This window comes from Hyphomonas sp. (assembly GCF_041398465.1).
Lineage (GTDB): Bacteria > Pseudomonadota > Alphaproteobacteria > Caulobacterales > Hyphomonadaceae > Hyphomonas.
Genome location: NZ_JAWKUS010000005.1, coordinates 54,647 through 111,964 on the forward strand (window position 1 = coordinate 54,647; position 57,318 = coordinate 111,964).

Consider the following 57,318-nt stretch of genomic DNA (forward strand, 5'->3'; position numbering starts at 1 on the left):
GAAGGGCGCGACCCGGAATTCACCGGGGATTGAGCCGCCTTACTCCCCCTTTAGTCGAGGCACTTCGTGATTTTGGTGTGCCAGATATTGGCGTCGTCCCGGCTTTCCCCCAAGACAAATCCGGTCACGATGGACGCCGAAGTCACTGACGGCATTTCACGCCCGTCAATCGCGCGACAAATGACAACGCGCCCGGAATCGATGTGACGGCGCAATGCACGTTCAGCGTCCCGAATATCCAGATCGGAATTCACATTCAGCGAGCGACTTGCGTGGAATCCGCCCCGCTTGGCTGCAGCCGGATGGAACATCGCTTGTTGGGTGGAAGCTTGGGTCCGAAAGTTCGGATCAAATACCACAATCCGCCCTTCGTCAGAGACGCCGATGTCCATACCGGCCGGCCCACGGAACCCCATTGTCCTGGCGTTCTCGCCGATGGCCAACGCGGCCTTCACACCTCCCATCGGGAACGGATCATTCTCGTCAATGATGTTCCCGATCTGGTGCGCGGGCGCGGAGAACAACTGATCTGCAGCGCCTAAATATCGCACGCCTTCATCGTCGATGGACAGACTCACACACCAACAGCCCCGCACAGGAACTGCTTCCTCAACGATAATCTCATCCACGCCGTCAAGAGATTTGAAGAAGTCCCAGGCCGCCTTGATTTCGGCCTGACTCTCACAATAGCGAACCGCATACCCCATGCCGGTGGGCATATCGCTGCCCGACTTAATATAGCAGGGCGTGGCGATTTCAGGAGCTGACTCTGTGTCTATGCTGATGACTGAACGATCCGCCAGGTATTCGCCTGGCGCAATCAGTGGCAAGTTCCGTTTGGAATTCAGCTTTCGCCACAAGCGCGGGACAACATAATTTGCGCTCTCTGGATACTTGCCTTTCTGCGGCGGATACGGCCACGCCAGCTTATGACCTTCGCGGATCAGGTTCAGGGCGTGACGATAAGCTTCTTCCGGCGTCGAAAAAGTTCGCATGTCCTCAGACACTTCGATACCTGAACGCGCGATCATACCCAGAGCAACCGGCGTCGTGCCACCCTTGTGGCGCACGGTCGCCCGCCCATTCATGACGCCCATCATTGTCGTGGAGACCGTGTCGGCAGCACTTGAAGGCAAACCCAGAAGTTTCAGATGCGAGATATCTGCACGCGGCGCAAACGCGACGTGGTCAGGAAAGAACGAGCGTTTCCCCAGCGTGGAAACAAGGGGCGAGTCCAGAACCGTCATAGGTAAGCTTCGATCCCTTCTGCCAGCGAGCGGACACGCGGAGAGTCAGTCGTATCCGAATGTCCGTACGAGGGCGTTTTGTTTGCATCGAGCAGGAATGCTTTTCCGTCATGCTCGACATAATCGAACTTTCCATAGTCAAACCCCATCTGCTCACGGATGACGCGCAACTCTTCTGGAATGTCGGAGAAAAACTCATGGCGCTGGGTCGTGGCGACCTTCACCAGCGGGTCTGTCGCCAGATTGCGATTGACCCAGCCCCCTGATCCGGGCCGTTTATTTGGAGACTCCGTTCGCCTTTCTTTCTGGTTGGGTGGTGGTGGTCAAGGCCCGCTGAGCGGAGCTCTTGCGTAGCTCAGGCGAAGCGGGCCGGGCTCGCCTGACATTATCAGCGAACCTCGCCGGAGCGAGGCCGCCGAGGGATGTATGAGGGCGGACGGTATTGTAATCGATCCGCCAGGCTTCGATAATGCTGCGAGCCTCGCTGAGACGGTCGAACAGGTGCTCGTTGAGACATTCGTCCCGCAGCCGGCCATTGAATGATTCCACAAACGCATTCTGCGTTGGCTTTCCGGGCGCAATGTAGTGCCATTCGATCCGGGCCTCCTTGACCCATTTCAGGATTGCGTGACTGGTCAGCTCCGTGCCGTTGTCAGAGACGATCATCTGAGGACGACCGCGCTGGTCGATCAGCCGCGAGAGCTCCCGGGCGACGCGGATGCCCGACAGCGAGACATCGACAACCGTCGCCAGGGCCTCGCGTGTAAAGTCATCGACCACGCAGAGCGTCCTGAACCGCCTGCCATCACTCAGGGCATCGGAGACGAAGTCGAGGCTCCATCTCTGGTTCGGTCCCTCGGGAAGGTGCATCGGGCTGCGGGTGCCGACCGCGCGCTTGCGGCCGCGCCGGCGCTTCACGGCGAGACCCTCCTCCTGGTAGATCCGGAAGATCTTCTTGTGGTTGGCGCCCAGCCCCTCCCGGTCGAGCAGTATCCCCAGCCGGCGGTAACCGAACCGGCGGCGTGCCGCAGCCAGCGCTCGCAGACGCTCCCGCATGGCCGCGTCATCGCCCGCCTGTTTCTCATATTGGAACGTTGATCGATCCAGCTCAGCCAGCTTGCAGGCCCGACGTTCGCTCAGCTCATGCACCGCCATTAGGTGCTGCACGGCCTTGCGTTTGACATCGGGCGTCAGAAGTTTTTTGAGGCAAGATCCTTCAGCGCAGCATTGTCGAGCATCGCTTCGGCCAACAGGCGCTTCAGCTTGCTGTTCTCCGACTCCAGCGTCCGCAGCCGCTGGGCGTCCGACACCGTCATCCCGCCAAATTTGGCCTTCAGCTTGTAGAAGGTCGCATCCGACAGCCCGTACTTGCGACAGATGTCTGCCGTCTTCACGCCGCTCTCGTGCTCCCGGATCATCGCGATGATCTGCTCGTCTGTGAATCTGCTCTTGCGCATGTGTCATCCTCTCTAATCGAGAGAGTCTGCAAAATCATGGCCGGAATTCAGGGGGCTGGGTCACGATAGGCATATTCCCTGTCGCCAAAGAATATCCAACCGCGCACGCCGTACAGTCCGTCTTCGTTACGTTCCGGCAGGAACTTTTCAACGATCAGGTTTTCGTCATTCCAGACCCAGCCAGGAACATCGTTCTTGCTTTCCAAAACCGGGTAATGACCGGGCGGAAGCTGACGAGCGAGCCGCCACGAGCGATGGGAGAGCCGACGGCGTACCTTGAAACACAGCGACGATAGGAGGCCGATCTGTTCAGCTTCACCGCCTTCCGGAAAGCCGAAATGATTCAGGTCGGTTTTGATGATGACCGGTCCACCCCAATCGTCACCCTCGGTGGTCTGAAGGACGGATATATGTGTTTTGGAAATATCAAGCACATTCCCATTCAACACGGTCGCCCCTTCGGGCGCTTTTGCAAGCTCATCGAGGTTCAGGCGCGTCTTGTCATGATGCAGGATGCAGACATCCGCATCCTGTGAATATGTGTCACTGCACTCGACCTGCAGACCCTTCTCCCGCCACAGGCGCATCAAAGCCGACAACATGTAGTGGTCCGGCATTTGCGGCGTCAGGTTTGAAATACTGATGAGGGTATCGCGGTTCATTCCGTGCCCGTTGCTCGCCGTGACTTAGAAATCGGAGAATTGATCATGCACAAAACATACCGCATCGCCCCCTCACTCAGAGGGAGGACGCAAAATATTCAGTGGAATCAAAAGAGTAGCGAAAGGCGGCGATACTCTACTCACCGCGATATCCAACAAAGAAAACGGGCCGCTGATCGCATCAGCGGCCCGTATCTGTTTGCCGGTTTGAACCGGAAAGTCTCTGCCTGGTTCTAGTGGACCAGCGCGGCCTTCAGGCTTTCGAGATAATCGAAGTGTTCCTGCAGCGTCGAACGGTTTGAATCGTCCTTGTCCAGCGACTGGATCTTCAGGAGCGTGGCGTCCAATTCGGCCTGCACATCTTCGACTTTCACGTCGTCGAGCATGCGGGCTTCTTCAGCCAGAATGGTGAGGCCCGCGGACGTGACGTCTGCAAACCCGCCGCGCACGAAGATGCGCATCTTGACCGTGTCGCCTTCCAGAACGCGCACCACGCCGTTGCGAAGTGTCGTCATGAAGGGCGCATGGTTCACCAGAACGCCGAACTCGCCATCCGTGCCGGGCGCGATCACATGATCGACCTCGCCGGAGAACAGCTCTTTCGCGGGCGAAACGAGCGAGAAGTTGAGTTTATCGGCCATCTATCCTGTCCGCTTACGCGTCTGCCATCATCTTGGCGGCTTTGGCTTTCGCCTCGTCGATGTTGCCGACCATGTAGAAAGCCTGTTCCGGCAGGTGGTCGAACTCGCCAGCGATCAGGCCTTTGAAGCCCTTGATCGTGTCTTCGAGTTTCACCTGCACGCCCGGCGAACCGGTGAAGACTTCGGCCACGTCGAACGGCTGCGACAGGAAGCGTTCCACTTTCCGGGCGCGGGCCACGGCGAGTTTGTCTTCTTCCGACAGTTCGTCCATGCCGAGGATGGCGATGATGTCCTGAAGTTCCTTGTAGCGCTGCAGGATCTCCTGCACGCCGCGGGCAACTTCATAATGCTCGTCGCCAATGACCAGCGGGTCGAGGATACGGCTGGTGGAGTCCAGCGGGTCCACGGCCGGGTAGATGCCCTTCTCGGAGATCGCACGCGACAGAACGGTCGTGGCGTCGAGGTGGGCAAACGAGGTGGCCGGGGCCGGGTCGGTAAGGTCGTCAGCCGGAACGTAGACGGCCTGGATCGAGGTGATCGAGCCCTTGTTCGTGGAGGTAATACGCTCCTGCAGCTGGCCCATGTCGGTGGCCAGCGTCGGCTGGTAACCCACAGCGGACGGGATACGGCCGAGAAGTGCGGACACCTCGGCGCCTGCCTGGGTGAAGCGGAAGATGTTGTCCACGAAGAACAGCACGTCCTTGCCTTCCTCGTCGCGGAAGTATTCCGCCTGAGCAAGACCGGTCAGGGCGATACGGGCACGGGCGCCCGGAGGCTCGTTCATCTGGCCGTAGACCAGAGCGGCGCGGCTTTCGCCTTCCAGGTTGATAACCTTGGATTCGATCATCTCGTGGTAAAGATCGTTACCTTCACGCGTCCGCTCGCCGACGCCTGCGAAGACCGAGTAGCCGCCGAACAGTTTGGCGATGTTGTTGATCAGTTCCATGATCAGAACCGTCTTGCCCACGCCGGCACCGCCGAACAGGCCGATCTTGCCGCCTTTGGCGTACGGGCAGAGCAGGTCGACGACCTTGATACCGGTGACGAGCACTTCGGATTCGGTCGACTGGTCGACGAATTCCGGTGCCGGGGCGTGGATCGGGCGCTCCATGTCGGAACCGATCGGACCGCGCTCGTCGATCGGCTCTCCGATGACGTTCATGATGCGGCCGAGGGTCTTCGGACCGACGGGCACGTTGATCGGCTTGCCGGTGTCAGCCACCGGGCCGCCGCGCACGAGGCCTTCGGTGGAGTCCATGGCGATGGTGCGAACCGTGTTCTCACCGAGGTGCTGGGCGACCTCGAGCACGAGGCGGCTGCCGTTGTTCTCGGTTTCCAGCGCGTTGAGGATCGCCGGCAGCTCGCCGTCGAACTCGACGTCGACAACGGCGCCGATGACCTGGGAAATGCGGCCTTTGGCGTTTGCGGGAGTGCTCATGCGGGTCGTCTCCTTTGGAGCGGGTATCTCTGGGTTGTGTCTCTACAGCGCTTCCGCGCCCGAAATAATCTCGATCAGTTCCTTGGTGATCTGGGCCTGGCGTGCGCGGTTGTATTGCAGCGACAGGCTGTCGATCATCTCGCCGGCGTTCCGCGTTGCGTTGTCCATCGCGGTCATCTGGCTGGCGTAGAAGCCGGCCGAGCTTTCCAGCATGGCCGACAGGACCTGTGTATTGAGGTAGCGCGGCAGCAGCGTTTCGAGGATCGCCGTTTCCGACGGCTCGTAACGATAGATCGCGCCAGCAAGGTCCACCGTCTCGGCATCGGCAGGCGCCGCGGCCGGGATCAGTTGCTGGGCGGTCGGAACCTGCGTCAGCACGTTCTTGAACTGCGAGTAGATCAGCGTTGCCACGTCGAACTCGCCATTCGCGAACCGCTCGGTCAGGCTGTGACCCAGCGCGATGGCGGACTCGGTATAGTCACCGCCCTTCACCGCCGACAGGTCGAAATGGCTGATGAAGAGGTCCGCATAGTCGCGCTTCAGCTGCTCGCGGCCTTTTTTGCCGACGGTCAGCACCTTCACCGTTTTGCCTTCGCTCTGCAGCGCGGCAATCGTCTGCCGGGCGAGTTTGGCGGTGTAGGTGTTGAAACCACCGGCGAGGCCGCGCTCTGCCGTCATGACGACGACCAGGTGAACCTGGTCGCTGCCGGTACCGGCAAGCAGTTTCGGGCCGCCAGTGCCGGCAGACGCCGACAGGTTGGCGAGAACCGCAGCCATGCGTTCGGCATACGGGCGGGCAGCCGTCGCGGCGTCTTGCGCGCGCTTCAGCTTCGCCGCGGCCACCATTTGCATGGCCTTCGTGATCTTCTGCGTGGATTTCACGCTCGAGATCCGGTTTTTCAGGTCCTTCAGGCTGGGCATGTCAGGCCTTCCAGTTCGTGCTCAGTCGTCCGGGGCTCAGGCAAACTTCGAGGTGAAGTCGTCCAGGGCCTTCTTGATTTCGGCTTCGATGTCGTCGCTGAGAGCTTTCTCGTCGCGGATCTTGGCCAGCAGGTCTTTGTTCGCACCGCGGAGGTGAGCCAGCAGCTCTTTCTCGTAGCGGGTCACGTCTTTCAGGTCGACCTTATCGAGGTAACCACGCGTACCGGCGTAGATCACGCAAACCTGCTCTTCCATCAGCAGCGGCGAGTATTGCGGCTGCTTGAGGAGTTCGGTCAGGCGGGCACCGCGGTTCAGCAGGCGCTGAGTTGCGGCATCGAGGTCGGAACCGAATTTCGCGAAGGCGGCCATCTCGCGGTACTGGGCGAGTTCGCCTTTCATCGAGCCGGCAACTTTCTTCATCGCTTTCGTCTGGGCCGAGGAGCCCACGCGCGAAACCGACAGACCAACGTTCACGGCCGGGCGGATACCCTGGTAGAACAGGTCCGTCTCAAGGAAGATCTGGCCGTCGGTGATCGAGATCACGTTCGTCGGGATGTAGGCCGACACGTCGTTGGCCTGGGTTTCGATGATCGGCAGGGCCGTCAGCGAGCCAGCGCCATTGTCGTCGTTCAGCTTGGCAGCGCGCTCGAGGAGACGCGAGTGCAGGTAGAACACGTCGCCCGGGTAAGCTTCGCGGCCCGGCGGGCGGCGCAGCAGCAGGGACATCTGACGGTAAGCAACGGCCTGCTTGGAAAGGTCATCATAGATGATCAGGGCGTGCATGCCGTTGTCGCGGAACCACTCGCCCATGGCGCAACCGGTGAACGGTGCGAGGTACTGCAGCGGTGCCGGCTCGGATGCCGTTGCCGAAACGATGATCGTGTAGTCGAGGGCGCCGCGCTCTTCGAGCGTCTTGACCACCTGGGCCACGGTCGAACGCTTCTGGCCAATAGCGACGTAGACGCAGAACAGCTTTTCGCTGTCGTCCTTGGCGGCGTCGTTGGTCGGCTTCTGGTTCAGGATCGTGTCGATACAGATAGCGGTTTTGCCGGTCTGACGGTCACCGATGACCAGCTCGCGCTGGCCGCGGCCAACCGGGATCATGCCGTCGATGGCCTTCAGGCCCGTCATCATCGGCTCGTGCACCGATTTACGCGGGATGATGCCCGGCGCTTTCACGTCCACACGGGCACGGTCAGCAGCTTCGATCGGGCCTTTGCCGTCGATGGCTTCGCCCAGCGGGTTCACGACGCGGCCGAGGAGGCCCTTGCCGACCGGAGCCGACACGATCTCGTCGAGGCGCTTGACGGTGTCGCCTTCCTTGATGCTGCGGTCGTCGCCGAAGATCACGACGCCGACGTTGTCGCTTTCGAGGTTCAGCGCCATGCCTTTGATGCCGCCGTCGAATTCGACCATTTCGCCGGCCTGCACGCTGTCGAGGCCGTAGATACGGGCGATACCGTCGCCCACTGACAGAACCTGGCCGACATCGGAGACTTCGGCTTCAACGCCGAAATTCTCGATCTGCGACTTCAGGATGCCCGAAATTTCTGCTGCTGAGATATCCATCGAGCGACTAAGCTCCCTTCATGGCGGTGTTCATGCGTTCCAGTTTGGCGGCAAGGCTTGCATCAACGAGTTGGGACCCGATGCGCAGCTGGATGCCGCCGATGAGCGAGGAATCGACCTCGCTGGTTAGTTCGACCTCGCCGCCAACGGCTTTGGCGAGGATTGATTCGATGCGCTGGCGCTCGGCGCCGGTCATTTCCTTGGCGGTGCGCACAACGGCGCGCTTCACGCCGCGCTGTTTTGCATAAAGTTCGTCAAAAGCGACGCCGGCACCGAGAATGTCGCCCGAACGGCCGTTCTGCGCCATGGTGCCGAGGAACTTGCCGAACAGCGCGCTGAGGCCGGCCTTCGAAGCCACTTCGGCCAGGGCCTTCACCTTGTCATCGCGGGAGAAAGCCGGCGAACCGAGCAGGAGCGACAGATCGCCGGAGCCTTGCGCCAGCTCGGCGAATGCCTTGAAATCCTTATGGACATTGGCGAGGTCGCCTTTGTCCTGTGCGAGTTCGAACAGCGCGCTCGCATAGCGGCGGGCTGCTTCGTTCGCATGTGTCATCTTTGATCCAGCCAAGGGTCTTTCGTCCATGTTCAGGTGGGCGGTCTGGCCCGAAAACAGCAAACAGGGCTGCGTGCGAATTGCCCGCGCCCATGAAAACTGTGCGCCGCTTAGCATCAGTCATCTGACCTGACAACATGGGCATGGCGCCAATGTCTGCGGCGAAATGACAATTATGACAACATGCCCCTAAAGCCCCGCAGTCTTTGGCTTTCCGGGACGAAGCGGCTTTGCCCTCGGGCATCCGGAGGAACCCGCCGAAACGGTGCCTTCTCCGGTTCGGCCGCCATGGCCGCCGCCCTACCGATTCTCGGCCGGCTACAGGAAGGAATATGGGTCGATATCGACCGACAGGCGGACCGGTGTGGACAGTTTCAGCTTCGCCAGCCACGCAGACATGTAAGCCGACAGGTCCACGTTGCGGGGGGATTTCACCAGGAATCGCCGCCGGTGCCGTCCGCGCAGCACGGTGATCGGCGCCGGGGCCGGGCCGAAGAGCTCGATTCCCTGCCCGTTCGGCGCAAGTGCCGCCACATCCCGCGCGGCCTGGTCCACCATTTCGGCGGACGGCGCCGACATGATCACCGCCGCCAGGCGTCCGAATGGCGGCAGGCCCAGCTCTGCCCGCACATCCCGCTCGATCTGGAGGAAGCCATCGCGGTCGCCATCGGCGAGCGCCAGCATGGCCGGGTTGTCCGGCGCGTAGGTCTGCACCAGCGCCCGGCCCGGCCGTTCGGCACGCCCTGCCCGGCCCGCCACCTGGCTCAGCAGCTGATAGGTCCGCTCGCCCGCGCGCAGGTCTCCGCCCTTCATCCCGCTATCTGCGTCCACGACGCCCACGAGGGTCAGGTTCGGGAAATTGTGTCCCTTGGCCACGATCTGCGTGCCGATCAGGACGTCGATCCCGCCCTGCTCCATCCGCTCGACGATGCCGCGCGTGGCTTCTCCGCCCTGCGCCGTGTCCGAGGAAAAGATCTCGATCCGCGCCTCGGGCAACAAGACGCGCACTTCCTCGGCCACCCGTTCCACGCCCGGCCCGACGCCCATCAGCGAATCGACCGCCCCGCAATGCGGACACATCTGCGGCTTCAGGATGGAGTAGCCGGTGACGTGGCAGACAAGCCGGTTGGTGTAGCGGTGCTCCGTCAGCCAGTTCTCGGTGCCCGGCGTCTTCAGCCGTTCCCCGCACGCCTTGCAGATAACGAGCGGCGCATAGCCCCGGCGGTTCAGGAACAGCAGCGTCTGCTCGCCCGCCTCCAGCGTCGCGCGCATCTCGTGCACCAGCCGGGACGACAGCCACATGCCCTTGGCCGGCGGATCGGCGCGCAGGTCCACCAGCTCCACATCCGGCAGCCGCGCCGCGCCCGGCCGCGCCGACAGTTTCAGCCGCGTATAGCGGCCCATCTCGGCGTTCACGATCGTCTCCAGCGCCGGCGTCGCGGACGCCAGCACCACCACCGCTTCCTCCAGCTTGCCCCGCATCACGGACATGTCGCGCGCATGATAGGTCACGCCGTCTTCCTGCTTGAAGCTGCCGTCATGTTCCTCGTCGACGATGATCAGCTTCAGCTTGCGGAACGGCAGGAACAGGGCCGAGCGCGCGCCGATCACGATCCGCGCGCGGCCATGGGCGGTTTCACGCCATGTGCGACGGCGCTCCTTGTCCGAGAGGCCCGAATGCCAGGGCGCAGGAGGCGCGCCGAACCGCGCGGTGAAGCGCGACAGGATCGCCTGCGTCAGCGCGATCTCCGGCAGCAGGACCAGAACCTGCGCTTCGGGATCCGCCTTCAGTGCCTCGGCAATCGCCTCGAAATAGACCTCCGTCTTGCCGGAGCCGGTGACACCGTCGATCAGGAAAGTATGGAACGTGCCTGCACGCACAGCGTGGCGCAGTTCTTCCGCCGCCTCAGCCTGCTCGGCCGTCAAATTTGCGCCCGGCAGGTCCGGGTTCACGGGTGGAAAGGGCGGGTCCGTCGGCACATCGATCGCCTGCAGCGCGCCAGCCTCGGCCAGCCCCCGCACAACGCCGGACGACACACCCGCCGCCTCCGCGATCTGCGCCGTCGTCATCGGCGCGTCTTCCGCCGCCATCACGTCCAGCACCTTGGCGCGCGCGTCGGTCATGCGCGGCGGCAAGTCACCGGTGGCCGTAAAAACCGTCTCGGTCGGCGACGGCAACAGCCCCGCCCGTGCCCTCAGCGCCATGGAGAGCAAATGCCCCGGATGGCTGACCGTGTAGCGCGCGGCAAAGGACAGGAAGTCCCGCATCGGCTTCGTCATCGGCGGCGTGGGGTAGACCTCCGACACGGCCTTCAGTTTACGTCCCTCGCCCGCCTCGTCGCCCAGCATTTCGACGACGATTCCCAGCCGCTCATACTTGCCGAGCGGCGCCGCGACGTAGCTGCCTTCCACCACGTCCAGATCGTCCGGCACCGCATAGTCGAACGGCTCCGGCAGGGGCATGGGAAAGAGAATCCGTGCGACAGGCATAGGCCAAGGCTTAGCCCCTCAGCCTGCCTCCGTCACGCCGCCCGGTCAGCACGGTCCGTCAGCGTGTTGCTGCAGCCTTGTAGAGCGCACCCAGCTCCTCCGCCGCCAGCCGCAACGGGCTGTCATCCCCGCTCACCCGGCACTGGATGAGAGCGCCTTCCAGCGCAGAGATGGTGAAGCGCGCGAGGCTTTCGGCGCGGGCCTTCGGGATGCCGGCCGACACCGCCGACTCCGCCAGCACACCGGCCCAGACGTCGAACGCCTTCGCTCCCGCCTCCCGGATCGCTTCATGCTCCGGCACAGTTTCAAGCAGGGTCGTCGTAATCGGACAGCCGTCCCGATAGTCCGAGGCGGCCATCCACCCGGCCAGCATGTCGAAATAGCGTTCGACAAGGTCACCGGGCCCGGCCGTCTCCCCAGCCAGCTCCTTCAGCGTGTTCGTCACGGTCTTCCCGGCCAGTTGAACCGCCTCTGCCCCGATCTCGGCCTTTCCGCCCGGAAAGTAGTGATACAGCGACCCCTTGGGCGCGCCGCTCTCCGCCAGAATCTCGGCAAGCCCGGTCGCCGCGTATCCCTTCTGACGGAACAATCTCACCGACGTGGCCAGAAGCGTTTCCCGATGTTTCGCAGCAGCCGCCATCCCGGCCTCCAAAATTATATAGACTGGTCTACATGATCTCGATACACCTCGATCCATTAACAGGCAATGAGGAGACGGCGGATGGTGGACAACATTCCGGAGGGCTTTGCCCCCCATTTCAGGAAAAGCGGCCTGACCGACCCGTGGGAGCCGCTCTATTCACGCAATACCGGCGAGGCGATATGGATCGGCCTGCGCGCGGGCCCGGCCCACGCCAATTCGCGCGGCTTCGTGCATGGCGCGCTGATCTCCGCCCTCGCTGACAATGCAATGGGGCTCAGCTGCGGCCTGTGGCTGGAAAATATCTCCGGGCTCGTCACGGTGGGCCTGTCACTGGATTACCTGTCGACCGCCCGCCTTGGCCAGTGGCTGGAAATCCGCCCCACGGTCCTCCGGACCGGAAAGAATTTGTCCTTCTGCACCGCGACCATCCATGCGGATGAGACCCTCTGCGCCCGGGCGAATGCCACCTTCCGCGCGCTCCAGGCGGCATGATCCGTCTAAGTCCGGTATAGTCCGGTATGATCATGCCAAGTCATGCATGATCATGCTGAAGTCAGATTTCGTGCGATGCTGGTCATGCTGGAATGGCGGTCGGGGACAGGTTCCTTTGTCTCCCACACCCGCCCCGTCACAGACCCCTGCGAAGGCAGGCATCTTCGGGCGTTTGATGGGGCACTTATCCTCCCGGATGGCCTCCCATGCCACTCTGCCCGCCATGACAGAACGCACCGCTTTCCTCTCCCAGGCTTTCAACACGCTCGCCCGCGCGATCGCGGAGGCGGGCGTGAATGTCGACCTCTACAAGACACCTGAGACGATCTCGAAATCGCTGAACCGCAAAGTGCGCGCGGAGTTGAAGCGCCTCGCCGTGCTGCTCCGCCGACTGATCTTCCTGCTGGCGTTGCAGATGGAGCTGGCGCCGCTGAAGCCGCGCATCGGAAGCAATTATTACGAGTCGAAGCAGGAAAACGCCGAGTACCGCTACATCTTCACCATGGTGCCTGCGCAGTCACGCCCGTGTCCGCATTTCCTGAAAGGGCCGGTGACGCCGCCCGTGTCCGGACCCGTCCCCGCCGCGCCGCTGATCGCGCGGTGGCAGGCCATGCTGGACACGATGAAACATCACAAGCGCCGGGCGAGATGTCTGGCCCGCACGATCCAGCGCTGGCAGGCGGCTGGCGAAGCCCGGCCACATGTGCCGCCCATCCCGAACGCGCATCGCATGCCGGCTGCCGTGGCCCTCGTCTCGGGCGGGCTCACGGTGCAGTTGCTCGAAGCGCTGAAAAGCTGGCCCGAGCCCGACACGAGCTGAGCCAAACTAAAAATCAGGATTTTTGCCGGGACGCTGGGGCGTCTCCGGGCGGACGTTCTGGCGTGCGCTTCCCCCGCGATATGGCTTGCCAGCCAGACACCCCGCCCCTACCCCTTAAGCATGGCAAAAGACCTTTCCACCGGCTACGAGCCGATGACGTCCGTTGACGCAATCACTGCAGGCCTCGAAGGCGTGGGGTATATCTCCACGAAGCAGATCTCGACGGCTGTTTTCCTGGCCCACGGGCTGCGCAAGCCGATCCTGATCGAAGGCCCGGCCGGCGTCGGCAAGACAGACCTCGCCGCCTCGCTCTCGCGCTGGCTGGAGCTGCCCCTGCTTCGCCTGCAATGCTATGAGGGGCTCGACGAGGGCAAGGCGCTCTATGAGTGGAAATATGGCAAGCAGCTGCTCTACACGCAGATCCTGAAAGAGAAGCTGAACGAGGTGATCGGCGATGCCGGTTCGCTGGAAAGCTCGCTCGGCAAACTCTCTTCCTTCGAAGACCTTTTCTTCTCTGAACAATTCCTGGAATCCCGCCCCCTGCTGACGGCGATGAAACAGGAAATCGGCTCCATCCTGCTGATCGACGAGATCGACAAGTCGGACGAAGAATTCGAAGCCTTCCTTCTGGAAGTCCTGTCCGATTATCAGGTGACCGTGCCGGAGATCGGAACGATTGCCGCGAATGTGCCGCCGCTGGTTATTCTGACCTCGAACAATGTGCGGGAACTGGGCGACGCCCTGAAGCGCCGCTGCCTGCACCTCCACATCGGCTTCCCCGACCATGCCCGCGAACGCCGCATTGTCCGCGCCCGCGTCGAAGGCCTGGAAGAGTCGCTGCTGGACCAGATGATTTCCTTCGTCCAGTCGGTGCGCGATGTCGACATCAAGAAGCGGCCTTCGATTGCCGAAACCGTGGACTGGGCGAAAACACTGCTTCTGCTGCACGCAACGGCGCTGGACGAAACCTTCGTCCGCGACACGCTGAATGTGCTGCTGAAGCATGAAAGCGATATCGCCGTGATCGGCCCGGAAGTGCCGAAAATGCTGCGTGAAGCCGCCACACAGAAACCCGGCGGCCGCACCTCCTCCGGCTATCCGGACCTCGGATGATAGAGGGGGCATGACGGGTCAATGGAACGCCCGCTCACCAACTTCATCCGTGCCCTGCGCTCTTCCGAAGTGCGGGTTTCCACCGGCGAGGCCCTGGATGCCGCCCACACGTTGAAGCTGATCGGCTATGCCGACCGCAGCATGCTGAAGGACTCCCTCGCCTGCGTTCTGGCCAAGTCGCCAGAAGAGAAAATCACGTTCGACGAGCTGTTCGAACTTTATTTCTCAAGGCAGGAAACCGCCTCCAGCGCGGAGCAGGATGAGTCAGACTCTTCGGACACAGACAATTCAGAAACCGATGCTTCCAACCTTGTCGACCTGATGGAGTCCGGCGACGAAAGCGCGATTTCCCTCGCCCTCGAAAAAGCCGCCGAAGCCGCTGGTGTGGACGACATTCGCTTCTCCACCCAGGTCGCCTACTATGCCCAGCAGATGGTGAAGCAGATGGGCGGCGAAGCGCTGCAGGCCCGGCTTCTGGAAGCCCTGCAGCAGGGCGGCCGGGACGGTGATGCCGAAGCGCAGCGCCTGATCGATGTCCGCCGCGATGTCACGCTGAAAGCACGCGAGCGCGCCGAGAAAGCCTTCCAGGTTTTTGGTGCGGGCGAAACTCAGCAATTCCGCGACGACTACGCCGCGGAGAAGAAACTCTCCGCGATCGACCGCAGTGACATGGAACGGATGAAGCGCCTAATCGCCAAGATCGCCAAGCGCCTCGCCGTCAAACACTCCCGCCGCAAACGCCGCCGCAATCGCGGCCAGCTGGATGTCCGCCGGACGATGCGCGCCAATGCCGGCTTCGACGGCGTGCCGTTCAATGTGGTCTGGAGGCAGAAGAAGAAGGACAAGCCGAAGATTGTCGTCGTCTGCGACGTCTCCGGCTCCGTCGCCCAATATGTGCGCTTCCTGCTCCTGCTGCTCTGGTCGATGAAAGATGTCGTGCCGGACATGCATGCCTTCGCCTTCTCGTTCCGCCTCGGATCCGTGGACGAATTGCTGGAGCAGAACGACTTCGAAAACGCGATGGCGAAGATCCTCCGCGAATACGGCATGGGCTCAACCAGTTACGGCCAGGCCTGGTCGGACCTGAAGATCAATCACGAACAGATCATCGACCGCCGCACGACCCTGCTCGTCCTGGGCGATGCAAGATCGAATTATGGTGATCCGCGGATGGACCTGTTCCGCGAGTTCGCTGCCCGCGCGAAGCGGGTCATCTGGCTGAACCCCGAAGGCCCCGGTCTGTGGGGCACGGGCGACAGCGTCATCCCCCGCTATGCGCCCTTTTGTGCCCAGGTCACGCATGTCTCGACCCTGAAAGACCTGGAACGCGCGGTCGACGAAATCCTCAGCGCCTATAACTGAACCCCGGAATCAAAAAACCCCGGCACGTGGCCGGGGTTTTCCGAATTCAGTTCATCGACCGATCAGGTCCGCTGGCCTTTGCAGGACGGCGCTTCGTTGAACGCCTTCTCGGCGACGTCCAGACGCTCGTTCACATCCTTGCAGTTCTCAGTCATCTGATCCTCACCCAGAACCGAAAGGCTCTTACAGATCTTGGCTTCGTTCTGCACATTGAGCAGAGCCGACTGATACTTGAAGCAATCCAGTGCCAGGGCCGTCGCTTCTTCGGAGTTCATGAACGCGATCCAGCTGCTGCCGGCGCGATTGCTTGCCTTGCGGAAAGCTTCACGAGCACCAGCGCGGTCACTGCGTTCGTAACGGGACTGGCCGATCTGGACCCAGGCCGTGCCCGCATCTTTCACACCGCCCATGCTGAGGGCTTTCTGAAGAGCGTTTTCAGCTTTTTCCCATTCCTGAAGGTCAGCATAGGAGCGGCCAAGGCGCTCATACATGGCACCGCCGCCGCCAGCTTCTGCAGCGGCCTGGATCACCGGAATGGCCTTCTCGTGCTCGCGAGCCACCTGATAGAGGTTCGCGAGAAGTTCGAGATGGTCGAGGTTCCGGGAAATGCGGCCGGCGTTCATTTCCTTCTCGAGTATCTTGGCACCCTGATAAGGCACGTTGAACCGGTTGTAGAAGTTCACGATACGCATCAGCTCGTCTTCGGTCTTCAGCATACCGGCGAGATACATCGCCTTCTGAACCTCGAACGCGCGGCGCTCTTCGTTGCTGGCGAAATAGTTACCGGCAATTGCCTCCCAGTACTTCCGCTCGGTCGGATTGTGGGCGACGACTTCCTCAAGGATGCTGGCGAGTTTCGCCTTATCGTCTGCCTGGTTGTAGAGGTAGATCAGCAGGTCATAGAGCTGCTGGTCATATTTGGATCCATCTTCCGCCTTGACCAGTTCGCCCCACTTGATGGCTTCCTTGAAATTGTCGACCCGCTGGTACAGGACCGCGAGCTGCCATTTCTGGGTGCGGTCAGGCTTGCCGCCAGCCTGCTGCCACTTGGTCATATATTCGAGGGACTTGTTGATGTCCTCTTCCTGCAGATAGATCTGGGCGATGTTGTAGTAGGTCTGCGCCTTGTCCTTGTCTGCGATGTAGCCCTTGTTCAAGGCTGACAGAAGGTCGTTCACAGCAGCCGTGCGATCACCCTTCTGGATGTTGATATAGGCCGACAGCTTCAGAACAGCGCCTTCCTCATAACAATTCAGCCCCATCTGCTTGAGCTGGTTCATCTTGTTGGCGGCTGTCACATAGTCGTTGTTCGTCATCGCCGCCTGTTCGGCGTCCAGGTAAAGCTGGCCTGTTTTCGATGAGAACTCTGTTTCTTCGCAAGCCTGTGCAAGTGCCGAGCCGGCGCCAACTGACACCATGAAGCCGGCGATGACGGCGCCCTTGAGAACAGATCTGATACCCATAATTCCTCTCCTGACCGCTGGCTTAGCGGAGTTGTGCCCAATCAACCGGAATTGCCCGGCAGGATCAAGGACTTCAGCGCTGCTTCTAAGGCTTTTTATGTGCGCCAAATGGCCCGTTTCCAGCTTGGTCGTGACTTGCCCCTGATATGGTTCGGTCGCGACCCTCTCGTCAATGCTGATACACATGCGAACGCGTTGATTCCACATCACTGCAGCCTGAATTCCATGGGATAGACATAATTGTGCGACTCGACAGGCACTCCCTGCCTGATTTCTGGCAGGAACTGCGCTTTGCCGACTGCTTTGGCGGCCTCTTTTTCGAATCCCGGATGGGAACACGTCGCGGAAATATCGTACGGCAATCCGCGCGTGCTGAGGCTGAAATGAACCTCGCAAGTTCCTCCCTGCCCAATCCGGGCCATCGCCGGCGGATAGGACGCGGTCGGCTGACGAACGGCCTGCGCGACTCTCTCTCCGATCGCTTGCGGTGCTGGCGGCCTGAAATTGATCACATCTCTCGAAACCAGCCAGCCATCTGTTTTCAATACAGGCACCGGAAGCCCGCCCACTTTGGAAGCGATTTTCGAAACCGGCGGCATAGGCGGTAATGCCACTTCCACGATCGGTGCGAATTCCCGCTCGACCGTTCTGACCTCAGCAGGCTCGCGCTGCGGCGTAATTTTCTCCAATATCCGCTGCGGTGTCGCGACCCGCTCCACCTCATCCACCCGGATCATTCCAGTCATGGTGACGAACAGGCTCAACGTAACAGCCGCTGCTGGCAGAACTGCAGCCAGGAACCTCCGCTCTGTCCCTGATGACGCACTGGCAGCAATTCCGGCACATATAGACGACCGGCTTAGCCAGGGACGATCCGGTGTTTTCCTCTGAACAGAAATCATCATCTTTCTCCACGCACTGTTATGTAACTACATTACAATTTATTGCTCATTACGCAAGGGAAACCTTGGGGGAGAAGTTGCTCGAGTTTGGAGGAACATCCAGAGAGTCAGCTGGCATTCCGGTTTACCTGGCAGCAACAGAACATCGACGCTGTCAGTCCAATAGAGAAAGGGCGCTCCAAGGAGCGCCCTTTCAGAAAGTTTGCAATTCAGCCTGGAACTTACTGGAGTTTGAATTCCAGCGGGTACACGACGTTCCGACGCTCAGCTGCCTTGCCACGAACGATCTTCGGCGCGAACTCAACCCGGCCCACAGCCCGCTCAGCTTCACGAACGAAGAGGCTGTCAGAGCAGCTCGCCTGGATGTTGTACGGCTTGCCGCGGGTATCCACGTCGAAACGCACTTCACACGAACCTTCGATGCCACGTTCCGCAGCGCGCTGCGGGTATGTCGGCACCGGCGGACGGATCGGCTGGGCGTCACGATCGGAGATTGCCACCGGGTCGATTGCGAGCGACTGCATGCGGCCGAGATTCAGTTCGGTCGGAGCAGCACCCTCAATCTGCGGTGTCGGCAGGTTGATGTTGGACTTCGTGGCCGAAACCTTCGGCGGCGGAGGCGGCTTCTGAGCCGAGTCGATCCGCTTGGGCTTTGAACGCTGACGCGTGCGAACCTCGGAATCCTGTTGCTGGGGCGTGATCGCGGTAAGAACCCGCTGCTCACCTTTCTCCAGGTTCACTTCCTTCACCGAGATGAGTTGGTTCATCACGATAAAGAGCATGTAAACAATCGGAATGGCGATAGCGACACCAACCAGCAGCCTCGTCAGGGGATTAGCGAACATGGCTTTCTCCTACTCGATCTTGGCCGAAATATTGATGGCCGTTGCGCCATCAAGGCGGTTGATGGTCTCCATCACGTCGACAAGTGTCTCGGCAGCCGAATTCACATCGGCCTGAACCACGATCTCGCCGCGAGGGTTGTCTTCACGCATCTGTTTGATGGTGAAGCCGACTTCCTCCGGAGAGATCAGCTTCTTGTCGATGTAGATTTCGCTATCCTCGTTGATCGCAATCAGGATGGCGAGCGGCTTGGCGTCTGCCTTGTTGTCCACGTCAGGACGGATGATCGCAACACCCGGCTCCTTGATGAACTGTGCCGTCACAATGAAGAAGATCAGAAGGATAAAAACCACGTCGAGCATCGGCGTGAGGTTTACATCATCCTCCGCACCCGACCCGGCCAAAGACTGGCGTTTTCTGCGTGCCATTGGGTGCTCCTCTTACTGGTCCTGCGACAGAACGAGGTTAACCCCCGTCTGATAGCCGGCGTTATAGGCGGCGTCCCGAATAAGGACGATGACACCACTTTTCGCACGCGGATGTGCCTGAATTATGACCTGGCTTTCCGGTGTTTCGGCGCGGACGCGTTCGATGTTCGCTCGCACGGAGCCAATATCGGTGTTCCGGCCGTTGACGGTGATCATGTTCGACTCGTCGATATAGATCAGGATAGCAGGCACAGACTGCATCTGCTCCTGATCTGCCGGTGCAGGCGGCGGCGGAGGCTCAAGGCCCATTGCCTGTTCCTGCGCGAAGGTCGATGTCACGATGAAGAAGATGAGCAGGATGAAAACAACATCCAGCATCGGCGTGAGGTCGACATTGGCCTCTTCAGGCGCGTCGTGTGAACGTCCTCGCATCAGCTGATCTCCATCGCGTCTTCAACCTGCTGAACCGAACGGGCAACCCGGCGATCCATACCAGAGGTGAAAAGAATACCGGACAGCGATGCCACCATGCCGGCCATGGTCGGGATCGTGGCGCGGGACACACCGGCCGACATGGCCTTTGCGTCTGCACCATTGGTAATCGCCATGACGTCAAACACGGCGACCATCCCGGTCACGGTTCCCAGCAGACCCAGCAGTGGCGCCAGAGACACCATTGCCTTGGTCAGGCTGACATTCTGTTCCGCTTTCATGCGGACTTCCGAGACCAGCTTGTCGCGGATCCAATGAGCGAAGGTCGATTTCCTGTCGGAGCGCGAACGCCACTCCGCAATCGCCTCAGCGGCCACCTGCTTATGAGCAAATCTGAAATAGAACACACGTTCCAGGATCAGTGCCCACATCACGAATGTTGCAAACATAATAACCAGCAACACCGGACCGCCTCGGTCGAGGAAAGCTTGTAAGTCTAGCAAACCCATACGGGCTCCTCCTCAGTTGAGGCTACGGGGAGCGGCTTACGCCGCACCACGCAGGGATTCCGCTTTCTCGGCGATCAGGCCAGCAGCCTGCTCGTCGAGGATCTGCTGATTACCGCGAGCCATCGAAGCGATGATTGCGTGAACCAGAAGCAGCGGGATAGCCGACACAAGACCGAACACGGTTGTCATAAGAGCAACCGAAATACCGCCAGCCATCAGCTTCGGATCGCCGGCACCGTAGATGGTGATCGACGTAAAGGTGATGATCATACCGATAACGGTACCGAGAAGACCGAGCAGCGGAGACACAGCCGACAGAACCTTCACGATATCGTTGAAGCGTTCAATGCGCGGTGATTCACGCAGGATCTGCTCGTCGAGCTTGAGTTCGAGCGTTTCGATGTCCGAGCCACGGTTCTGTTCGTAGGTTTCGAACAGGCGAGCCAGCGGGTTGCCATCGCCTGCCTGACGGGTTTTCGCCGTCTTGCGCATGGAGCCGCCCATCGTGAACAGGGTGAACATCTTGTAGATGCCGATCAGCAGGCCGATCGCCAGCAGGAACATGATGACTGCACCAACCGGACCACCTTGCTTGATACGGTCGCTGAGAACCGGCAGGTCGCCAAGGATGCCGAACAGGTTGCCTTTGGACGGATCGACCGGCGCACGCACGAGTTGATCAGGACCCGCATTGATAAGGGATTTCATCGCACCGGCGTAAGATCCAGCCGGCTGGGTCTTGAAGGCCTGCAGGTAGGTGTCGCCGTTGTCTTTCTTTTTGACTTCGACGAACTTGGCGCCATCAGTCGTCGCAGCGGTGAACACACCAACGCGCATCAGTTCGACATCAGCGTTCGATGCATCCGGGCCAACACCATCCACAGTCGAGGTGAAGGTCTTCACTTCGGACTGGGCGATCATTTCCTGAAGGATTGCCTTCGGAAGACGTTCCAGCTGAGCGCGGTTCGGAAGCGTGCGGGCTTCAGCGATTTCGGCGATGCCTTCAACGCGGCCCTGATAGTCGAAGTTTGCGAAGGAGTTCGCAATTTCCGGCATGGTCTCACCGGCTGCGGAACGGAACTGGCCGAGCAGTTCCTGGAAGTCGCCAGCCTGTTCGGTGACCTGAGCTTCCAGATCGCCGAGTGTCGCTTCGTTCGCATCGAATTCTGCACCGAGCGCGCGGCCGCGGGCTTCAGCAGAGTTCAGAGCGCCCCGGGCTTCAGCCATTTTGGCTTCCTGGGCGTTCTTGTCCTGCTGGAATTCTTTCAGACGCTGCTGGTTCTCAGCAGTCATCTCGTTGGAGTCAGCTTGAATGCGCTTCAGAACGTCCGCGAGCGATTGTGCGGACGCCGGAGCGGCGAAGGTCATTGCGCTAAGGCCGAGCAGCGAAGCTGCACCCAGAGCCTTCAGCGAGGATTTGAAATTCAACATTACGGTTTTCCTCTTAGTTCTCTGAGCCGGGCCTTACTGGACCTGGAACTTCTGGATCGGAGCGAACAGAACGGTCTGCTGCGCTTTAGCCTGAGCGACGCGGATGGCCTTCTGGATGTCAGACACATACTTGCCTGGAAGCGCTTCCCACGAACCGGTCGAACGGTTGTAGCTGGCAGCCTTGCCGTTCGGCGTCAGGTAAACGAGCGCAACGCGGCCATAGAGGAACATATCAACCGTCGTCGGGTTTCCGTCGATGTCGATCTCTTCCTGCCAGGTGCTGATCGTGCGGCCGTATTCCATTTCAGCCTGATAGGCTTCCATGATCAGGCGGTATTGTTCGGCCGGGGTCACGTCTGGCTGGGTCATGATGCCGTCGAGCGCTTCGAGGCGCGCCGAACGCTCAGTGGACTTGAACGGAAGATCCGCAGCGACGAAAGTCTTGAGGTCTTCGACCATGCCGAGGAGCATCGGAACCGTCTGAGCGGTGATGTCGTCGATCGAGCCAAGCTGTTCAGTCAGCGAGGCGATTTCTTCGCGCTGCGAGGCAACAACCAGTTCCTGCTGTTTTGCGTACAGGTCTGCGGCGTCACGGCGCTGCAGGAGCGTACGGTATTCGCGAACCATGTCGGTCCGCTCATCGTCCAGCTGGTTGATCTGGTTCTGGACCTGCTCTGCACGGCGGGTCGCCTGTTCGCCGACATCGAGCGCCTGGCGCAACTGGGCCTGAGCCGGAATGGCCAGTCCTGCGATAAGCGCCGCGGCGATCACGCCGCGAGCTGGTGACAGAAGTTTCTTCATGAGGTTTGCCTCTCACTCTCCAAACGGTCGCGCTGGTGTCGCGCGGGAAATCCGACATTCGGGCACTCCGCTAACGAGAGCGTCCCGGTCCTTACAACGCCTCACACACAAACGAGGCTAGTTCCCTTGGAAGCAGAGAGACGGAGACCGCCCAACACCTCCCCTGAGTTTTTCGGGGCGTTGACCGCCCTCTGTCATTGATCCCTGATTGGCCCACCTTATGGCAGGTCCGCGGCAAAGCCCTTAACTGTGAAACGGGACGCTAACAACCCTCCGTGACACGATCAACAAGGCTTTACGATTCATTTAGAAAATATCGGGCGCCTGTTCGAACGCAACACATCGCATGCAGTGCGAAGCCGCAACAATGCACTATGAGAAGAAGCTGACCGGGCTGCAAAACCATCAGGCAGCAGGAGCCTGGAAAAGATGGCTGGGGTGCCAGGATTCGAACCTGGGAATGCCGGTACCAAAAACCGGTGCCTTACCACTTGGCGACACCCCAACGGAGGCGCCGGGATAGCCACTCTTTCTTTCGCTGGCAACACCCGTTCGCACTGCATTTCAGCAGTTCTTTCACGATATATGTGTTTTGCTGCAAATTTCGCCTGTTAGCAGAGCCGAACCTTTACATTTTATCGATAATCGACAATATCAGGTATTAACAACACCTCTTGGTCAGAACCGGAGACCATACACCAATGAGAACCTTTTTCCTGTCGATGGCAGGTGCCCTCGTCGCCATGTTCCTCTTCTTTTTTCTGATGGCGATATTCTTCGTCGGAGTCATTTTCAGTGCGGCATCATCCGCCCCTGACGCTCCGGACAATATCGTCCTCTCCCTCGACTTAAACACTGAATTCTCCGATCAGGCGCCTGTCAGCGGAATTGCAGCTTTTTCAGAAACGCCCGGTTTTGTAGACCTTTTGACCAAACTTCAGGCAGCCGAAGCCGATGACTCGGTAAAAGGGCTGTATCTCAGAGGGGCAACAGTAGGCATCGGAAGCTCTAGAGCAGAGGAGCTTCGCGAAGCTCTGATCAGTTTCCGCGACTCCGGAAAGTTCGTCATCGCGCACACGCAAGGTACGTTTGGTGTCGGCGGTCCATCGGCCTTGCGCTCCATCACGCCCGCCGACGAAGTCTGGATCCAGCCGGGCTCGGAAGTCTTCGCAGCTGGCGTGACCTTCGAGACGGAATTCCTCAAGGGTCTGTTCGACAAAATCGACGTGACGCCGGAAATCTACCCCTTCTACGAATACAAGAACGCACCGAACTCCTACAATGAGAGCGGGTATACCGCGCCTCACCGTGAAGCGATGACTCAGCTGGCCGAATCTCTCTGGTCCCAGTCGCTGGATGACATCGCTGCGGATCGCGGTCTAACCGCGGCGGAGGTGAAGGCTGCGCTCGAAAGCGGACCAATGACCGCTGAACAGGTTGTGGCCAACAAGCTGATGGACAAGGAAGGCTATCCGGAAGAAGCCGAGGAGGCTGCGAAAGAGAAGGCCGGCAAAGACGCCGCATTCGTCGACCTCGCGAGCTACACCCCGCCATCCCTGCCCCTGAAGGCACCAGCCATCGCTATTGTCGGCGGTGAAGGCGCCGTCGTGACGGGCGGCACCAATTCCGGTTCGCCGTTTGAATCCGGTCCGGCCTTTGCCTCGGACACGATTGCCCGGGCCATTCTCGATGCCGGCGACAATGACAAGGTGAAAGCCATCGTCTTCCGCGTCGACAGCCCCGGAGGCTCTCCGACAGCATCCGACCAGATCTGGAACGCAATTGAGCGTGTGCAGGCTAAAGGTAAGCCGGTCGTCGTCTCAATGGGCTCACTGGCAGCGTCCGGCGGCTACTATGTCTCCGCCGGTGCTGACTACATCGTTGCCAATCGCTCCACGATAACCGGCTCGATCGGTATCTTCGGCGGCAAGTTCGCGCTGGCAGGTGGCTTCAATAAGCTGGGCGTTACGTTCGACACGGTCTCGGTTGGCGGCGAGTTCGCCGATGCATACGGCATGGACACATTCACGCCGGAGCAGGAAGCCGAAGTGAAAGCTTCGCTGAAACGCGGCTATGACCGGTTCGTCGGGATCGTCGCTGACGGCCGGGGCATGACATATGATGAAGTGCACCAGGTTGCCCGCGGCCACGTTTGGAGCGGTGAAGACGCCCTCGAACGCGGCCTGGTGGATGAGATCGGCTCCTTCACCGACGCGATCGGGAAAGCCAAGGAACTTGCCGGCATCGATGCGGATGCCACTCCGCGCCTGATCTACTATCCGCATCGCAAATCGGGCTTTGAAGCTCTGGAAGGCCTGTTCGGCGCCTCTGCCCAAACGGCAGAATCCGTGGCCGCGATTTCCGGCTTCACAGAAGACAAGCGCGTTCAGATGTTGCTGGATGAACTTGCCACAGCCCGGGCGCTCAGCTCTGGCGAAGCCCAGGCAATCATCCCGCGCATGAACGAGCGGTAGTCACAAACGCCTGACAACAACCTGACGAAAAGGCCTTTCGGATGCCCGGAAGGCCTTTTCTTTATTACAGTGTTCAATGCTTGTACGGATGGCTGCGATCATATAGCCCGGAACCCAAAAACAGGGCATGAGCATGAAGATCCTCGTCACCGGAGCCGCCGGTTTTATTGGCAGTGAGTTATCTCTTCGCCTCGTCCAAGAGGGCCACGAGGTTACGGGCGTCGACTGTTTCTCGGCCTACTATGATGTCGCCCTGAAACGGAACCGAGTAAAAAGGCTGGCTGCGTTCGACAATTTCCGAATGCACGAAATAAGGGTTGAAGACGAAGCGGCAATGACTGCCGCATTCAGCGAAAGCGTGCCTGATATTGTCGTCCACCTCGCGGCGCAGGCGGGCGTGCGCTACAGCCTCGACCACCCACGCGAATACATCTCATCCAACATCGTCGGCTCCTTCAACGTCATTGAGCTTGCGCGGATTCACAACACCAAGCATCTCGTGCTTGCATCCACCTCATCCGCATACGGCGCAAACCAGAAGTTTCCTTTTGAGGAAACAGATCCTGCTCCACACCCGCTGACTATTTACGCCGCAACCAAGCTATCCAGCGAGTTGATCGCGCACAGCCATTCTCACCTCTACGGCACACCGACCACCCTGCTCCGCTTCTTCAGCGTGTACGGCCCATGGGGCAGGCCGGACATGGCGTTCTTCCTGTTCACCGACCGCATCTTCAGGAACCAACCGATAGACGTCTACAATCATGGCGACCTGATGCGTGACTTCACCTATATTGACGATCTCGTCGAAGCGATCCGCAGGTTGATGGATACGCCGCCCGTTGCAGGGGAGCCTGTCACCCGGGGAGACTCGCTGAGCCCCGTCGCACCTTATCGCCTGGTCAACATTGGTCACGCTGCACCGGTACGGCTGATGGACTATATTGAGGCGATAGAAAACGCGATCGGCAGGAAAGCCATCAAGAACATGCTCGACATGCAACCCGGCGATGTGAAACAGACCTATGCCGATGTAAGCCTTCTGCAGGCTCTGACAGGTTACGTTCCCACCACAGACGTCGAGGCCGGAATTCAGGCATTCGTCGACTGGTATCGCGACTATTACAAGCCCGCCTGAAGCCCGAGCGTTTCAGCAAGCTCCCGGAAGTCTTCCGGCACAGGCGCCTCGAACTTCATGGCCTCGCCATCAGGATGACAAATATTGAGCTTCGCGGCGTGCAGCATAAGGCGCGGCGCACTTTGAGCACCCGTGCCATAGAGCCAGTCGCCCAGAATGGGCATTCCGGCGATGGAAAGATGCGCGCGGATCTGATGCATGCGGCCGGTTTCCGGTCGGGCTTCGACCAGCGCATTATCGCCTGCGCGCGCAAGGATCCGCCAATGCGTGATGGCCTCCTGCGCGCCTTTCCGGTCGGCCTTCGCAGCAATCATGCGCGGCCGCCCGGCCTCTGCGACTTTTACGAGCGGTGTTTCGAGCGTCCCCTCGTCATGAGCTGGCAAGGTACCTTGAACCAGGGCGAGATAGGTTTTCTCGGTCCGGCGGGACGCGAACTCCTCCGACAGGAATGCAGCGGCTGGCTGCGTCCGCGCCGTTATAACGACACCTGATGTTCCCTGATCCAGCCGATGCACCAGACGCGGCCGTTTTCCATTCGACTTTGCAAACACGGCCAGCAAGTCATCCAGAGAACGCGCGACGCCCCCACCGCCCTGCACAGCAAGGCCGGACGGCTTGTTGAACACAATCACTTTGTCATCCTCATAAATGACAAGATTGCGCACGAACGCCGCATCCTCCGCGCTGACTTTCGGTACCGGGCGGTTTCGCGTCATGCTCCACCCTTTCGTTCCCGGATCTTCGCGATCCATGCGAGCCGTTCCGCAATAGGCTTCTCGCGCCCTTCCCCCTTGGGCTGATAAAATACCGGTCGAGCCATGCCATCCGGAAAATAATTCTGCCCTGAAACACCCTCTTCCGTATCGTGATCATAGGCGTAGCCTTCGCCATAGCCCTGATCTTTCATCATCTTTGTCGGTGCATTCAGGATATGTTTCGGCGGCATCAGGCTGCCAGTCTCTCGGGCCGACTGAAGCGCAGCCTTCCAGGCGGTATAGGCGGCATTGGATTTCGGTGCCGTTGCCAGATGGATGACCGCATGGGCGAGCGCGAGTTCTCCTTCGGGAGACCCCATACGCTCATAAGCCCGGGCAGCTTCGCTGGCCACCATCAGTGCCGTCGGGTCGGCAAGGCCAACGTCTTCGCTAGCCATCCGGACCAGACGCCGCGCCAGATAAAGTGGGTCTTCCCCACCATCTATCATTCGCGCAAACCAGTAGAGCGCCGCATCCGGATCAGACCCCCGGACGGATTTGTGCAGCGCGGAGATGAGATTGTAATGCCCCTCCCCGGCCTTGTCATAGGCTGGCGCTCGTTTCTGCAGGCCAGCCGTGACTTGCGGAAGGCTCAACACCGATTTTGTGCCAGCCAGCGCATAGATCTGTTCGACAATGTTAAGCAGATACCGTCCATCGCCGTCTGCCATGGCGAGGACCGGTGCCATGGCCTCATCCACGACCGGTAATTGCCGTCCTTCGAGCGCCTCTGCCCTGTGGATCAGTTCCATCAGGGCTGCGTCCTCCAGTCGCTTCAGCACCAACACCTGACAACGCGAAAGAAGCGCGCCGTTTATTTCGAAGCTGGGGTTTTCCGTCGTTGCGCCGACCAGGGTGACGACGCCGCTTTCGACGAACGGCAGGAAACCATCCTGCTGCGCCTTGTTGAAGCGATGGATTTCATCGACGAACAGGAGCGTGCCTTTGCCGACCTTGCGGCGTCCTTCGGCCCGGTCGAATGCAGCGCGCAGGTCTTTCACGCCGGAGAAAATTGCGCTGATCGCCTCGAATTCGAGATCCGATTCCTGTGCCAGCAGGCGGGCGATCGTTGTCTTGCCAACGCCAGGCGGTCCCCAGAATATGATTGAAGACAGGCGCTTCGCCTGCAGCATGCGCGTCAGCGTGCCTTCCGGGCCGACCAGATGGTCTTGCCCGACGACTTCTGACAGTTTCTGCGGGCGCAGCCGGTCCGCCAGGGGACGCGGCGCCCCTTCCGACATGCCTGCAGCTTCAAACAGATCGCTCATGGCCTGTGTTCTAGGCGAGCGGGCGCGCTGTGGTAAGATGTGTATCGGAGGAAACACATATGAGCCTGGAGATCACACCATCCGGGCAGGCCTGCGGCGCAACCGTACGCGGCGTGGACCTGACCCAACCGCTCGATACCGAGACGATTGCCGAGATCAGGAAAGCCTGGCTGGAGCATCAGGTCCTGTCTTTCCCGGACCAGCGCATGACTAATTCGGACCTGGAGCGATTTACACAGTACTTCGGACCGTTTGGCGATGACCCATTCATTGCCCCCATCGACGGTCACCCGCACATCATCGCCGTGAAACGTGCGGCAGACGAAACGGCGCCGATCTTCGCGGAAAGCTGGCACTCGGACTGGAGCTTCCAGAAGCGCTCGCCTCAGGGCACCTGCCTCTTCGGCATCACCATTCCGCCAAGCGGCGGCGACACGCTCTTCGCCAACCAGTATTTGGCGCTCGAGCAGATGCCTGCCGACCTACGCAGCCGTATCGAAGGCCGCCACGCCATTCATTCCGCGCGCAACGCGTATTCGCCCGTGGGCATGTACGGTGAAGACGACAAGGCCAAAGGGCGCAGCATGGACATCCGCCCCTCATCAGACGCCGAAGCGACCGAGCGTCATGATCTCATTCGCACGCATCCTGAAACCGGGCGGAAGTCCCTATTCGGCTGCGCCGGCTACATCGTCGGAATTGCGGGCATGGAGCAGGAGGAAGGCTGGGAGCTGATCACCGAGCTTTATCGGTGGCAGACCCGGCCCGAATTCCAGTACCGGCACTCATGGGAACCGGACATGCTGCTGATGTGGGACAACCGATGCCTGCTTCACATGGCAACCGGAGGGTACGCCGGATATGACCGCCTGCTGCACCGCACAACAATTGGGACGGCGTAAAAACTTTTCAGAAACGGCCTTCGCACGTACTCTGTTTCCCATAAGGGCGAAAAAAGCCCATTTGGGAGGAAAATATGGCCGACACAGCGCAGTCTATCGACGTGGAAATTCCTGATCCGTGGAGCCTTCCGCTGGAAGGATTTGACGTTTCAAAAGCGGAAATCTTTCAGCAAAACAAACAGGGCGAATATTTCCGCAGGCTGCGCAAGGAAGCGCCGGTTCACTACTGCCCTGAAAGCGCCGTTGGTGCCTATTGGTCCGTCACAAAGTACGACGACATCATCGCGGTCGACTCGAACCACAAGGTGTTCTCGTCGGTGCCCAGCATCGTGATTGGTGACCCATCGGACGACTTCCAGCCGCCCATGTTCATCGCTATGGACCCGCCGATCCATGACATTCAACGCAAGGCAGCCCAACCCGCCGTTGCGCCAAGCCAGCTGTCGGAACTGGAAGACCTGATCCGACAGCGCGTCTGCACCATTCTGGACAGCCTGCCGGTCAATGAGGAGTTCAACTGGGTGGAACGTGTTTCCATCGAACTGACCACGCAGATGCTCGCCACCCTGTTCGACTATCCGTTCGAAGACCGGCACAAGCTGCCGTTCTGGTCGGACGTCGCGACCACTTCGGATGCCGTCGGCGTGGCCGGTGCGGACATGGAATGGCGCATGAAGCATCTCAATGAATGCCTCGCCAGCTTCACCCAGCTTTGGCACCAGCGCGCGGCCGAGCCACGGAAGTTCGATTTCATCTCCCTGCTCGCCCATGATCCGAAGACGAAGGACATGGTGAACAATCCGATCGAACTGCTCGGCAACCTGATGCTGCTGATCGTGGGTGGGAATGACACGACGCGGAATTCGATTTCCGGCGGCGTCTATTTCCTGAACAAGTTCCCGGACCAGTACGCCAAGCTTAAGGCGGATCCGTCTTTGATCCCGAACATGGTCTCGGAGATCATCCGTTACCAGACACCGCTATCGCACATGCGCCGGGTCGCGACGGAAGATACGGAGCTTGGCGGACAGAAGATCCGCAAAGGCGACAAGGTCGTTATGTGGTACGTCTCCGGCAACCGTGACGAAGACGCCATCGAGCGGCCGGACGAATTCCTGATCGACCGGCAGAATGCGCGGCGCCACGTTTCCTTTGGTTTTGGCATCCACCGCTGCATGGGCAACCGCGTCGCCGAGATGCAGCTGCGCATCCTGTGGGAAGAAATCCTGAACCGTTTCGAAAACGTCGAAGTGGTCGGCGAGCCGGAACGCGTCCTGTCGAACTTTGTTCAAGGGTACACCAACTTGCCTGTGGTGCTGCACCCGAAGGCTGGCTGATCTTGGCCTAGAGGCGGACTGTCCCGCGGATGGTCCGCCCGTTTCGATCCAGTTCGATATCCCAGCTACGGTCTGAATCCCGCAACACGGTTTCCAGATCTTTCACCGTCTTGGTCTGCTTCCCGTTCACGGAACGGATAACGTCGCCGGGGCGGAAGTAATTCCGGGCCACAGACCGGCGGGCAACCGAATAAACGTAGATGCCAGATCCCTTCTGGAAAGGATCAAGACCGTTCTCTTCAGCGAGGCGCGGTGAGAGTTCAACGACGCGCGCGCCGTTGAACACGTCCTGGCCTTCCAGCAGCACAATATCGGCTTCCGTCGCGCCCGGAGGCGGCTCAACCTTGACGCCGATAACCTGATTTCGGCCACCGCGCAGCACATTCAGCTGCGCCGTCTCACCGGGATTACGGATCGCGGCGAGGAACTTCAAACCCTTTTCATCATAGACTTCCCGGCCATCGATCGCCGTGACGAGATCGCCGCGCCGCAGGTTCGCCTTGTCGGCTGGCCCGCCATCATAAACTTCGGTGACCATGACGCCGATGGGTCGGGCAAGGCCTTGAGCCTTGGCCATGTCGAAACTGACCGACTGAGCGGCGAGGCCCAGCCATGGGCGCACAAACGTGCCTTCATTCATGGCCGCATCAACGACGCGTTTGACCATCTCGGACGGGATGGCGAAGCCGATGCCGTTTGATCCGCCGCCACGCGAGAAGATCGCCGTGTTCACGCCAACCAGCTGGCCTTTCATGTTCACGAGCGCCCCGCCGGAGTTCCCGGGGTTCACGGCCGCATCTGTCTGGATGAAGAAGGAATAATCGGAGATGCCGACATCCGTGCGCGCCGTCGCGGAGATAATTCCGGAGGTGACGGTCTGGCCAACACCGAACGGGTTGCCGATTGCCATGACGAGATCGCCCACCTGCGCCTCACGCGTATCCGCATAAGGAAGAACCGGCAGCTTGTCGCCGCCGGTGTCGATCTTGAGAACGGCCAGATCCGTCCGCTCGTCGTTCAGGACCAGCTCTGCCGGATACTCCCGCCGGTCGCTCAGTACCACGCGGAAAGAGTCCGCACCTTCGACAACATGATTATTCGTGACGATGACACCGTCGTTCCGAACGATCACGCCGGACCCGAGCGAATTCTGCACGCGGCTCTGCGGGGCCGCGCGGCCATAGAGAAGCATCTCCATCGGCGTCACGCCCGTTTTCACGGTTTTTTGCGTGTAGACGTTCACCACAGACGGCGAGACTTCCTTCACCAAAGGCGCAAAGGTGAGCTCGATCTCAGTCCGCGTCTCCGGCAATCGCTGGGCATTCGCCATCAGGGGTGAAACCGCCAGCACCAGAAGGGCCACCACACAAAGCCCAGCTACAGCCAGGTACTTTGAAACATGTCTTGTCATGCGAAGAGCGTGCATCATGTCTATGGCTCTATTGCGGCGCTGAGGGAGTGGCAATTCGGCGGATCATGACATTTCAGTCAGAAATTCAGTGACTTGCCTCTTCCGCCGCCTTCGCCGCAATGGCTGCCAGGTTATTTTCATGTGTCTCCCGGCTGATCCGGTAGAAGCTGACGCAGAACATCATCAGCGTCCACGCCGCCAGGAGTGTGACGGCATATCCCCAACCGAGCGAGGTGAGCGAGCTGTCGGTCACCTTGTCAGGCTGGGCGCCTTCCTGAATGCCCGCGAATGTCAGAACAAGGGTCGCGACAAAGACGCCCGACGCCTGCGCGAGCTTCCGGATGAAGCTGATGCCCGCATAGAAGATGCCTTCGGAACGACGTCCAGTCTGAACCTCGCTGTCCTCGACGATGTCAGCAACCATCGATCCCATCAGCATCTGCGTTGCGATAATGAGCGAGAGATCAAAGATCGTGATGGTGAGAACAATATTATAGAGCGCGTCCGAGCCATTCGGCGGCATGATCCCGATCAAACGGGCAAACACCGGCGCAGGTGCGATGGTGAAAGCCAGGACGCCAATCGCGAGCGCCGCGCGCTTCTTCCCGAACATGCGTCCCGCAATCGGCGCGATGATCAGGGCCAGCACCGCGGAGATGTACACGGCCACCGTCAGGCCTGCAGTCTGGGTCGTCGTGAAGCCCCAGAAATATCCATTGATGTACTGGTTCAAGGACGCGGACACACCGGACGCCAACAGGCCGAACAGTGTCGCCAGGAACAGGGCCCGGAAAGACGGGTTCGAGATCGTCTCGAAGATTTCCGAAAACACCTTGCCAAGCGTCAGGTTCCGTTGCGCCGGCGGCGCCTTCAGGTGCGGGATGCGGGCATGTGTGCCGAAAGTCGACACCGCAGCCGCGAGAAGAATGACGCCGGCAGCCACCGCACCGTAGAGATGCCAGCCTGGAATGTGGAAATACCCCGAGGGGTTCTGCTCACTGGGCTTCAGCAGGAAAAAGAGCAGGAATATCTGGATGGAGAGGCCACCAACCCAGGCGAAGAAGTACCTGTACGACATCAGGCTGGTACGGGCGTCGTATTCAGGCGTCAGCTCCGGAACGAGCGCCGTGCTTGGCACTTCGTACATCGTGAAAGAAAGCCGTACACTGATGGTGAGGACCAGTAGCCAGATGAACAAGCCGTTTGGCGACAGGCCTTCAGGCGGGTTCCAGGCCAGGTAATACGTAAGCCCGACCGGCAGCAGCGCCGCGTACATAAAAGGGTGCCGCCGGCCGATGCGGGTGCGCAGATTGTCTGACCAGTAGCCGACAATCGGATCTGACAATGCATCGACGACCAACGCGATCATCAGCGCGAGAAAGACCATCGCCGCCGGAACGCCGAGGATCTGACTGTAAAAGAACAGCAGGAAGTACTCGAACCCGTTGTTCTTGATCCCTTCAGCCGCGCCGCCGAACCCGAAAGCGAGTCGGGTTGGCAGGCTCGGCCCGGAGGCCTTTGCGGTGACAGCGTCAGTCATCGCCGGCCGTCAGAGACCCAGAACCATCTTGGCCATGATGTTCCGCTGGATTTCATTGGAACCGGCATAGATGGAAGTTTTGCGATAGTTGAAATAGTTCGGCGCTGCGACCAGGTCGTGCTGAGGTGTCGGACATGTTTCATTGCCGCCAGCCTCCAGCAGGCCCATCGTGTCCTGCACGAACGGCGCGGCGTAGAACCCTGCTGCCTCAAGCGCCAGTTCGGTGATCGCCTGCTGTGCTTCAGATCCGGCACATTTCAGCATCGAACTTTCCGGCCCGACATTCTGACCCGCCGACAGGGACGACAGCACCCGCCGCTCGGTCGCGTCCAGCATATCGATCCGGATCTCCAGCTGGGCCAGCTTGCGGGCAAAATCCGGATCACGGATCACCGGTTCCCCTCCGGCGATTTCCTTCGAGGCAACCTTGCGGGCCTTGCGCAGCATGTGGCGCAGCCCCGGCGCATAGGCGTTGCCGCGCTCGAATTCCAGCAGGTACTTGGCATAGGTCCAGCCCTTGTTCTCCTCGCCGATGAGGGCGTCCTTGATGGGCACACGGACGTTCTCGAAGAAAACCTGGTTGATCTCGTGCTGACCCTCAGCCGGGCCGTCCAGCGTCGGCAATGGCCGGATGGTAATACCCGGCAAAGTCATCGGGAAAACGATAAAGCTGATCCCTTCCTGCGGCTTTCCCGTTTTCGAGGTGCGTACCAGGCAGAAGATCATGTCGGCCCACTGGGCCAGCGTCGTCCAGATCTTGGAGCCATTCAGCACATAATCGTCGCCGTCGCGGACCGCACTCATCTGCAGCGAGGCCAGATCGGACCCCGAGCCCGGTTCAGAATACCCCTGGCACCACCAGAGGTCAGACGCGAGGATCGGCGGCAGGTGCTTCTTCTTCTGCTCCTCGCTGCCAAAGGCCATGATGACCGGCGCGACCATGGACACGCCAAACGGCGCGACATTCGGCGTGCCGGCGCCGGACAGTTCGGAATGCAGAATGTAGCGCTCGGTCGCCGAGAGGCCCGGTCCGCCATATTGCTTCGGCCAGTTCGGCGCGATCCAGCTCTTGGACGCCAGCTTCTTCTGCCAGGCCACCTGGCTTGCCTTGTCGACATAGCCATTCTTGGACAGTGCCATCCGGGCGCGCAGGTCAGCGTCAAAATTGACGTCAATCCAGTCGCGCACCTCTTTCTGGAATTTCAGGTCGGCGGGCGAGAGCGAGAGATCCATGGCCGACCGTCCCCTATTCGACGATATCGTAATACTGGACCTCAGGAGCCCCGGCGAGGCATGCACCGAGCGCCGGGCCGGCAGCCTTAAAGTATTCAGTCTGGCCGTGGGACTTCAGCGCCTCTTCCGAAGCATATTGCTCCATGAAGATGTAGACGTTCGGCTCTTTCTTGGACTTGTAGAGCTGATAGGTCAGACAACCAGGCTCATTCGCCTTAACCTTCGCCATCAGATCCTTGCCGGTCTTTTCGAAATCAGCCTCTTTGCCTGGCTGGATGGTTAATTTTGCTACGACGCCAATCATGTTTCGCATATCCTCCTGTTTTGACCCACCATATGGGGTTCAGGCCGCGCGGCAAGATTGACGTTAGGGATGCCACCAACGCAGGTCACTCGCTCGTCTGGAATGGAACTTGCTCCCTCCACAGGAGAAAAAATCACCAGAGGTCGCCATGAGTGCGCATGCAATGGCTGAAATCGACAGAAACGAAGCGCCTGAGCTGGTGCCGGCCTCGATTCTGGCTGTCATCCCAACGCTCAATGAAGAGCGCCACATTGAAACATGCATCCGCTCTTTGATGGCGGGAGACGTCCAGCTGATGGAAGTGCCACTGGTCGTGGCCGATGGCGGCAGCTCGGACGAGACCGTCGAAATCGTCGAGCGCCTGAAATCCGAGTTCCCGAACCTACAGCTCATTCACAATCCGAAGCGCCTGCAGGCTGCCGCCATGAACCTCGCGGTCTCCAGCGTCGCCACATCCGCTACCCGTTATATTGTGCGGTGCGACGCGCACTCGATTTATCCTGCCGGCTTCATTCTTTCGGTGGCGAAAGCACTTGAAGCGACCGGCGCCGCGTCTGTTGTGATCCCGATGGATGCCGTGGGCGATACGTGCTTCGAGCGAGCCAATGCCTGGATCGTCGATACACCGCTTGGTTCGGGTGGTTCCGTGCATCGCGGAGGTAAAACCTCAGGCTACGTTGACCATGGTCATCATGCGGGATTCAACATCGATACGTACCGGCAAGTCGGCGGGTATGATGAATCCTTCTCGCACAATGAAGACGCAGAATACGATGAGCGCGTGGCTCAAACCGGTGGCAAGATCTATCTCGATGCCGATATCCGGATCCGCTACATCCCAAGGGGGTCAGTGGGCCGTCTTTCGAAGCAGTACTTCAACTACGGTAAAGGCCGGGCCCGCAATGTGCGCAAGCACGGCCAACGGCTGAAGCTCCGTCAGGCGCTACCAGTCTTCGCCCTGTTGGCCAGTGCCGCCGGCCTGATCCTGTCGCCCGTGTATTGGCCTGCGCTCATCCTACCGCTTGGATATTTCAGCGTGCTCGCCGCCGCCTCGATTGCGGTGGCTGTCTGGAAACAATCACCCTGCGGCCTCTTTGCGGGTCTGATATCCGGCACCATGCACATGAGCTGGGCGGCCGGTTTCCTAAAAGAAGCGTTGAGTAGAAAGAAGTCCTGAATATCCCGTACCGATTGGTTTCAGGCCAGAAAGCGTTATAAGTAGTTGTTAATACTTGCACCCAGATGAGTAAAATGACCGATCAGACCCGGCAAAGCTTCCTGCAACGGATCAGTAACCTGACCCGCTCAGCGACGTCTTTGCGTGCGCGAATTCGCCGGGCAGCCGGGCGCTCAATGCCGCAAGTGGACACGCAGGTGGAGGAGAAAACCCCCGCCAAGGTGACGCGCACGAGCCACGCGCCGGAAGGCCAATGCATTTACGCGATCGGCGATGTGCATGGCCGATGCGACCTTCTGGAAAAACTGGTCGAACAGATCGACGAAGACTCCCAATCCTTACCGGACGGCACCAAGCGAGTCCTTGTTTTTCTTGGAGATTATATCGACCGCGGCCTGCAGTCCAAAGATGTCATCGAGTTCCTTCTCAGCGACCGGTTGAAGGTATTCGAACGGGTTTTCCTGATGGGCAATCACGAGGAAGCGTTGTTGCGGTTTCTCAATGAAGTCAGTTTTGGAAAACAATGGGTGCGCTATGGCGGGGCCGAGACACTTTATTCCTACGGCCTGCAGCCGCCCCAAAATGCCCGTGCCGCGATGCAGTCTCATGACGCGATGCAGGCCTATCAGCGCGCTTGGGACAAGGTCTGGACCGAATTCCGCAATCGCCTGCCGGAACACCACCTGAAATTTTACCAGAACCTCCAGCACTACTACGTGACTGGTGACTATCTTTTCGTGCACGCCGGTCTTCGTCCCGGCGAAGCTCTGGAAAACCAGACGGTGCGGGACATGTTATGGATCCGTGAGGAATTCCTGGATGCGGAAGAGCAATTTCCCCAGGTTGTCGTGCACGGGCATACCCCTGCGGATGGGGTTTTTCGCGACGACCGGCGGATCGGACTGGATACCGGAGCGTTCATCAGCGGCAAACTTTCGGCCGTTCGCCTATACCGGGACGAAGTTTCCTTCCTCTCGACCTGAAACTCTGGAATAGGTCTTGCTTCACGGCAGGAACACCAATTCTGGGAGATAAAGAGATAATGAATTTTCTACGCCCCCTCGTAACGGCCATTCTGGGCAGCGTGCTTCTGTTCGTTGCCGCCTGTGCATCCACAGTCCCGTCCGTAGTGAGCTCCACTTCTGGCGAGCAAGTGGTGCAGCAGCAAGCAATCGGCGCCTACACTCTGGGCAACGGCGACCAGCTTCGTATTACTGTATTCGGCCAGCCAGACCTTTCCGGACAATTCGAAGTAGACGGCACCGGCTCCATCTCCATGCCGCTAATTGGGCAGGTCGAAGCGCTCGGCCTCTCAACCCCGGAACTCGAAACACGTATCGTGGAGATGCTGGAAGGCGACTACGTCCTGAACCCGCGCGTCAGCGCTGAGGTCATCAACTACCGCCCCTACTATATTCTCGGCGAAGTAAACCGCCCTGGCGAGTACCCTTATAATTCCGGACTGACTGTGGTGAATGCAGTCGCGGCTGCAGGTGGGTGGACCTACCGGGCCCGCAAGAATGTTGTGTACATAAAAAGCGTCGGCTCACTCGAAGAACAAGCGATCGAGCTGACGACCTCCACCGTCGTTCAGCCGGGCGACACGATCCGCATTGCGGAACGCCACTTCTAGCCAATCAATTAATTCTCCCCGAATCGAAGCGGCAGAGCGAATGGGCTCTGCCGTTTTTTCGTGTCGAAATGGTACGGGGGCTGGCCTGACCTGGGACACAAGCCCCGGTCAAAGCACCTCAAACCGAGAAGTTGTGGTTAATAAACACTCACGAGGCCCCGATTACTTAAAAAATACTTCTCCTCGCAGGCGAATTTCGAGAAAACGTCCTAAATATTTGGACTAATCCCGGTATACAGATTGCAAACGTCTCCAAATGAAATAAAGGTTTCCTTGCTCTCAAAGTTAACGACAGTTGGCTGCGGCGTGAGGAATTCCGGGAAGATTTCTTACGCCTTACGGTAGAGTTCCGGGGACACTTATGGGTCTGAGACTGACTAACCAATCACGCCACGCGGAAACGGCCGCATACTCTTCTACGCGACTTGATCGTACGGAACACGAGAGCGGAACGAGCGCCAAACGTATTCTGGACATCATCATCGCGAGCCTGGCGCTGGTCTTTGTGTTCCCGCTTCTCTTTGTGGTGGGTATTCTCATTCGGCTCCAGGATGGCGGACAGGCAGTTTATGCTCAGAAGCGTTACGGGCGGAACGGACGTACGTTCATGTGCTTCAAGCTCCGCTCCATGGTCGCGAACGCCGATGAGCGTTTGCAGGAGATCCTGGCAACGGACCCTGCCGCCCGCGCAGAGTGGGACGAGACACAAAAGCTCGTCAACGATCCACGCATCACACCGCTGGGACAATTCATCCGCAAGACGTCGATTGATGAGTTGCCGCAACTGGTGAATGTCCTGCGCGGAGAAATGTCGCTGGTTGGCCCTCGCCCGATCGTCGAAAATGAAATCGCCAAATATGGTGAGTTCTATCGCGACTATTGTGCCGTACGCCCCGGCCTGACCGGTTTGTGGCAGGTCGAAGGCAGAAGCGACACCACCTATGAGGAGCGTGTTCAGCTCGACGCAAAATACGCCCGCACCCGCACTTTTGTGGGCGACATTCTGATCATGTTGCGCACTGTGCCGGCTGTTCTGCTGTCTCGCGGCGCCCGCTGATACGGCACTCACGGACTGCCCCAAAATCAAAAAGCCCCGGTGGTCTCACCGGGGCTTTTTGATTTTGTGCATGCTCAACACATTAGCCAAAGAGAGTGACAGCTGCACTGATGATACCAGCCCACAGCAAGGCGCTCAGCCCGACAATAATCAAGAGCCGGATCCATACCGGCCATTTGTCATAGGTTTCCTGCTCGGCATGGATACCGGCGTCCCAGCCGCGATGCGCGATGGTAGCATTGGCAAGATCGACCACAGGTCTACTCCCTGACACGGATGAAGTGGCGTTACTCATCACGCCCCAACCATCGGATCTAACTCTTAAGGGCGTGTTAAATGCCCGATGAAGACTATACGCGTCGAACCGGATTCTGATCGAGAGACGTGTCAGCAATGTGGCCCCGGCACGTACGTGCTGTGGCTGTCAGAATTGTCACCTGTCGGCATGCTTCAGACGACTCGCGCTCATTGAGCGAAGCGGCAATGCCCTGAATTCCGGATACAATTTTCCTGTCTGCCCGTTTGGCGTCAAACTGCAACGCCGGATATGATACGCAGTCACCGAGCGAAATAAGGCAGCAATGTGTCGAATACTTGCGGGATCCGGGGTGTGCGGAAAGGCACCAAAATGGGTCTACCGGCTAGCGCGCCTGATGGACGCTGGTTTCGCTGATCTTGACCGGAACATAGCCTTCGAATTTGCGCCGGTTGGCGCTGAAGGCCGCTGTCGATGCGAGCAGAATGATATTCGCCGGCGTATTGAAGACCCCCCAAGACGTGGATTCAGTGAATGAGGAGGTGAACACAAGTAGAAGGAGCACCAGGAGAGCTGAGGCTTCCAAATCATGCGAAACCATCCAGTTCCGGATTGCGCGCTGCCACTGCCAGATCCAGGTTCCGATAAAAAGCGCCCAACCGATGTATCCCAGGTGGACACGCACCTCCATGTAGGCGTTGTGGAAAGTAAGCACCGTGCCGTACGCTTTGTAGTCATGGTAATTGATCGACTGTGCGGCCCCATTGTCGGGCTGCCAGAACCCTGCGAGCCCCGTGCCGAAGACTGGGTGCTGCTCCTGGACGACCCGTCCAGCTGACCAGATTGCAGTACGGCCGCTGAGCGTGCCGTCCTTTCCGAGCGCCCCCAGCACGTCCCCGACAAAATCCTCGCCCGGCATCGCCAGTGCGGCTGTCAGAACGGAAAGCACAACAACAATGCCTCCGAGGAACAGCAAGCTGCGCGCATTGTTGACCCGCGCCATATCCACCCAGAGCACACGCAGGACAAGGAGCCCAATAATACCGACGCCACCAAGCACCAGATTGGTCGCAGAACCTGCACTGACAACGAATACCACCCCCATCGGAACGAACGGCAGCGCCGCAAGGCGTATCCACCTCAACTCGTTTCTATTCAGGGCTGCTGCCAACGAAAGCAACATCATGAAGTTCATCTGCAAGGCGACATAATTCTTATGTGAGTATGGACCACCGTTTGTGATCGTCGAGTACTGCTGCAGCACCATGAAAGCCGCGATCCAGCCAGAAAACATCAAGCATCGCATCGCTCGCCGAGCATCGAGAATAGAAATGATCGCTATAATGAATAACGGGGTGAGTATGAAATACACCCCTTGTTTCAAGGCCTGGGACGGATAGGGCGTCCACAGAATCGATGAAAGCGCAAAAACAGGCAAAACGAAAAGCGGCCAGGCGCGCACGAGATTCGGCAGCACAATCGTGTGCTTTAACGCGATAACACCGAACAGGGCCAGAACCAGCAGATACCGGGCAATCGTCACTCCCGGAAAATCGATGTAGGTCGAGAAGAACCAGGCCGTCACGATGGCCTGAAACCAGATCGGAGCCCCCTTATCTTCCGAGAAGACCTTTGCCCAGACTAGCGTCGTGTCTTCCGTCACTTTCATTTTGCGGGACATGACGTTCATACCGGCCCTCCCGCTTTTAATACCGAGTTTACGAGGTCCGAGAGCATGCCTTCCGTTTGGACGAAGTCATCTTCAGGGCATTTTGCCAGCGCCCTGGCGCAAGCCAGGATGGGGTCAGGGTCATTGAGCAAGTTGGAGATCAATGCTGCCAGTGTCTCCTCCAACGGCTCGTCAATGATGAAACCCGCCTGACGCTCTTTGATCCATTCAGCGGTTTGGGTCTGGCCGGGCGCAATCGACGGAACACAATAGTAGCCACCTTCATAGATCCGGTTCGGCAACAACCAGACTGAGTTGAGCCCCGCCTCCATAAAGTCACCAGCCCAGACCAGATCGAGATTACCGTAAAGCTCCGACAGATCTTCCGGTGACTTGTAGCGATCATGAAAGATCATATTCGGATGCTTTGAGACTTCAGGTTCGAACACGGGGATTTCCGTGCGCGCAGGCACGCCGTGAAGGTGGATTTCCAAAGTTTCCGGGAACCGGTCTGCCAATGCACACAAAAGGTCAAATGACCGTTGGCAGCGAAGAACACCAACCCAACCAAGGCGCAATGGCCGTTCGTAGCCAGGCGCCTGCGGCACAGGCCGTGGCCCGTATTCCGCGCCTGCGGCGAGCCTGTTTTCTACGAGAAAGGCCCGGTATTGGCCCGGATAGTAACGTTCAAAATGGTTCTTGAGAAAAGCCGGAGAACTGACGATGAGCCCCTTTGTTCTGCACAACAGGCTGCTCTCCAACCAGCGCAGCGCTTTTCCGACCACGTCCTGACGGCAGAGCAACCGGTGGATATCGAGCGACTCGTAGATCACAGGTGTATCCAGTTTTGCTCTGCGCTTCGCGAGATAAGCGCATGCAAGCATGTCGAGATTTCGAGCAAGGATCACATCCGCTGATGCGAGCTCTTCGCGGTTCGCAGCAGCGATCGCTGCACCGGCGAAAACCTGACGGATACGTTGGATGAACGCGCCGTCCGCCGTCCGTCCCAGGTCTATATTCCTCCACTCGGTCGCATCGGCATCGCCACGGCGCATCATGAATCCGGTGACCGCCATCCCATCATCATCAAAAGCCCGAACGCGACGGCGGATGGCAGCATCCCCCGCGTCATGTCCAAAATACGCCACGCGCCAAGGCCGCGAACCCTCTACGGCCTCGCGCTCCATGGATGGTTTCGCGATCCGCGCATGTCCCGACATGGATACGTTCCGCTTGCTACCGGCTATTCAAATCCCACAGGGACTTCTTCTTCGACCGCCCTCTTGGCATGTTCCGGTGGTGTCTGTACGGCCACGGGCCCCTTGGCACCTTTTTTCTTCCGCTTTCCGGCACCATTGAGATCAAAGCCGAACACGGACTTCTTGGTCTCCATCTGATAGTACTTGCGGTAAGCCTTATAGCTGGCACCCGGGTCACGGTGGTGACGGCGGCGGTTCAGATCCACCATATTCAGCGTTGCGCCGAGAATATCCGCATTGAACGACCGCAGCAGGTTCAGCGACTGCTTTACGGCGGCACGCGTCGAATGGCGCCAGCGAACCATCAGGATGGTCTTGTCGACTTTGCCGGCGACCACACGTGCCTCCGCCATAAGAAGCAGCGGACCCGTATCGATCAGTATCAGGTCATACATGGACCGCAGGCGCGAAAGCAGGTCATCAAAGGCACGTGTGCCAAATACGTCGTGCGGCGTATGCCCGGATTGCGACAGCGGGAGAATGTCCAGCATCGTCTTGCTGTCCTTCTGGATCGCATCCGACAACTGGCCTGCACCGAACAAGTGCTCGATGAAACCGATTTCGGGCGACATGCCTGCGGCTTCGGTCAGCTGCCGGCGCCGGAAGTCCCCATCGATGACAATCGTACGGGAACCGGACATAGCCGACATGCGTCCGAGACTGAGTGTCAGGCTGGTCTTGCCTTCATCTGGTAGTGACGAAGTGACCGCAACTGTCTTGGTTTCGCTATCGAGATCGGAGAAAGCGATCGCCGCTCTGAGATAGCGTACACTTTCAGCGTATGCAGATAGAGGGTTTTCCACGAGGTAATCGGCGGGGTTCGTCTGGCCGAGACCAAACAGGTTTGACGCGCGGATCAAAGGCACGGAACCGATGGCCGAAACCCCCAGCTTGCGTTCAATGTCTTCCGTCGAACTGATCTTGGCATCGAACATTTCAGCGATGATCGCCATCGCTGCGCCAATCGCCGCGCCGAGGATCGCGCCGATCAGGAGATTCAGCTTTTTCTTCGGAGCCGCCGGATTATGGGGCACGGATGCGGACGACAGGATCACGGCGTCAGCCTGAACCAGATCATCCTGAACGCTGGTTTCCTTGGAACGAGCGATAAATTCCTCATACAGGACCCGGCTGGTTTCAGCGTCCCGCTCCAGTTCGCGTAGCCGGACACTCGCAATGGAGTTATCGCGCAGCTGAGCATTGGCCTGATTGATACGGGCCTGTATCGCGTTGACCTGGTCCTGCTTTGCCTTGACCTCGCTTTCGAGATTGTCAGCGATCCGGCTCACTTCGGCCGCCATCTGACGCTCAACATCGCGAACCTCATTCCGCGCACCGATTAATTCCGGGTGCTGAGGGCCAAGTTTCGTTTCAAGTTCTGCAACACGTCCGCGCAGCACCGAAAGTTGCTCTTTCAGGCGAGAGACCAACTGGGAATCGAGCACTTCACTGATGCCATCAACGCCGGTTCCGGCATCGATCTGACGGCGCATGTTTTCATAACGCGCACGGGCCTGGCTGAGCTCAAAATCCAACTGGGTTTTCTGCTTCGTCAGGTCAGCAATTTTCTGCTCGGCCAGCGTCGTACCCATCGCGGTGTCGAGACCGTTCTGGGCGCGGTACACTTCGACGCGGTTTTCTTTTTCCGACACCTCATCTCGCAGACCGGACACACGTTCGCCAAGCCACTCCGTAGCGCGCCGGGTTGCGTCCAGCTTTGTGTCCAGCTGTTGCACGCGATATTGGTCCGCTACGGCGTTCGCAAGGCGTGCAGCCGTTTCCGGCGAAGTCGACATGACTGTTACGGTCAACAGGTAAGTCGTGCCAACGCGAGAAACGCTTACGCTATTGCGGAGAGCAGCGACAACCGACTCCATTATCGCGGCTTCGCGCTCTTCAGCACTAAGGCCAGCATAGGGGTCGACGTGTTCCGTCCGCATGCCGAGGCTTTTTTTGATCGGTTTGACCAACCCATCGATCAAGCCAGGCTTCTTTTTAACGAGAGTCCAATTGAATTCCGGATCTTCGATCAGCTTCTGGCGCTCCGCCACCTTCGTCAGAAGAGACTTGGAGCCGATCACCATTACTTCGGTGTCGATAGCGGCCGTGTTGGCAACGATACCGCCCAACACGCTGCCAAGATCGATGACATTCTCCTGGTTCGTGCCCAACTGGATTGTCGTCTCCGCCTTGAAGACCGGCGTCGACGTAAATGTGATGTAGGCCACGGCCAGAAAGACGACCAGGAAACCGGTCACAATCAGCCAGAATCGGCGATAGACAATGCCTATCAATGACTTCAGGTCAAAGGATGTTTCCTCACCGGACGGGGCATCATGCCCGGTTATCTGGGAAGGTAGCTCGAAGCTGAAACTCTTGGTCAAAACACCACACCGAAAATTAGAGTGAGCAAACGAAGCGGACAGGGCCGCCCCTGCTTATGGATGGTATCGAAGCTCGACACCAATCAGATTGATCCCATAGGATCGCACGACTGCCAGATTTGCCCCACTGGAATCCCAGGACAGATGGCGTGCGAAGGCATCAACGTGCAGGCGCTTGTTCATTTTGTATTTCGCCGCCACGCCAAAGTTGGACATTTCGTCAGTCCGGTCGATTTCCTGATATTCGTAGTCGGTATATCCAGCCTGAGCGGACAGGATCAGGTTCCGGCGAAGCTCATGGTCTACTTCGGCCCCAAAACTGGTCGCCAGAGAACTCGGCGACGCAAAGACACCGGTGTCCCGTACGCTGCGGCGACCAGTGAAGGTGACCGTCGTCAGTCGTGAAGGGAACCACTGGATCCGAGCATCGAGAGACAGACCATCAACATCCGCAAAGAAGTCGTCCTTCTTGTCCTCATTAAGATAGCCGACAGCGATATCACCGCGGATCAGAGTCTGGAGTTCAAAATCGACACCTGCAGAAACGGAATAGCCCTCGGAATCGCGATACCGGGGCTGGCCACCGATGAGCTGCGCGGAGTCATAGGATTCGTCATGCACAGTGCCCTGAGCGAAAACTGCGAGGTCAGGCGAGACCGCATAGGAAAGGCGTGTTCTACCGTACGTGTCCTGGCGGTCACGGAAATCTTGGTCAGCAACGGCGCCAGACCCGACAATGCGGCCGTCCTCGTAGTTGAAGTCTCTCACACCCACTGCATTGTTCCAGCGAACACGGTCATTGGTGTAGTCGGCGCTGACTTCGCCACCCGCAATCGAGTACTTGATCGGCTTCTCAAGTCCACCAAGACCAGCCGGCTCGTAGCGCTGCTCCACAGACTTATCGGCGAATACACGCGCGCCCAGTGAGAACTCACGGGAAACGTCCAGCCGACCGCGCAGGCCAGCATGGAGCGTCGGCGCGGATTCATCCGACAGATCGAGATATTCGTTCTGGTAGGCCGACACATCAAAGCCGATCTGGTGCACATTCCAGTTCGTGCGGCCGGCTACTTCGCCGCCAATCCGGATGATCACATCGGACTGTTCGTTGTTGTTCTGCGCATAGACGTTCGAATTGTACGTCACACCCGCAAGGGCGGTGGCGTCCACCAGGAACGTTCCGAGACGGATCGGCTCAGGATCGAAAGCCGGCTGACGGCGGTCTTTCACAGCCTCATATTTGTTCCGGCTGTAAAAATTATCGGCGCCTTGCCCTTGTGCTGCAGCTGTCCCAGCGATGAGGCTGCCGCCGGCAACCGTGAGAAGGCAAAGTCTTTTAAGATGGTTCATTTTTCTGTGTTCCCTCACAAACGCGTCGGAAAAGCGTACAGGTCGTCGTTTACCTCAATCGTTTTGCAAGTGTCATACCACCGACTTGCAAGGTTTCAGGAGGCCGTTAACCTTTAGATACATGAGAACTGGCCGCAACGGCGAGTTTTCCCGTCAACCTCCCTTGTTGCGCGTACCTTTTCAAGCGGCGTTGCTTCAAAAGCACAAAATTAACTTTGATTTTGGCGCGCGCATTCTTTCTTGACGGGCTGGAACAGGTCGGCTCTGGAGACTAAGACCATCAGCCCGCCAAAATAGCGCAAACTCCGCCCAAAAGGTGAATTTCTCAGGTTGCAGACCCCACGGGGCGGGTTTTGCCGTTGAGCTTACCACCAACCGCCTTGAGCAGATTGCCCGCAACAAACAGGCTGGCAGAGCTTGAAATCGTGAACGCCTTGAACAAACCCATAAGATTTTTCGCGCGAACTGCCTCAATTGCTGTCCAGGCCGCCCACTCCCGCTCGCTGTAACGCGTGAACCCTGAGAAGGCAGCCCTTTCTTCGGCTCCCAATCCGTCCCTCTTCAGGAATTCGCGCCCCCTCAGAGCCATCTTGCGATGATCGTCGGCGCCCTGCCGTTGGGATGCAGACCCCTCACGTACAACAAAGAGGTAGCCTTCCGGATCCGTGAGCACAGCTTTTGCCCCATCGGCCAGCAAGCGCGCGTAAAGCTCAAAGTCTTCTCCGAACCGAATATCAGACTGGTATGTCTCTGACACATGCTTAACGGCGCGCCGGCGGATCAGCGGCTTCAGGAATCCGAGTTCCGTCCGCTCCATCTCTACGTCGTAGGAGCGGGTAACAAACAAGGCAGTCGTCAGAGGCACGTCACCTTGTGGTTTTTCTGGCCAGAGATGACGACTAACCGTTTCAGGCGCACTGCTCGAACTGATCAACAGATTGTCAGCGACGATATCGAAGTCACCCGCCTGAGCTTTCGCGAGCAGCGCCGCAACACGTTCGGGGAGCATGATGTCGTCACTGTCGAATGGCGTGAACCAGCCAGCATCCGTTGCCTGCAATGCCAGATTTCGCGCCGCAGCCGGACCGCCATTCTGTTCCATCTTGAGGAAGGTCACATTCTCGAAGCGGCGCGCATAATCCTCGGCGATTTCCGGACCGGAGTCCTTCGATCCGTCATCCACCACCAGCACTTCGAAGCGAATGCCCTCCGGCTGCTTCTGCGCCACGGCACTTTCAAGCGCTCGCGCGATGTTTGCTTCATCGTTATAAAGCGGGATGATGATCGCAACCTTCGTCTCGTCATACATCGCAGGGGCGGTCTTTTCCAACATCGGTCCTGACTACAGGTTTATTCGCATGCACAATATGCAATTTCCGGGCAAATCATACGAATTACCCATACCGCTCATGGAACATGCACCGTGCGCAGGCCACGCCTGTATTGCAATGAGGCTGGACCGGCCTTCAGTATGGCTGAGATACAATGCAAGAGAGCCATTCCATATAGCCCCCTTTCCGGCCGCAGAACCAGAGCACACCACCTTTGACTGAAACCGAAGCCATCGTGATCGGAGCCGGCGCGGTTGGGCTTGCCTGCGGCGCGGCGCTTTCCCGTGCCGGACGCGAAACGCTCGTTCTGGAAAATACCCTCGGCATCGGAACCGGCACGTCGGCTCGCAGCAGCGAAGTAATCCATGCAGGCCTGTACTACCCTGCCGGCTCACTTAAACACCAGCATTGCGTAACCGGCCGCCGGCGACTGTACCAGTGGATGCTGGAACGTGGCGTTCCCCATCGCAAGACAGGCAAGCTGATCGTCGGAACCTCTGAAGCTCAGATACAACACATGCAGTCATTGTTCGATCAGGGTACACGGAATGGCGTGGAAGGCCTCCACCTCCTGACGGGTCCAGACGCCAAGGCTCTGGAGCCCAAGCTGAATTGCAACGCGGCTGTTCTGTCAGAGGAAACCGGCATTCTCGACAGCCATGCTTACATGCTCTCATTGCAGGGAGACCTCGAAGACCATGGCGGTACTGTCGTCCTCGGTACTCCGGTGGAATGTGTAGAAATCCTGACCGACGGGCGCTTCCGCCTGAAAGTGGGCGGTATTGAACCGGTGAGCATCACGACCCGGATACTGGTAAACAGCGCCGGCCTTCGTTCCATTCAGGTTGCCCGGCAAATGGAAGGCTACCCGCCTCACCTCATTCCGTACTTCACACTTGCAAAAGGCAACTATTTCAGCTGCCAGACGAAGGCCGCATTTCAACGGCTGATCTATCCGGCCCCCGTGGACGGCGGACTTGGTGTGCACATAACTATCGACCTCGCGGGCCGTATGCGTTTCGGCCCGGACGTTGAGTGGCTGGGGCACGCCGATCCAGACCGGGTCGATTATGCAGTCGACCAGAGCCGGGCGGCCAGTTTCTACCAAGCGGTGCGACAATACTGGCCGGAATTACCGGATGGTGTGCTTACAGCAGACTACTCCGGCTGCCGCCCCAAACTCTCCGCGCCTGGACAACCAGCGGCCGACTTTCGGATCGACGGCCCGGAACTTCATGGAATTTCCGGCCTGGTTCATCTGCACGGAATTGAGTCACCTGGGCTGACCAGCTCTCTCGCCATCGCCGACGACGTCGCCAACCGGCTATCGGGGGCTCACTGATTTTTTCGAACCATCCGATGCCGCTGTGCATAGAACCCGTAGTAGCACCACGGATTAACCATGACAGCACTCGTCCCTCGCCGGAGTTATCGGCGACATAGCGCAACCCGGCTAACCCGCCTCAGGCCGGCAGGATTCAGGACCTGGATTGAAACCTCGATGGTCGATTGGTCCGCCGCTGGTGCGAGCCTCGCCGGACCAGTCGAAAATATCCCACTCGGCCCGGCCGTGCTGGCCATCTCACCGGTGGACGGCACCAGTGAAATTCATCTTTCCTGCAAGATTATATGGCGGGAAGCAGGTAAAGTCGGCCTGAAACTTCTTGGCCCAGTCAGCCATTGACTGACGTACACGCCAGCTGGCGGTGAACTTGCATTGGCGATGGCTGAGAACAGCCTTAACACCGATGCCCATGACAAACTCCTCCAAGACGATGACCTTGCTGGTACAGCGCCAACTGGACGCGATCACCACCGGCAATGGTGCTTTTCTGGAAACGTTCCTGCGCACAGCCAAGGCCGCCGGCTTTCGCGTACGGGTCGTTTTTGCGCCTTGGCATGCCTTCGGAAACCGCCCTTTTGCCTCCATCCACCCCCGTCTCCGAGCCCTGATCGACGAGGTTACCTGGGAGGGCACGATCGAAGCAGGCGGACGTTACTGGTCGATCTCGCCTCGCATCTGGGTGCGCTTCGGCGTTCGGATCATTCACGAGATCATGCGGCGCGCCGGTTTGAAGGTACAATGGCGGAACTATTTCGGCCGTCCCATGTCATCCGAAGAAGTCGCGCGTATGGCACGCACGGCGGACAGTAAGGCATCCGCTCTTACCATCGCAGAATACAGTTCCGTCGGTCCTGTGCTCGATCAGTTGAAGAAGCCGACACGCAAAGGCGTTTTCGTACACGACGTCCTCTGGAGCCGGGCCCAGCGCTACCGCGAAAAAGGCCTTGAGTTCGATTTCTACGAGACGAGCGAAGCGGAAGAATGCACATGGGTGAAGTCGGCGGACTTCTTCGTCCACGCCTCGGCCAATGAGATGGAATTCTTCCCTCCGGCATTCCCGTCCGAACATATGGTCTGGCTGCGTCCCGTGCCGCCGGAGTTCGGCGACATTCCATCTGAAGGAAATCCGCAAATCGTCTTCCTCGGGACAACGCATGCTGGAAATGTCGATGCCTTGAACCATTTCCTGAAAGACATCTGGCCGATCATTCTGGAGCGCCAGCCCGCCGCTGAACTCAAAGTCGCCGGCAGCGTTGGCGACGCTATTGAACCTGAGCTGAAAAAATCACCCAACATGATATTGCTCGGCAGGGTGGAGAGACTGGAAGACATCGGCGGATCGCATGCGATCGGGATTGCGCCGACCCGGCTGGCCACCGGCGTCAGCATCAAGGTTGCGGAATACCTGATGCTGGGCATGCCGGTTGTTGCTTATCCGCTCGCCATGGAAGGGTTCGCAGGCCGTCTCGACGGCATGGTGGAGGTTGCAGACACACCAAATGCGTTCGCGGAGACCATCATCCGCCTGCTGAATGATAAGGAAGAGCGGAAACGCCTGTCGGACGGTGCCCCTGCCCGCACACGTGAAATCCTGTCCAATCAGGAGGTCGCAGACTTCCTCACCGCCGAAGCGGCACTTAACGCCTGATTGAAGAATCTAAAACGGGGGACCGCCGAAACGATCCCCCGTCCTGAAATATTGATTTCAGGCGTAGCCTATTCAGCCGCCACCGGAACATCTGCAGCAGAGAGCTCCGTATAGCGTTTCAGATGATGATCGACATTGCCGAACTCGGAGTCGATCATGGTGAGGCGCTTGAAGTAGTGACCGACGGCCAGTTCGTCCGTCATGCCCATACCGCCGTGGATCTGGATCGATTGCTGGCCAACGAAGCGGCCGCCCTGGCCGATGCGCACCTTGGCACCCGACGCAGCTTTCTTGCGCGTGACTTCGTCATCGCCCAGCTTTAGCGTTGCCATGTAGGTCATGGAGACCGACTGTTCGTACTCCATGAACATGTCGACCATGCGGTGCTGCAGGACCTGGAACTTGCCGATCGCCGTGCCGAACTGCTTGCGCTGGCGCGAGTATTCCACCGTCATTTCGTGGGCGACTTTCATCGCACCGCACGCTTCGGCGCAGAGCGCGGCGATAGCTTCGTCCGAAACGAGTTCGATCAGCGGCAGGCCATTGTCGACTTCGCCGATGACGGCTTCAGCGCCGACAGCGACGTTTTCGAAATAGACTTCCGAAGCGCGGCGTCCGTCGACGGTCGGGTAGTCACGTGTGGACACACCCGGCGCCGACTTCTCGACAACAAACACCGTCACACCGTTCGCATCGCGGCGGCCGCCGGACGTACGTGCGGTGACGATCAGGTGGGTCGCCCACGGCGCGCCGATAACAACAGCCTTGTGGCCGTTGATGACAAACCCTTCGCCGTCTTTCTTGGCGGTGGTTTCGAGGTCGGCCAGGTTGTAACGGCCGCGTGGTTCGGCATAGGCAAAGGCGAAGATGGTCTCGCCCGACATGATGCCGGAGAGGTACTCTTCCTTCTGCGCATCCGTGCCACGCTTCACGAAGCCGCCGCCGCAAACAACGCTCGGCACGTACGGCTCGACCACGAGGCCTTTGCCGAACTCTTCCATCACCACCATGGCATCGATCGGACCGCCACCGAGGCCGCCGTCTTCCTCGCTGAACGGCGCCATCATCAGGCCGAGTTCAGCGAACTGCATCCACATGTCCTTCCGCCAGCCTTCGGCCGAAGCCACGACCTTGCGGCGGGTTTCGAAGTCGTACTGGTCGCGGATCATCTTCGCGAGGCTGTCGCGAAGCATTCCCTGTTCTTCAGTGAAATTAAAATCCATTTGAGTCGTTTCCTCTCTGGCCTCGGGCTTAAAGGCCCAGGATCATTTTCGTGATGATGTTGCGCTGAATTTCATTGGAGCCGCCGTAGATCGACGTCTTCCGCATGTTGAAATACGTCTCGGCCGCATAGTCCGCATAGTCCGGACCGATGCCTGCACCGTTTCCGGTGGCTTCCATACCGTAGGCATAAGGCGCGCCGTAATGGTTCACGGCTTCCAGCGTGAGTTCGGTCAGGCGCTGTTGCACCTCGGTGCCCTTCACTTTCAGGATCGAGCTTTCCGGGCCCGGTCCCTTGCCGGCTGCTTCGGAAGCGAGCGTGCGGAGTTCGGTGAACTCAAGCGCCGTCAGGTCGATTTCAAGCTGGCTGATCTTGCGGGAGAATTCCGGCGTTTCGATCAGCGGCGTGCCGTCAACCGTTTCCTTCGTGGCGATGTCGCGCAGACGCTCGATGCCACGCTTGGAGCGGGCCACGCCGGCGATGCCGGAACGTTCGTGTGCGAGCAGGAACTTGGCGTAGGTCCAGCCCTTGTTCTCTTCGCCAACCAAGTTCTCGACCGGCACGCGGACGTCCGTCAGCCAGGTTTCGTTCACTTCATGCGTGCCGTCGATCAGCTTGATCGGGCGCACTTCGATACCCGGCGTCTTCATGTCGACGAGGATGAAGGAAATGCCTTCCTGGGCTTTCGCGTTCGGGTCCGTCCGGCAAAGGAAGAAGCCCCAGTCGGCGTGCTGCGCAAGCGTGGTCCAGGTCTTCTGGCCGTTGATGACATAATGATCGCCATCGCGCACTGCGGTGGTCTTCACGCTTGCGAGGTCGGAACCGGCGCCCGGCTCGGAATAGCCCTGGCACCACCAGACGTCGCCGGAACGGATGCCCGGCAGGTGTTTCGCCTTCTGCTCTTCATTGCCGAAGGTGTAGATTACCGGACCGACCATCGAGACGCCGAACGGCAGCGGCATGATCGCGTCCATGCGGGCGTTCTCTTCACCCCAGATGTATTTCTGGGTCGAGGTCCAGCCGGTGCCGCCGTACTTCTCCGGCCATGCCGGAACGGACCAGCCTTTTTTGCCCAGCACCTTGTGCCAGGCGAGAAACTGCTCGCGGCTCAGGTCTTCGCGGGTACCGGCACCAGCCAGTTCCTTGGGATAATTTTCTTCGATGAAGGCCCGAACTTCCTGACGGAATTCGATCTCTTCAGGCGTAAACTCCAGATTCATAACGTGCTCCTCCGAAACGGTCTGATCCTGCTGACAGGCACAGCTCTCTATGTCAGCCATTTATACTGGCTGGCAAGGTGACGCGAACGTCAACGTAAACTAACTCGCTGATTAGTCGCAGATTCCCCTGCGTCAGGTAGCGGCTGGTTCAGCGATGAAAGGCGCACAGGCCGTTTTCAACAGGCCGATCGCAGAGGCAGATCCCAATCCGCCACCCGTCTGGAACTCCATCTGCATCAGCGGCTTGAGCCTGATACGCTCCAACGCAGCCTCATGTGCCGGCCGGCGGGTGATGTGAGAGGCCAGACAATGACTGATGGCCCCGGGATCGATAGCGTGCACGACGCCGGCGGCGATGGTCGTTGCAAATCCGTCCAGCACAACCGGAATTCCCTGATGCCGCGCCGCGATGATCGCGCCAACACAGGCCGCCAGTTCCCGCCCGCCAAGACAGCGCAGCGCTTCCAGCGGATCGGATAGGTGTCCACGGTGAAGCGTCAGCGCCCGGCTCACAAGTTCGATCCGTTTGCGGGAAAGCGTCGGGGATGTCTGGCTGCTGGGCCGAACCCAATAGTCCGGTGAGCCACCATACAGCGCGCATGCTACGGCTGCAGCGGCCGTGCCGACGCCTGCACCTGCCACAGCAAGCGCCAGCAAGTCCGGATGATCTTCAGTGGCTTCAAATCCGTAGGCAATGGTCGCCGCGCATTCCTTCTCGGACATGGCCGCCGTCTCGGCGATGCTCGGCGTCGGCTTGTCGAGCGCCAGTTCAAAGACGCGAATGGCTGCGCCCGCCTGCGTCGCGATCGCTGAAAGAGGCGCCCGCCCCTCCCGCAGAGCGCTCACATGCGCCTGGGTATCCTGATTGGAAGACATGGAAACGCCTTCTTCGACGATACCGTGGGATCCGGCGAATATAGCCAGCGTCGGCTTCTCGATGCGCGGCGGATACCGGTTTTGCCAATTGGCCAGCCATTCCGCTGCCTCGCCAAGGCGCCCAAAATCCCCTTCCCGCCCCATGCCAAGCAGAGCTTCCCGCACCTGCTTTCCAGGTTCGGTGGGCGCGGGCGGTGCGCTCAGGACGAGTGCACGCACATCCGCCAGAGGCGAGCCTTCGCGAACAGGTTCGGGCACGTCAATATACTCCTGCATTCCGCTGGCGCGATTCCGCCATCATAATAACAGGTTACAGGGTGTCTGCACGACAAGGATTTGTTACCTTGCCGTTGATACACTCCACCCCGCAACCCTCACTGGATACTGGGTATATTCATGTCTCGCGAACCAATAAAGTCCCCCTGCATTCAGGTATGTGCAGTTGACGCTTCGACGGGCTGGTGCCTAGGCTGTGGGCGCTCACTGAAGGAAATTGGCCAATGGGTCGCCATGGGGGAGGCTGGCCGCGACAGCGTTATCGCTGAGCTGCCCCAGCGCATCACCCGGTTGGAGGCTCTGGGAAAGCGCTGACACCATGTACGCCAGACACGTTCTCCCCATGCTCGCCGCGGCACTCATGATTGCCGCAGCCGTGGTGTTTTTCGTAGTCCCCAAGACGGAGGCTATGGACGGCGGGACGCCAGCTGCCGCCTCCCTGACCAACACCGGCGCACCAGACATCAGCTCTTCGCCCCGCGCAAATTTCAACAAAGCCGCCATTATCAGCCGGGAAGCGGATGGCCACTATTGGACTCGCGCTGATGTCCAGGGAACCGATATCCGCTTCATGGTCGATACCGGCGCCAGCATTGTTGCCTTGACCCTGCACGATGCTCAACGCATCGGACTTAACCCGTCTGATCTGGAGTTCAGCAATGAGATTCGGACAGCCGGCGGGATTACGCAGGGCGCCTATGTCATGCTCGACCGTGTGCGCATCGGACGGGTGGAAATGGAAGATGTCAGCGCCATGGTGCTGAAAGAAGGCCTGGAGCAATCGCTACTCGGGATGAGCTTTCTGGGTGAACTCTACTCCTATGAGTTCAAAGGCGACACATTGATCATTCGCCAGTGATGATCATGCACTCGTGATCGGCTTGCCGTCCTCGCCCTTGCCCACGCCGACTTCCCAGGCAAAGCGCGCCTCGTCTCCAGACCAGCGGGCATAAGCAACACGGCCTTTCAGGCCCGCAGCCTCCATAAGGTCGCGATACCAGTAGGTCGCCCCGGCATTCAGCCGCTGGGGATGAACACCCCAGAGGAGACAAGCCTGCCGGAGACGACGGTCGTCCAGCGAGCCATAAAGGATAGGCGCAGGGCCCCGAACGCGAGCGAAACGCGCCAGCCGCTCAAACGCCCCGGTCCTGAGCGCGAGAGCCCCCGCCCCCTCGGCACAAGCCATCGCTTGCGCGGTGGTCGCAACAACATCGACAGCCGACGGCTCGGTGGGTTCACCGGCGAACTGGGCAATCGCCTGACGGTAATCTTCAGCTGACTCCGTCGCTCGAATGATCCGGGCCATGATGGCGACGGCTGTCGCCGGATGCCGGCCCACAGCGGTTTCCGCGGAAAGCATCACGGCATCGGCGCCCTGATAGATTGCCGTTGCCACATCCGACGCCTCAGCCCGAGTGGGCGCGGCATTCTCGATCATCGACTCCAGCATCTGCGTCGCCACAATCACCGGACGGCCGCGCGCCCGGGCCACACGCACGATGCGGCGCTGGATGACCGGCACATCTTCCGGGGCAAACTCCACACCAAGGTCGCCGCGTGCCACCATGACGGCATCAGATGCCTCGACGATTGCCTCCAGATTCGCGATCGCAGCCGGCTTTTCCAGTTTCGAGACGAGCGGCGCCCGGCCGTCGATGATTGCCTTTACCTCTTCGACGTCAGACACGCTCTGAACAAAGGAAAGCGCCACAATGTCCACGCCGATTTCAAGTGCAAACTCCAGGTCCGCACGGTCCTTGTCGGTCAGTGCACGGACCGGCAAGGGTTTGCCGCGAACAGTGAACCCCTTCTTGTCGGTCAGCTTGCCCGGAACCTCTGCCCGAACCTTCGGCGTACGGCCGGCTTGCGTTACTGTCAGGATCAGTTTGCCGTCGTCCACGAGGATCGTGTCACCCACTTCGAGGATCTCCACGATTTCCTTGTGCGGCACCGAGATCGTGTCTGCTTCGGCAGTTTCCTCGGCCGCGACGAGGTCGTATTCCTTCCGGAATCCAAGACGCAGTCCACCTTCCGGAAATTTTCCGACACGGACTTTCGGCCCCTGCAGATCAGCCAGGATGGCCAGCGGGCGACCGGTCTTCTCTTCCGCAGCGCGGACAGTCTGCAATGCTTCGAGATGAGCGGCATGCTCCCCATGGCTGAAGTTCAGGCGGAAAACGTCCACGCCGGCGTAAGCCAGAGCCACCACCTCCTTGGGTGAACGGCTGCCGGGTCCCAGGGTCGCGACAATTTTCGCGTTTTCTCCCATGAGCCGGTTATCTGTCATGACTGCCTCCGCCCTTCCCGTGGCCCCTGGCCCTGTCTATGCGACTCGCGCCAGTCCTTCCAGTCGCGGCGCCTCCAAAATCACACAGCGAATGGATCATAGTTGAGAATGGGCGCCAGCCAACGCTCTGCTGTACGCAGATCCCACCCCTTGCGGCGGGCATAATCCTCCACCTGGTCCTTTTCGATCCGGCCGACGGCGAAGTAGACCGAATCCGGATGGGCGAAATAAAGACCCGACACGCTGGCCGCCGGCGTCATGGCGAAGCTCGACGTCAGTGATACGCCTATCCGGCTTTCTGCATCGAGCAGACGGAAAAGTGTTTCTTTCTCGGTGTGATCCGGCTGGCTCGGATAGCCCGGTGCCGGACGGATGCCGCGATATTTCTCAGCGATCAAGTCCGGATTCGAGAGCACCTCGTCCGGTGCATAAGCCCACAGCTCCCGGCGCACCTGTTCGTGCATGTATTCGGCCATCGCCTCGGCAAACCGGTCGGCCAGCGCCTTGACCATGATGGAGGAATAATCGTCGCCCTTCTTCGCGAATTCCGAAGCAATTGCGTCGGCTTCGCCGCCCGCGGTGACGCAGAACCCGCCGATCCAGTCCTCGCCTTCAGGCGCCACGAAATCCGACATGGCGAAATTCGGGCGCGTATTGTCCTTCTCCATCTGCTGACGGAGGGTGTGGAACACATCGCCGGTTGCCAAACGGATATCGTCCCCATCCCGATTGGCCCTCCAGAAGCCGACCACGGCCTTGGGCTTCAGCCAGCCCTCACCGACGAGGCGTTGCATCATCGACTGTGTGTCATTCCAGAGGGAGGTCGCCGCCTCACCGACAATCTCGTCTTCCAGAATGGCCGGATATTTCCCTGCGAGATCCCAGGCGGAGAAATAAGGCGTCCAGTCGATGTAACGCGCCAGCGTCGCCAGATCGATATCTTCGAACGTGCGAACACCTTCGAAAGTCGGCGCGGGCCGTTCATAGGAGTCCCAATCGGGTTGCAGCGCCTTGGCGCGAGCCTCTTCGATCGGCAGTCGCGGTTTTGGCGGCCCGCCCTGACGGGCTTCACGCATGCGCTCATAGCGGGCGCGGGTCTGCTCAACGAGCCCCTGCTTCTCACCGTCACTCAGAAGCGCGCTGACCACGCCTACCGCGCGGCTGGCATCGGCCACGTGCACCACGGGTGCTGACTTGATCACAGGATCGATCTTCACCGCCGTGTGCGCGGGGCTGGTCGTCGCTCCTCCGATCAGCAAAGGCTGCACCATGCCCCGGCGCTGCATCTCGGCAGCCACATAGACCATCTCATCGAGACTCGGCGTGATCAGGCCGGAGAGGCCAATCACATCTACCCTCTCTTTTTCTGCCGTATCGAGAATGGTCTCCGCCGGAACCATGACGCCAAGGTCGAGAATTTCATAGCCATTGCAGGCAAGCACCACGCCGACAATGTTCTTGCCGATATCGTGCACATCGCCCTTCACGGTCGCCATCAGCACCTTGCCGTTGGAGATATCCACCGTACCAAGGCGCTGCTTCTCTTCTTCCATGTAGGGTTCGAGCCATGCGACAGCCTGCTTCATCACGCGGGCGGATTTCACCACCTGCGGCAGGAACATCTTGCCGGACCCGAACAGGTCACCGACGACGTTCATACCGTCCATCAGCGGGCCTTCAATGACATGCAGCGGACGCTCGGCTTGCTGGCGCGCCTCTTCCGTATCCTGATCGATGAATTCGGTGATG

Annotated in this window: 54 protein-coding genes and 1 tRNA gene (2 of these 55 only partly in view); 18 read left to right on the plus strand and 37 right to left on the minus strand. The window is 59.3% G+C overall.

Annotated features, from left to right (window positions below; translation table 11 throughout):
* Positions 1–33, plus strand: the 3' end of a protein-coding gene (locus tag R3C98_RS15295) for an enoyl-CoA hydratase/isomerase family protein (protein WP_371314941.1). Its footprint begins 759 nt before the window's first position; 33 of the gene's 792 nt are visible here — the last part of the coding sequence; the start codon falls outside the window, past its left edge; it ends in the stop codon at positions 31–33.
* 17 nt (positions 34–50) lie between these two features.
* Here the strand turns inward: R3C98_RS15295 and R3C98_RS15300 are convergent, their stop codons facing one another.
* The 11 genes from R3C98_RS15300 to R3C98_RS15350 form a co-directional block, all read right to left on the minus strand.
* Positions 51–1,247 carry a hypothetical protein gene (locus R3C98_RS15300; protein ID WP_371314942.1) on the minus strand — a complete coding sequence of 399 codons (1,197 nt, stop codon included), beginning with the start codon at positions 1,245–1,247 and terminating at the stop codon, positions 51–53.
* Positions 1,244–1,471 (minus strand): hypothetical protein, encoded by a 228-nt coding sequence (locus tag R3C98_RS15305; protein ID WP_371314943.1) that lies wholly within the window; start codon positions 1,469–1,471, stop codon positions 1,244–1,246. The genes R3C98_RS15300 and R3C98_RS15305 overlap by 4 nt, the downstream gene beginning before the upstream one ends.
* A 52-nt stretch (positions 1,472–1,523) precedes the next feature.
* Positions 1,524–2,704, minus strand: a protein-coding gene (locus tag R3C98_RS15310; RefSeq protein WP_371309187.1) for an IS3 family transposase whose coding sequence is annotated in 2 segments (ribosomal slippage) — positions 1,524–2,446 and positions 2,446–2,704 — 1,182 coding nt in all. Because the reading frame shifts where the segments join, the coding sequence is not laid out codon by codon here.
* 47 nt (positions 2,705–2,751) lie between these two features.
* Positions 2,752–3,366 carry a hypothetical protein gene (locus tag R3C98_RS15315; RefSeq protein ID WP_371314944.1) on the minus strand — a complete coding sequence of 205 codons (615 nt, stop codon included), beginning with the start codon at positions 3,364–3,366 and terminating at the stop codon, positions 2,752–2,754.
* A gap of 233 nt (positions 3,367–3,599) precedes the next feature.
* Complete coding sequence (locus tag R3C98_RS15320) at positions 3,600–4,007, minus strand: ATP synthase F1 subunit epsilon (protein ID WP_371314945.1); 408 nt, start codon at positions 4,005–4,007, stop codon at positions 3,600–3,602.
* 13 nt (positions 4,008–4,020) lie between these two features.
* Positions 4,021–5,445 (minus strand): F0F1 ATP synthase subunit beta, encoded by a 1,425-nt coding sequence (atpD, locus tag R3C98_RS15325; RefSeq protein WP_371314946.1) that lies wholly within the window; start codon positions 5,443–5,445, stop codon positions 4,021–4,023.
* A 42-nt stretch (positions 5,446–5,487) separates the two neighbouring features.
* Positions 5,488–6,366 carry a F0F1 ATP synthase subunit gamma gene (locus R3C98_RS15330; protein WP_371314947.1) on the minus strand — a complete coding sequence of 293 codons (879 nt, stop codon included), beginning with the start codon at positions 6,364–6,366 and terminating at the stop codon, positions 5,488–5,490.
* Positions 6,367–6,402: 36 nt separating this feature from the next.
* Entirely contained in the window at positions 6,403–7,935 is a 1,533-nt protein-coding gene (gene atpA, locus R3C98_RS15335; RefSeq protein WP_371314948.1) for a F0F1 ATP synthase subunit alpha, read from the minus strand.
* 7 nt (positions 7,936–7,942) lie between these two features.
* Complete coding sequence (gene atpH / locus R3C98_RS15340; RefSeq protein ID WP_371314949.1) at positions 7,943–8,488, minus strand: ATP synthase F1 subunit delta; 546 nt, start codon at positions 8,486–8,488, stop codon at positions 7,943–7,945.
* 318 nt (positions 8,489–8,806) lie between these two features.
* A complete protein-coding gene (locus tag R3C98_RS15345; protein ID WP_371314950.1) occupies positions 8,807–10,978 on the minus strand; it encodes a primosomal protein N' in 2,172 nt (723 codons plus the stop codon).
* A 58-nt stretch (positions 10,979–11,036) separates the two neighbouring features.
* Positions 11,037–11,618, minus strand: a complete 582-nt coding sequence (locus tag R3C98_RS15350) for a TetR/AcrR family transcriptional regulator (RefSeq protein WP_371314951.1) — start codon at positions 11,616–11,618, stop codon at positions 11,037–11,039.
* Between the two features lie 81 nt (positions 11,619–11,699).
* On the opposite strand from R3C98_RS15350, the gene R3C98_RS15355 reads away from it, so the two are divergent.
* The 4 genes from R3C98_RS15355 (at position 11,700) to R3C98_RS15370 (ending at position 15,408) form a co-directional block, all read left to right on the plus strand.
* Positions 11,700–12,113 carry a PaaI family thioesterase gene (locus R3C98_RS15355; protein WP_371314952.1) on the plus strand — a complete coding sequence of 138 codons (414 nt, stop codon included), beginning with the start codon at positions 11,700–11,702 and terminating at the stop codon, positions 12,111–12,113.
* Between the two features lie 223 nt (positions 12,114–12,336).
* Entirely contained in the window at positions 12,337–12,933 is a 597-nt protein-coding gene (locus R3C98_RS15360) for a hypothetical protein (protein WP_371314953.1), read from the plus strand.
* A gap of 120 nt (positions 12,934–13,053) precedes the next feature.
* Complete coding sequence (locus R3C98_RS15365; protein WP_371314954.1) at positions 13,054–14,046, plus strand: AAA family ATPase; 993 nt, start codon at positions 13,054–13,056, stop codon at positions 14,044–14,046.
* Positions 14,047–14,067: 21 nt separating this feature from the next.
* The gene (locus R3C98_RS15370) at positions 14,068–15,408 is read left to right on the plus strand and encodes a VWA domain-containing protein (RefSeq protein WP_371314955.1); all 1,341 of its coding nucleotides are present in this window, start codon (positions 14,068–14,070) and stop codon (positions 15,406–15,408) included.
* 62 nt (positions 15,409–15,470) lie between these two features.
* Here R3C98_RS15370 and R3C98_RS15375 read toward each other — a convergent pair whose 3' ends face one another.
* The 9 genes from R3C98_RS15375 to R3C98_RS15415 form a co-directional block, all read right to left on the minus strand.
* Complete coding sequence (locus R3C98_RS15375; RefSeq protein ID WP_371314956.1) at positions 15,471–16,871, minus strand: hypothetical protein; 1,401 nt, start codon at positions 16,869–16,871, stop codon at positions 15,471–15,473.
* A gap of 206 nt (positions 16,872–17,077) precedes the next feature.
* Positions 17,078–17,635, minus strand: coding sequence for an energy transducer TonB (locus R3C98_RS15380; protein WP_371314957.1), 558 nt, complete (start codon positions 17,633–17,635; stop codon positions 17,078–17,080).
* Between the two features lie 359 nt (positions 17,636–17,994).
* On the minus strand, positions 17,995–18,618 hold the full coding sequence (locus R3C98_RS15385; RefSeq protein ID WP_371314958.1) for a TonB family protein: 624 nt from the start codon (positions 18,616–18,618) through the stop codon (positions 17,995–17,997).
* Between the two features lie 9 nt (positions 18,619–18,627).
* Positions 18,628–19,044, minus strand: a complete 417-nt coding sequence (locus tag R3C98_RS15390; RefSeq protein WP_371314959.1) for an ExbD/TolR family protein — start codon at positions 19,042–19,044, stop codon at positions 18,628–18,630.
* A gap of 12 nt (positions 19,045–19,056) precedes the next feature.
* Positions 19,057–19,476, minus strand: coding sequence for an ExbD/TolR family protein (locus R3C98_RS15395; RefSeq protein ID WP_371314960.1), 420 nt, complete (start codon positions 19,474–19,476; stop codon positions 19,057–19,059).
* Complete coding sequence (locus R3C98_RS15400) at positions 19,476–19,985, minus strand: MotA/TolQ/ExbB proton channel family protein (protein WP_034762936.1); 510 nt, start codon at positions 19,983–19,985, stop codon at positions 19,476–19,478. Before R3C98_RS15400 ends, R3C98_RS15395 begins: the two co-directional genes overlap by 1 nt.
* Positions 19,986–20,021: 36 nt before the next feature.
* Complete coding sequence (locus tag R3C98_RS15405) at positions 20,022–21,416, minus strand: MotA/TolQ/ExbB proton channel family protein (RefSeq protein WP_371314961.1); 1,395 nt, start codon at positions 21,414–21,416, stop codon at positions 20,022–20,024.
* Positions 21,417–21,449: 33 nt separating this feature from the next.
* Positions 21,450–22,217: a DUF3450 domain-containing protein gene (locus tag R3C98_RS15410; protein WP_371314962.1), complete on the minus strand. Its 768-nt coding sequence runs from the start codon at positions 22,215–22,217 to the stop codon at positions 21,450–21,452.
* Positions 22,218–22,647: 430 nt separating this feature from the next.
* A tRNA-Gln gene (locus R3C98_RS15415) sits at positions 22,648–22,722 on the minus strand.
* A gap of 196 nt (positions 22,723–22,918) precedes the next feature.
* Between R3C98_RS15415 and sppA the strand changes: the two genes are divergently transcribed.
* Both sppA and R3C98_RS15425 read left to right on the plus strand, forming a co-directional pair.
* Positions 22,919–24,691, plus strand: coding sequence for a signal peptide peptidase SppA (gene sppA / locus R3C98_RS15420; protein ID WP_371314963.1), 1,773 nt, complete (start codon positions 22,919–22,921; stop codon positions 24,689–24,691).
* A 133-nt stretch (positions 24,692–24,824) separates the two neighbouring features.
* Entirely contained in the window at positions 24,825–25,829 is a 1,005-nt protein-coding gene (locus tag R3C98_RS15425; RefSeq protein ID WP_371315184.1) for an NAD-dependent epimerase/dehydratase family protein, read from the plus strand.
* On the opposite strand, the gene R3C98_RS15430 is transcribed toward R3C98_RS15425, so the two are convergent.
* Positions 25,814–26,545 carry an RluA family pseudouridine synthase gene (locus R3C98_RS15430; protein ID WP_371314964.1) on the minus strand — a complete coding sequence of 244 codons (732 nt, stop codon included), beginning with the start codon at positions 26,543–26,545 and terminating at the stop codon, positions 25,814–25,816. The genes R3C98_RS15425 and R3C98_RS15430 overlap by 16 nt on opposite strands.
* A complete protein-coding gene (locus tag R3C98_RS15435; RefSeq protein WP_371314965.1) occupies positions 26,542–27,852 on the minus strand; it encodes a replication-associated recombination protein A in 1,311 nt (436 codons plus the stop codon). Before R3C98_RS15435 ends, R3C98_RS15430 begins: the two co-directional genes overlap by 4 nt.
* A 59-nt stretch (positions 27,853–27,911) precedes the next feature.
* Here R3C98_RS15435 and R3C98_RS15440 point away from each other — a divergent pair, with 59 nt between their 5' ends.
* Positions 27,912–28,754 (plus strand): TauD/TfdA dioxygenase family protein, encoded by an 843-nt coding sequence (locus R3C98_RS15440; protein ID WP_371314966.1) that lies wholly within the window; start codon positions 27,912–27,914, stop codon positions 28,752–28,754.
* A 74-nt stretch (positions 28,755–28,828) separates the two neighbouring features.
* A complete protein-coding gene (locus R3C98_RS15445; protein ID WP_371314967.1) occupies positions 28,829–30,091 on the plus strand; it encodes a cytochrome P450 in 1,263 nt (420 codons plus the stop codon).
* 7 nt (positions 30,092–30,098) lie between these two features.
* On the opposite strand, the gene R3C98_RS15450 is transcribed toward R3C98_RS15445, so the two are convergent.
* From R3C98_RS15450 to R3C98_RS15465, 4 genes are all read right to left on the minus strand, one after another.
* Positions 30,099–31,520, minus strand: coding sequence for a Do family serine endopeptidase (locus R3C98_RS15450; protein ID WP_371314968.1), 1,422 nt, complete (start codon positions 31,518–31,520; stop codon positions 30,099–30,101).
* Positions 31,521–31,587: 67 nt separating this feature from the next.
* A complete protein-coding gene (locus tag R3C98_RS15455) occupies positions 31,588–33,042 on the minus strand; it encodes an MFS transporter (RefSeq protein ID WP_371314969.1) in 1,455 nt (484 codons plus the stop codon).
* Positions 33,043–33,051: 9 nt separating this feature from the next.
* The gene (locus R3C98_RS15460; RefSeq protein WP_371314970.1) at positions 33,052–34,275 is read right to left on the minus strand and encodes an acyl-CoA dehydrogenase family protein; all 1,224 of its coding nucleotides are present in this window, start codon (positions 34,273–34,275) and stop codon (positions 33,052–33,054) included.
* A 13-nt stretch (positions 34,276–34,288) separates the two neighbouring features.
* Positions 34,289–34,579, minus strand: coding sequence for a putative quinol monooxygenase (locus tag R3C98_RS15465; protein WP_371314971.1), 291 nt, complete (start codon positions 34,577–34,579; stop codon positions 34,289–34,291).
* 163 nt (positions 34,580–34,742) lie between these two features.
* Between R3C98_RS15465 and R3C98_RS15470 the strand changes: the two genes are divergently transcribed.
* From R3C98_RS15470 to R3C98_RS15485, 4 genes are all read left to right on the plus strand, one after another.
* Positions 34,743–35,756, plus strand: coding sequence for a glycosyltransferase family 2 protein (locus tag R3C98_RS15470; RefSeq protein ID WP_371314972.1), 1,014 nt, complete (start codon positions 34,743–34,745; stop codon positions 35,754–35,756).
* Between the two features lie 74 nt (positions 35,757–35,830).
* Positions 35,831–36,739, plus strand: a complete 909-nt coding sequence (locus R3C98_RS15475; protein ID WP_371314973.1) for a metallophosphoesterase family protein — start codon at positions 35,831–35,833, stop codon at positions 36,737–36,739.
* A gap of 59 nt (positions 36,740–36,798) precedes the next feature.
* Positions 36,799–37,389, plus strand: coding sequence for a polysaccharide biosynthesis/export family protein (locus tag R3C98_RS15480; RefSeq protein WP_371314974.1), 591 nt, complete (start codon positions 36,799–36,801; stop codon positions 37,387–37,389).
* A 361-nt stretch (positions 37,390–37,750) separates the two neighbouring features.
* Positions 37,751–38,446 (plus strand): sugar transferase, encoded by a 696-nt coding sequence (locus R3C98_RS15485; protein ID WP_371314975.1) that lies wholly within the window; start codon positions 37,751–37,753, stop codon positions 38,444–38,446.
* Between the two features lie 82 nt (positions 38,447–38,528).
* On the opposite strand, the gene R3C98_RS15490 is transcribed toward R3C98_RS15485, so the two are convergent.
* From R3C98_RS15490 to R3C98_RS15515, 6 genes are all read right to left on the minus strand, one after another.
* Entirely contained in the window at positions 38,529–38,702 is a 174-nt protein-coding gene (locus tag R3C98_RS15490) for a hypothetical protein (RefSeq protein WP_371314976.1), read from the minus strand.
* 385 nt (positions 38,703–39,087) lie between these two features.
* Positions 39,088–40,392, minus strand: coding sequence for an O-antigen ligase family protein (locus tag R3C98_RS15495; RefSeq protein WP_371314977.1), 1,305 nt, complete (start codon positions 40,390–40,392; stop codon positions 39,088–39,090).
* Complete coding sequence (locus R3C98_RS15500) at positions 40,389–41,591, minus strand: glycosyl transferase (protein WP_371314978.1); 1,203 nt, start codon at positions 41,589–41,591, stop codon at positions 40,389–40,391. The genes R3C98_RS15495 and R3C98_RS15500 overlap by 4 nt, the downstream gene beginning before the upstream one ends.
* A gap of 23 nt (positions 41,592–41,614) precedes the next feature.
* On the minus strand, positions 41,615–44,014 hold the full coding sequence (locus R3C98_RS15505; RefSeq protein ID WP_371314979.1) for a GumC family protein: 2,400 nt from the start codon (positions 44,012–44,014) through the stop codon (positions 41,615–41,617).
* Between the two features lie 54 nt (positions 44,015–44,068).
* Positions 44,069–45,364 (minus strand): outer membrane beta-barrel protein, encoded by a 1,296-nt coding sequence (locus tag R3C98_RS15510; RefSeq protein WP_371314980.1) that lies wholly within the window; start codon positions 45,362–45,364, stop codon positions 44,069–44,071.
* A 325-nt stretch (positions 45,365–45,689) separates the two neighbouring features.
* Entirely contained in the window at positions 45,690–46,673 is a 984-nt protein-coding gene (locus R3C98_RS15515; protein ID WP_371314981.1) for a glycosyltransferase family 2 protein, read from the minus strand.
* A 236-nt stretch (positions 46,674–46,909) separates the two neighbouring features.
* On the opposite strand from R3C98_RS15515, the gene R3C98_RS15520 reads away from it, so the two are divergent.
* From R3C98_RS15520 to R3C98_RS15530, 3 genes are all read left to right on the plus strand, one after another.
* Positions 46,910–48,037, plus strand: coding sequence for an NAD(P)/FAD-dependent oxidoreductase (locus R3C98_RS15520; RefSeq protein ID WP_371314983.1), 1,128 nt, complete (start codon positions 46,910–46,912; stop codon positions 48,035–48,037).
* A gap of 60 nt (positions 48,038–48,097) precedes the next feature.
* The gene (locus R3C98_RS15525) at positions 48,098–48,379 is read left to right on the plus strand and encodes a PilZ domain-containing protein (protein ID WP_371314984.1); all 282 of its coding nucleotides are present in this window, start codon (positions 48,098–48,100) and stop codon (positions 48,377–48,379) included.
* A 70-nt stretch (positions 48,380–48,449) separates the two neighbouring features.
* The gene (locus R3C98_RS15530; RefSeq protein WP_371314986.1) at positions 48,450–49,688 is read left to right on the plus strand and encodes a glycosyltransferase family 4 protein; all 1,239 of its coding nucleotides are present in this window, start codon (positions 48,450–48,452) and stop codon (positions 49,686–49,688) included.
* 68 nt (positions 49,689–49,756) lie between these two features.
* Here R3C98_RS15530 and R3C98_RS15535 read toward each other — a convergent pair whose 3' ends face one another.
* From R3C98_RS15535 to R3C98_RS15545, 3 genes are all read right to left on the minus strand, one after another.
* Positions 49,757–50,911, minus strand: a complete 1,155-nt coding sequence (locus R3C98_RS15535) for an acyl-CoA dehydrogenase family protein (RefSeq protein WP_371314987.1) — start codon at positions 50,909–50,911, stop codon at positions 49,757–49,759.
* 28 nt (positions 50,912–50,939) lie between these two features.
* The gene (locus R3C98_RS15540; RefSeq protein ID WP_371314988.1) at positions 50,940–52,130 is read right to left on the minus strand and encodes an acyl-CoA dehydrogenase family protein; all 1,191 of its coding nucleotides are present in this window, start codon (positions 52,128–52,130) and stop codon (positions 50,940–50,942) included.
* A gap of 132 nt (positions 52,131–52,262) precedes the next feature.
* A complete protein-coding gene (locus R3C98_RS15545; RefSeq protein WP_371314989.1) occupies positions 52,263–53,264 on the minus strand; it encodes a nicotinate-nucleotide--dimethylbenzimidazole phosphoribosyltransferase in 1,002 nt (333 codons plus the stop codon).
* 138 nt (positions 53,265–53,402) lie between these two features.
* Here R3C98_RS15545 and R3C98_RS15550 point away from each other — a divergent pair, with 138 nt between their 5' ends.
* Both R3C98_RS15550 and R3C98_RS15555 read left to right on the plus strand, forming a co-directional pair.
* Positions 53,403–53,597, plus strand: coding sequence for a DUF1289 domain-containing protein (locus R3C98_RS15550; protein ID WP_371314990.1), 195 nt, complete (start codon positions 53,403–53,405; stop codon positions 53,595–53,597).
* Positions 53,598–53,601: 4 nt separating this feature from the next.
* On the plus strand, positions 53,602–54,141 hold the full coding sequence (locus tag R3C98_RS15555) for a TIGR02281 family clan AA aspartic protease (protein ID WP_371314991.1): 540 nt from the start codon (positions 53,602–53,604) through the stop codon (positions 54,139–54,141).
* A gap of 3 nt (positions 54,142–54,144) precedes the next feature.
* Here R3C98_RS15555 and pyk read toward each other — a convergent pair whose 3' ends face one another.
* Together pyk and metH are read right to left on the minus strand one after the other, a co-directional pair.
* Positions 54,145–55,569 carry a pyruvate kinase gene (gene pyk / locus R3C98_RS15560; protein WP_371314992.1) on the minus strand — a complete coding sequence of 475 codons (1,425 nt, stop codon included), beginning with the start codon at positions 55,567–55,569 and terminating at the stop codon, positions 54,145–54,147.
* 80 nt (positions 55,570–55,649) lie between these two features.
* Positions 55,650–57,318: the 3' portion of a methionine synthase gene (gene metH / locus R3C98_RS15565; protein ID WP_371314993.1), read on the minus strand. It continues 962 nt past the right edge of the window; 1,669 of the gene's 2,631 nt are visible here — the last part of the coding sequence; its start codon lies off the right edge, out of view; the stop codon is at positions 55,650–55,652.

Excerpts from the sequence above, each read along its gene's own strand:
- R3C98_RS15300 (WP_371314942.1), bottom strand. The coding sequence starts at position 1,247 with ATGACGGTTCTGGACTCGCCCCTTGTTTCCACGCTGGGGAAACGCTCG.
- R3C98_RS15315 (WP_371314944.1), bottom strand. The coding sequence starts at position 3,366 with ATGAACCGCGATACCCTCATCAGTATTTCAAACCTGACGCCGCAAATG.
- R3C98_RS15320 (WP_371314945.1), bottom strand. The coding sequence starts at position 4,007 with ATGGCCGATAAACTCAACTTCTCGCTCGTTTCGCCCGCGAAAGAGCTG.
- atpD (WP_371314946.1), bottom strand. The coding sequence starts at position 5,445 with ATGAGCACTCCCGCAAACGCCAAAGGCCGCATTTCCCAGGTCATCGGC.
- R3C98_RS15330 (WP_371314947.1), bottom strand. The coding sequence starts at position 6,366 with ATGCCCAGCCTGAAGGACCTGAAAAACCGGATCTCGAGCGTGAAATCC.
- atpA (WP_371314948.1), bottom strand. The coding sequence starts at position 7,935 with ATGGATATCTCAGCAGCAGAAATTTCGGGCATCCTGAAGTCGCAGATC.
- atpH (WP_371314949.1), bottom strand. The coding sequence starts at position 8,488 with ATGACACATGCGAACGAAGCAGCCCGCCGCTATGCGAGCGCGCTGTTC.
- R3C98_RS15345 (WP_371314950.1), bottom strand. The coding sequence starts at position 10,978 with ATGCCTGTCGCACGGATTCTCTTTCCCATGCCCCTGCCGGAGCCGTTC.
- R3C98_RS15350 (WP_371314951.1), bottom strand. The coding sequence starts at position 11,618 with ATGGCGGCTGCTGCGAAACATCGGGAAACGCTTCTGGCCACGTCGGTG.
- R3C98_RS15355 (WP_371314952.1), top strand. The coding sequence starts at position 11,700 with ATGGTGGACAACATTCCGGAGGGCTTTGCCCCCCATTTCAGGAAAAGC.
- R3C98_RS15360 (WP_371314953.1), top strand. The coding sequence starts at position 12,337 with ATGACAGAACGCACCGCTTTCCTCTCCCAGGCTTTCAACACGCTCGCC.
- R3C98_RS15365 (WP_371314954.1), top strand. The coding sequence starts at position 13,054 with ATGGCAAAAGACCTTTCCACCGGCTACGAGCCGATGACGTCCGTTGAC.
- R3C98_RS15370 (WP_371314955.1), top strand. The coding sequence starts at position 14,068 with ATGGAACGCCCGCTCACCAACTTCATCCGTGCCCTGCGCTCTTCCGAA.
- R3C98_RS15375 (WP_371314956.1), bottom strand. The coding sequence starts at position 16,871 with ATGGGTATCAGATCTGTTCTCAAGGGCGCCGTCATCGCCGGCTTCATG.
- R3C98_RS15385 (WP_371314958.1), bottom strand. The coding sequence starts at position 18,618 with ATGTTCGCTAATCCCCTGACGAGGCTGCTGGTTGGTGTCGCTATCGCC.
- R3C98_RS15390 (WP_371314959.1), bottom strand. The coding sequence starts at position 19,044 with ATGGCACGCAGAAAACGCCAGTCTTTGGCCGGGTCGGGTGCGGAGGAT.
- R3C98_RS15395 (WP_371314960.1), bottom strand. The coding sequence starts at position 19,476 with ATGCGAGGACGTTCACACGACGCGCCTGAAGAGGCCAATGTCGACCTC.
- R3C98_RS15400 (WP_034762936.1), bottom strand. The coding sequence starts at position 19,985 with ATGGGTTTGCTAGACTTACAAGCTTTCCTCGACCGAGGCGGTCCGGTG.
- R3C98_RS15405 (WP_371314961.1), bottom strand. The coding sequence starts at position 21,416 with ATGTTGAATTTCAAATCCTCGCTGAAGGCTCTGGGTGCAGCTTCGCTG.
- R3C98_RS15410 (WP_371314962.1), bottom strand. The coding sequence starts at position 22,217 with ATGAAGAAACTTCTGTCACCAGCTCGCGGCGTGATCGCCGCGGCGCTT.
- sppA (WP_371314963.1), top strand. The coding sequence starts at position 22,919 with ATGAGAACCTTTTTCCTGTCGATGGCAGGTGCCCTCGTCGCCATGTTC.
- R3C98_RS15425 (WP_371315184.1), top strand. The coding sequence starts at position 24,825 with ATGAAGATCCTCGTCACCGGAGCCGCCGGTTTTATTGGCAGTGAGTTA.
- R3C98_RS15430 (WP_371314964.1), bottom strand. The coding sequence starts at position 26,545 with ATGACGCGAAACCGCCCGGTACCGAAAGTCAGCGCGGAGGATGCGGCG.
- R3C98_RS15435 (WP_371314965.1), bottom strand. The coding sequence starts at position 27,852 with ATGAGCGATCTGTTTGAAGCTGCAGGCATGTCGGAAGGGGCGCCGCGT.
- R3C98_RS15440 (WP_371314966.1), top strand. The coding sequence starts at position 27,912 with ATGAGCCTGGAGATCACACCATCCGGGCAGGCCTGCGGCGCAACCGTA.
- R3C98_RS15445 (WP_371314967.1), top strand. The coding sequence starts at position 28,829 with ATGGCCGACACAGCGCAGTCTATCGACGTGGAAATTCCTGATCCGTGG.
- R3C98_RS15450 (WP_371314968.1), bottom strand. The coding sequence starts at position 31,520 with ATGATGCACGCTCTTCGCATGACAAGACATGTTTCAAAGTACCTGGCT.
- R3C98_RS15455 (WP_371314969.1), bottom strand. The coding sequence starts at position 33,042 with ATGACTGACGCTGTCACCGCAAAGGCCTCCGGGCCGAGCCTGCCAACC.
- R3C98_RS15460 (WP_371314970.1), bottom strand. The coding sequence starts at position 34,275 with ATGGATCTCTCGCTCTCGCCCGCCGACCTGAAATTCCAGAAAGAGGTG.
- R3C98_RS15465 (WP_371314971.1), bottom strand. The coding sequence starts at position 34,579 with ATGATTGGCGTCGTAGCAAAATTAACCATCCAGCCAGGCAAAGAGGCT.
- R3C98_RS15470 (WP_371314972.1), top strand. The coding sequence starts at position 34,743 with ATGGCTGAAATCGACAGAAACGAAGCGCCTGAGCTGGTGCCGGCCTCG.
- R3C98_RS15475 (WP_371314973.1), top strand. The coding sequence starts at position 35,831 with ATGACCGATCAGACCCGGCAAAGCTTCCTGCAACGGATCAGTAACCTG.
- R3C98_RS15480 (WP_371314974.1), top strand. The coding sequence starts at position 36,799 with ATGAATTTTCTACGCCCCCTCGTAACGGCCATTCTGGGCAGCGTGCTT.
- R3C98_RS15485 (WP_371314975.1), top strand. The coding sequence starts at position 37,751 with ATGGGTCTGAGACTGACTAACCAATCACGCCACGCGGAAACGGCCGCA.
- R3C98_RS15495 (WP_371314977.1), bottom strand. The coding sequence starts at position 40,392 with ATGAACGTCATGTCCCGCAAAATGAAAGTGACGGAAGACACGACGCTA.
- R3C98_RS15500 (WP_371314978.1), bottom strand. The coding sequence starts at position 41,591 with ATGTCGGGACATGCGCGGATCGCGAAACCATCCATGGAGCGCGAGGCC.
- R3C98_RS15510 (WP_371314980.1), bottom strand. The coding sequence starts at position 45,364 with ATGAACCATCTTAAAAGACTTTGCCTTCTCACGGTTGCCGGCGGCAGC.
- R3C98_RS15515 (WP_371314981.1), bottom strand. The coding sequence starts at position 46,673 with ATGTATGACGAGACGAAGGTTGCGATCATCATCCCGCTTTATAACGAT.
- R3C98_RS15525 (WP_371314984.1), top strand. The coding sequence starts at position 48,098 with ATGACAGCACTCGTCCCTCGCCGGAGTTATCGGCGACATAGCGCAACC.
- R3C98_RS15530 (WP_371314986.1), top strand. The coding sequence starts at position 48,450 with ATGACAAACTCCTCCAAGACGATGACCTTGCTGGTACAGCGCCAACTG.
- R3C98_RS15535 (WP_371314987.1), bottom strand. The coding sequence starts at position 50,911 with ATGGATTTTAATTTCACTGAAGAACAGGGAATGCTTCGCGACAGCCTC.
- R3C98_RS15540 (WP_371314988.1), bottom strand. The coding sequence starts at position 52,130 with ATGAATCTGGAGTTTACGCCTGAAGAGATCGAATTCCGTCAGGAAGTT.
- R3C98_RS15550 (WP_371314990.1), top strand. The coding sequence starts at position 53,403 with ATGTCTCGCGAACCAATAAAGTCCCCCTGCATTCAGGTATGTGCAGTT.
- R3C98_RS15555 (WP_371314991.1), top strand. The coding sequence starts at position 53,602 with ATGTACGCCAGACACGTTCTCCCCATGCTCGCCGCGGCACTCATGATT.
- pyk (WP_371314992.1), bottom strand. The coding sequence starts at position 55,569 with ATGACAGATAACCGGCTCATGGGAGAAAACGCGAAAATTGTCGCGACC.